Consider the following 56,899-nt stretch of genomic DNA (forward strand, 5'->3'; position numbering starts at 1 on the left):
TGCGCGCTCGCCAAAGTGGGCCTCACCCCGCTTCACCAGCCAGTTACGGTAGTCCGCGTCGGGCTCAAGGCTCAAGACCACGCAACGGCGCAGAAAGGCAGCCGGCAGCTCCCGCTCTTCGTTCGTGGTGATCACCACGAGGGGCGCATCGACACCCGGCCCACCGATCACCTTACCCAAGGCCTCGATGGTGAAGCTGCGCTGGGACAGGATTTCCAGCAGGCTGTTGGGCAGGTCGCTATCGGCCTTGTCGATCTCGTCGATGAGAACGACGTGGGCTTTCGGCTGCTTCTCACTTTCAGCCTTCGGCAGATAGGGCTTTGCCGACACCCAGCCGAAGGCTTTCCACAAGACGCCCGGTCGCCAATAATTTTGTTCATTCTTTTCAAGTTCTGCCGGCCCGATCTGGGCGTCCGCCAGACGCTTGATCGCATCGAAGCGATAGAGCAGTTCATGGGGCTCGAAACGGGGATGGATGGTTTCAGCGTGAAGAGCCCAATCCGCCTGAGACGCGACCACGGCTCTCGCCAACTGGGTCTTGCCGGTGCCGGGCTCGCCGCGCACCAGCAAGGGCCGACGGGCCGCGTAGGCCAGCGTGATCGCATCGATTTCTTCCTGCGACCACTGATGGCAGGACGCCGACTGGGAGTCTGTGGGCAACAAATCCTGCACCTGACCGGGCTTGAGCGTGCTGAAGGGCGAAGTGGGAAACGTCATTTTGGGCTTTCGAAGGAATAAGGGCAGATCAGGCGTCGTTTGCCGCCGTACCTTGATCGGGCGTAGAGAGGGTGCCGTCGAGGAGGGGCGCAATCAGACTCGAAAGTTCTGCCATGAGATCGTGGACAGCAGCACGTGGAACGCCTTTGAACAGGGTTGGCACGTTGAAGTCTTGCAGAACTGTGCGGGCCCGGTCTTCATCCCGCATGGGGCTTCCGTCGGGCGCGACAATGACAAGGCGAAATTTGAGCTCGTTGAGAAGTGTGCGTAGTCGAGCCTTGACGACGCTTTTACTGTAACCGCCTTCAGCCAAACCGGTTCCCGGTGAAAACTGTAGCTGAGCGGCCTTCAGGTGAAGCTTGCGCCTTACCGTTGCAGCGATCTCGGCCTCGGCCAGTTCAACGCCCTGCCGGTGCCCGAACTCCTCGACCGGCAGACGCAAGAAATTAACCGGCTCCGGCAGGCCTGGCGAAAGTTTGAGTCCAAACCCCATGCAGGCGGCAGCCAGCACCGCAACGATTCGCGGATCATCGCCATCAAGCGGCTCGTATTTGTTGAGCGTAACTTCATGGGGCCCTCTGATTACGAAGGCCTCCCCACCCACCAGGGTCATCAGCTTGACCGTGTCGCGATAAACATGGTTTTCACGCAGAAGCCGCAGGGTCGAAGGAATTTTGCCTTGGTCGCTGGCCATCCAGCCGAGATCGCAAAGAAAATCCTCAGGCACGGGGGCGCCACAACAGGCTTCGAATACCCCCCTGGGGGTGAGCGGCTTCGGCAGGCCGGAAAAAACGACTGAACCGCAAAACTCAGGCAGCACAGCCAGTTCGCTCCACGATGTGTTGAGGCGATCGGCAAGCATGCGCTGCAGCTCGGTGCCGGAATCCGGGGCGGGGTCGGCTTGCGTGGAAAGCTGCTCTCGAAGCGTACTCGACTCTGCATCCCCATCGCCAACACGCTCGACGTAATCCGTGTAAGCCTTCAAGACATGGAATTTCAGATCGGCTGCGCTGGAGAACTCCACCGCACGAGTATTCACCTTTTTGAGAAAGGCCTCGATGCGTTCCGGGGGACTTTCCTTGCTCACAGCATCGATCCATTTCTGGTCGATGCTGCCTTTCTTGATGAAGATGAGCTGTGGCAGCTTTCCCTCCACCGCTTCGTCGAACTCCAGTTCGGTGATCGACAGGTCACCATCAGGGCAATGCCCGTACCTGAGCCCAAGAATGCCGATGTAAAGATCGCACTTGGCGACATCCGCCAGACAACTCTCTCGCACCGTCCGCTCGTCGGCCGAGTAGCTCTCGATGACGAGGCATTTATGCTGAAGCGCCGCACGCACCGCGGCACGCTCGTCCTGAAGATCGTTGAGCGTCGATGACAGATAGACTTGCCGTGTTTCGATCATGCGGAATCCCTGTTTTTTTGCTCACATTACCCGATGCCGCACGCAACCCGCCATACCTGTTGAATACGCAAATCCAATCCCATGCCCCACCAACACCTCCTCACCTTCACCACCCGCCCCCGCGCTACCCTCGACATCACGGCCGACGTGGCCGCGGTGGTCCGGGCGTCCGGCATTGCCACCGGGCTGGCGCATGTCTTTGTGCAGCACACCAGTTGCTCGCTGATGATCACCGAGAACGCCGATCCGGATGTGCGGCGGGATCTGGAGACGGTGTTCGGGCGCCTTGCGCCGGATGGCGATGCGGCTTATCGGCATGATCTGGAGGGCGACGACGACATGGCGGCACACGCGCGGAGCGTGTTGTCGGACGTGGGGCTGACGGTGCCGGTGGGTGGCGGGCGGCTGTTGCTGGGGACGTGGCAGGGGATTTTTCTGTGGGAACACCGCGCCAGCAGCCATGCGCGGCGGGTGGTGGTGACGGTGATCGGCTGAGCGCCCGACCACCAAGCCCGTCACAGGGGCACGGCGGCGCGGGTGCTATGCTCGGCGGGTTCGCCGCGCGGCCTTGCCGCCTGTGGCCAGACCGTTTTCCGGAGCCTCACCCATGAAATCCGCTTTCACCCTTAGCCGCCTGGCTGTTGCCACCGGCATCGCCTTTGCCGCGCCGGCGCTCCTCGCCCAGACCGTCGCCCCGGCGGCCAAACCGGTTGTCGCGGCGCCGGCCGTGGTCAAGCCAGCCGTGCCGACGCCCGCCACGGTCAAGCCGGGCGCGGCCCCTGCGGCCAGCGCAGCGGCGCCGGCCGCGGCCGCGCCTGCGGGCACGCCGCCGGTCGATCCCAATGCGCCGGTCACTCCGCCGGCACCGCCTCCGCCGCCCTTGTCCGACATCATCTTCACCAACGGCGACGTGATCACCTTCGACGACAAGCGCCCGCTGGCGCAGGCCGTGGCGGTCAAGGGCAGCAAAATCATCGCGGTGGGCAAGAGCAAGGACATTCTGGCGCGCTGGAAGAGCGAGGGCACCGAAGTGGTGGATCTGGCCGGCAAGACGCTGGTGCCGGGCTTTGTCGATGCCTGGGGGCAGATGTCGCGACTGGGCTTGTACTCGGTGGCGGCCCAGTTGCAGTCGCCGCCGGAAGGCCCGGTGACGGATGTAAACGGCCTTATCCGCGCCCTGCGCGACTGGAGCAAGGGCGAACTGGCCCAGCGTTTTGGCTGGACGATAGGCTTTGGCTACGACGACAGCCGCCTGCGCGAGCAGCGCCCGCTGTCGCGCAGCGATCTGGATTCGGTGTCCCGCGACAAGCCGGTGCTGGTCATCCACCAATCGGGCCGCCAGGTTGTTGCCAACGGCAAGGCGCTGGAGCTGGCCGGCATCACCCGCGACAGCATCGACCCGCCGGGCGGCAGCATCGGCCGCTGGCCGGGCTCGAAGGAGCCGGACGGCGTGCTCGAGGGCGCGGCCGCGGCGGCGCTGATCGGCAGCCTGCCGCAGGTGCCGGCCGCCGAGCGCCAGGCGATGATCCAGCAGGGCCAGACGCTTTACCTGCAAAACGGCTACACCACCGCTGTCGAAGCCCGCGCCACGCCGGACGATTTTGCCCACTACACCCAGGCAGCCGACAGCGGCACGCTGAAGCTCGACGTGGCCTTCTACGCCGATCTGGCCAGCGCCGGCACCGCCCTCAAGGGCCACAAGTCGATCGGGCCGAAGTATTACAAGAGCCACCTGCGCCTCGCCGGCGCTTCCTTCGCGCTCGATGGCGTGGCCGAAGACCGCAGCGCCTGGCTCACCCAGCCTTACCAGTTACCGCCGCCGGGCAAGCGCACGCAGTTTGCCGGCTACCCCGGCGCCAGCGACGAGACTGCGCTGGATCTGGCCACCCGCGCCTACGCCGGTGGCTGGCAGCTGGCGGTGCAGGCCAACGGCGACGCGGCCATCGACCAGTTTCTCGGCGCCGTTCGCGCGGCCGCCGGCAAGCATCCGGGCAAGGATCGCCGCCCGCTGCTGGTGGGCGCGCAAACCCTGCGCGACGACCAGCTCGAGCTGATGAAGGAGCTGGGTATCGGCGTGGCTTTTGCGCCCCAGCGCCTGGGGCTGTCGGAAGCCGTTCTCAAGGATTACACCCTCGGCACCGAACGCAGCGCCCGCTTTGCCCCGGCTGCCAGCGCCCAGCGCCGCGACCTGGCGGTGCTGCTGTACGCCGATCCGGCACTCGTCGCACCGACGCCCTTCGGCGTGATGGCCGCGGCGATCAAACGGCCACTGGGCGACGACCAGCAGCTCAGCCCGCTGGACGCCCTCAAGGCGCTCACCCTGCTGCCGGCCCGCCAGCTGGGCGAAGAGAAGATCAAGGGCAGCATTGCCACCGGCAAGCTGGCCGACTTCGCCATCCTGTCGGCCAATCCGCTCAAAACGCCGCCTGAAAAACTGGGTGAAATCCGCGTCACGGGCACGATCAAGGAAGGCGTCACCGTGTTTGGCGGCGCCGACGGCGGCGTGCCGATCACCCGCTGAGCGGCCGGCGGCGGGCTTAATCCTTGCCGTTGCCGTCGCCGCGCCAGCGGGCAAAACCGTGGCTAATCTCGCGCAGCCACCCGATCTGGCTCCGAAAGGCGCGGCAGCCGCGGCAAAAAACCAGATGCAGGCGCAGATTGAAGCGCTCGCCGCGGCCGAGGGGACGGTCGAGGCTGTCGGACATCAAGCGGGTTGCCTTTTTACAGGTCAGCATGCGGCAGGCTCCGTGCCGAACCAGCCCTGGGTGAGGCATTGCCTCAAGCCGGCGCGGGCCCGGTGAAGAATGACGTGGCAATGGCTCGTCGTGAGTGAAAGGGTGCTGCAGATCTCGTCGGTTTCCAGCCCGAGAAATTCGCGCATCATGAAAACCCGCCCGGTACGCGCCGGCAGCACTTCGAGGCAGGCCTCGAACACCTCCCAGAACTGGCGCTGCTCCAGCGCCGCGTGCGGGTCGCCCCAGGGCCGCGGGCGGCTGTCGGGGCGCCAGTGCTCGTTGGCCTTGAAGAGCGCATCGAAGGTGTCGTCCATGCTCTCGTCGTCCCGCTCCAGGCTGGACACCTGCACCGTGCGGCTGCGCTCCCGCAGCGCGTCGACGATCTTGTGCCGCAAGATGGTGAACACCCAGGTCTTGAGCGCCGCCCGGCCGGCAAAACGGTCGATGCCGGCCAGCGCCGCCTCGATGGCCTCCTGCACCACGTCCTCGCCGGCCGCGTCGTCCTGCAACTGCAGGCGGGCAAACTTGACCATCTGGGGGCGAAAAGCAGAAATCGATTCGGCGGCGGCAGACGTCAAGCGCGTACTCCCAGAATGACGCCGGCGTGGCGCAGGGCTTGCAGGTTGTGGTGGCCAAAATCGACAAAAGCCCCATCGGCCGGCCGGCCCAGTTCAAGGGCCAGCTGCGCGATGGCGTCACGGCCGCGGGCCCCGGCGGCCAGCACCTGCAGCAGGCGCGCCGTGGCCGGGCTCAGTTCCATGAAACAGACCTCGTCGTCCGGGTCGCGATACACCAGCATGTTGAAAGGCTGCGGCCGCCGTGGCCGAAACGCCGGGCCAATGCGATGCACCGGCCATTCAAAGGCCAGCTGCAGGGACGCCGGATTCACCACCGGCACACCATCCAGCAAATCGCCCGCGGCACCGACAGGCGGCAGCGCCACGTCCATCACATCCACCGCCAGCTCGGCCCATTCATAACGGGCCAGGTCCACAAACCAGCGTGGCAGGGGCGCCCGGCAGGCAGCGCCCAGGTAATCGACGAACTCCCGCGGGATTTCGCGAAACCATGCTGTGCGGCACGGCCAGTCGCGAAAGAAGGCCCGGCACAGCCGCCTCCAGCGCACTTCGCCAAGGCAGGCGTGGGCCACCGGAAAACAGCGGTCGAGAAAACCACACAGATTGTTGAACAGCAGTTCTTCATACACCGCCATGCGCCGGGCCGGCACGCCGGCAGGTTTGGGCGCCCGACGGCCGGCCCGGATACGGCGGCCGAAGGCGGTCTGGAAGGCCTGCAGCGTGGGCGCACTCATGCCGCAGCCCTCGTCATTCCGGCCTGCGCCTGAAGGCGGGCGATCTGCGCGACTTCCTGGCCCAGCTCGGCCAGCGGCGGAAAGTTGAAATCCCGCTCAAGGCAGGTTGGCAGCACGCCGGCCCGGCGATAGGCCGCTTCCAGCAAGCGCCACACATCAATGATCACGCTGGCGCCGTGGGTGTCGATGACGAGGCCGTCCGGCTCGGTGTGATGGCCGGCCACATGGATGTAGCAGGCGCGATCGAGCGGAAGCTGGTGCAGGAAGCCGAGCGGATCGAAACCAAAATTGCGGGCATTGACGAGAATGTTGTTCACGTCGAGGTGCAGCAGGCAGTCGGCCTCGTCGACCACCGCGCGGATGAATTCCGCCTCGCTCATCTCGGCGCCCGGCGGGGCCACGTAAAACGAGGCGTTTTCGATGCCGATGCGCATGCCGAGCACATCCTGCGCCTGGCGGATGCGGGCGGCCGTCCAGCGCACCGCCTCATGGGTGCAGGGCAGCGGCAGCAGGTCGTAGAGCTGGCCGGCGTCGTTGCTCCATGACAGGTGCTCGGTGTACAGCCGGATGCCGTGGCTGGCCATGAAGGCGCGGGTCTGTTTGAGCAGATCCACATCCAGGGGCAGCATGCCGCCCAGCGACAGCGACAGGCCGTGGCAGACAAAGGGATAGCGCTCGGTGAAGGCGCGCAGCTGCCGCGCCGAGCGACCGCCCATGCCGGCCCAGTTCTCGGGCGCCAGCTCGAAGAACTCCACCGCGTCGGGCACGCCGGCTTCGAGTTCCGGCAGCAGCTCGCGGCGAAACCCCAGCCCGGCGCCGCGGGGCCAGTGTTCAGTCATGTCGCGCGCTCCTGGCAGCGGGCGGGCTTGCCCGCCCTGCCGGAATCAGGGGATTACTTTTTGTCGCCACCGCACTTGGCGTCCATTTTTTTATCGGCGCCGCACTTGGCATCCGCCTTTTTGCCCCCACAGCTGCCGTCCGCCTTTTTGCCGGCGGCTTTCTTGTCGCTGCCGCATTTGGCGTCGCCCATCTTGCCGGGCATCTTGTCGCCCGTGGCCTTGTCGTCCATCGCCTTGGTGTCGGCCTGGGCGAGCTGGTAGCCCGCCGACAGGGCGGTGGCGGCAAAGGGGTTGTCGGCGGCGTGGGCGGCGGAGCCGAGGGCAAAGGTGGAGGCCAGCACGGCGGTGATCGCAGCAGTTTTTTTCATGATTTTCATCTCCGTTGGGGCAGCATGAGCACCGTTCCGGATGGAAGGTGCTGGCGAATAGTCGGCGACATCCGGGTGTTTATTACAGGGCGGACCAAAAATATTTCAGCGCAGCGCCACCCGGTGGCGAAGCACTGCGAGGCCAGCGAGGGCCAGCGCTGCAAAGGCGGCGCCGCAGAAAAAGGTGGCCTGGGAGCCGAAGGCGTCCCACAGCCCGCCGGCCAGCACGCTGGCCACCAGCAGCGCCACGCCGCCCACCAGGTTGAAAACGCCAAAGGCCGTGCCGCGCAGCGTCGCCGGCGCCACATCCGCCACCAGCGCCGCCAGCAGGCCCTGGGTCATGCCCATGTGCAGGCCCCACAGGGCCACGCCGAGCGCGAGGCCCACGAGGCCGTCGACCAGCGCCAGCACCAGGTCGGCCGCCACCAGCAGCGCAAAGCCCAGCGCCAGCAAGGTGCCACGATGGACCCGGTCGGCCAGCAGGCCCACCGGATAGGAAGTGGCCGAATACACCACGTTCATGAGCACCAGCACCGCCGGAATCAGCATCAGCGCCACGCCCAGCTCCTGCGCCCGCAGCACCAGAAAAGCCTCGCTGAAGCGCGCCACCGTGAACACCGCCGACACCCCGACGACCCACCAGTAAGCCGCCGGCAGCTTTGCCAGTTCGGCCCGCGACAGCGGTGCGCGAGGCGCGTCGGCCGCCACATGGGGCGCGTCGTGCACCGCAAAGACGATCAGCGCGAAGGCGGCGACGGCCGGCAGCACGGCCCACCCGAAAACCCGCCGGATGTCGTCGTCGAACAGCGCCATCAGCCCGATGGCAATGAGCGGCCCCATGAAGGCGCCGGCGGTATCGAGGGACTGGCGCAGGCCGAAGGCCGCGCCGCGCAAGCCCGGCGGCGCCAGATCGGCGATGAGGGCGTCCCGCGGGGCGCCGCGGATACCCTTGCCGATGCGGTCGACAAAGCGCGCCGCCACCACCCAGCCGATGCTGCCCGCCAGCGGAAAGACCGGCTTGGAGCAGGCCGCCAGACCATAGCCGATGGCCGCCAGCAGCTTCCTCTTGCCGAGCTTGTCGGACAGCGCACCGGAAAACACCTTGGTGATCGACGCCGTGGCCTCGGCAATGCCTTCGATGAGGCCGACCGCCAGCGTCGAAGCCCCGAGCGCCCCGACCATATAGAGCGGCAGCAGCGCGTGGATCATCTCGGAGGAGATATCCATCAGCATCGAAACAAAGCCCAGCGCCCAGATGCCGGGCGGCAAACGGGCGCTGGCAGGCGCGTTCGGACGAGGGGGCATCATGCGGAGAATCCACCGGTCATTATTTTTCCAGGCACGCCAATTGTGCCGATTGCTATCGAAATACGAACAATACCCGCAGGCGGGGAGTCGGGTTATCCTACGCCGCGCACCGCCCCCGGACAGGCTGGGCGAAAGAATGACATGCCAGGAGTAAACACAAAATGACCGACCAACAGGGTTTGCCGTGGACCGATGCGTTTTTGCTCGGCTACGAGGCGATGGACGAGACCCACCGGGAATTCGTCGACATCGTCGACCGCCTGCTGACCTGCACCGACGCCGACATGGCCGCCTCCATGCGCGCGTTCATTGAGCATGCCGAGGCGCATTTTGGCCAGGAAAAGACGTGGATGGAGGAAACCGACTTTCCCCCCCGCGATTGCCACATTGACGACCATGACGCGGTGATGGATTCGGCCCGCCAGGTGGAAGAGCTGGTCAAGGCCGGCGACGTGGAGATCGGCCGCGAATTTGCCGGGGAGCTGGCGCGCTGGTTTCCCAGCCACGCCGACTACCTGGATTCGGCGCTGGCCCAGTGGATGGCCAAGAAGAAGCTCGGCGGCGTGCCGGTGGTGCTGCGCCGCAATCTCAACATCGAGCGCTGACCCGGCAAGCGCCGGGCCAGGTTCACACCCCGGGCGTCAGGCCCGGAAACGCGACGACGCATCGGCCAGCCCGGCCACCTGGGCCGACAGGTCGATGGCCAGCTGATCCACATCGCGGGTCTGCCGGCTGATGGCATCGGCCAGGTGGGCGACGGCCTCGACCTTGTGGGCAATATCGTGGCCGGCCCGGCTCTGCTCACCGGCGGCGCTGGCGATCTGGTCCACCGCATCCACTGTTTGCGCGGAGCGCTGCTCGATGCTGGCGAGGGCCGCTTCCACCAGGCGCGAACGTGTGGCGCTGTCGCGGGCGTTGTCCGAGGCCTCGACAATGTCGCCCGCCACGCTGCTCACCTGCTCCAGCAGCGAACCCAGAATATCGTTGATGTCGCTGGCCGAACTCTTGGCCCGCTCGGCCAGCTTGCGCACCTCGTCGGCCACCACCGCGAAACCGCGCCCGGCCTCGCCCGCGCGGGCCGCTTCGATGGCCGCATTGAGGGCCAGCAGGTTGGTCTGGTCGGCGATGCTCTGGATCACCGCGGCAATGTCCTGAACCTGATGGCCACGCTCGCCCAGGTCTCGCACCTTGTCGGCCGCCTGGGCAACCTTGGTGGCGGAGTTTTCCATGGCGCCGATGGTGCCCTGCACCGCCATGCGGCCTTCATCCACCGCGGCCTTGGTTTCGCGGGTCAGCGTCAAGGCGTGGGCGGCGTTGTGGGCCACCTGGTCGATGCTCGCCGAGAGTTCTTCGGTGGCCGCCGACATGCCGGCGGCGGCCTCGGTCTGCCGGTCCGTCGCATCTTCCACGGCACGGATCAGCGTACCCAGCTGGGTGGCATTGCCCTCGACACCTCCGACCGTGGTCTGAATGCTGCCCATCAGCTCACAGAGCCCGGTGCTGGCTTCGTTGAGGGCCACGGCCATCACGTCCGCCTCGTGGCGGCTGGCCGGATCGCACGGCAACTGGCGACCGAGTTCGCCCGCCGCGAGGGCGTGGATGCCCTTCACCACCGGCCCGAGCCGCCGCAGGCTGACCCAGGTGTAGCCGCCGATCCCGGCGGTCAGCAGCACGCCGAAGCCGAGGCTGAGTCCGATCAGGATGTTGCGCAGGGCATCGCTGCCTTCGGTCAGTTCGCCGATTTCGGCGCTGCTCGCAACGATCCAGCCGAGTTCCTTTTGCTCCTTGAAGATGGCGATCTTCTCGAGCTTGCGGCCGGAGGCATCAACCCACGGGTAGCGATGGGCGCCGTTGCGCTCGGCGATCTGTTTTTCCAGCTCCGGACGGCTCGTCGCCGCGTCCAGCTCGGAGATGCGCTTGCCCTCCAGCGCGGGATGCAACAGCACGCGGCTTTCCTTGGCATCGCCGCTGGGCAGGGCCAGCACATAGAAGTAACCGCTACGCCCGACGGGAATGCTGCGCAACCGGTCCTTGAGCATGGAAATATTGGTTTCTGCATCCATGCGCACGGTGATCGCCCCGATCACCTTTCCGCTGGCATCCTTGACCGGCTTGGCCCCCAGCGCGAAGCGGCGACCGTTGCGCTCGAGCGTACCGGTGTAGGTCTCGCCACGCAGAACAATGGCCGCGTAGTCGTCCTTGATCGACTCGCCGACCCGGTATTGGCCTTCGGCATTCTTGAGCAGGGTCGAGGCCCGGTACAGCGCATCGCCGTCACGCACCAGGAATGCGGAATCGACCTGGTTGCGCTTGCGGTAGGACTCCAGGAATTCCGGGTTGTTGTTGCCTTCCAGCTCGCCAAAACGCAGGCGCGGCAGGCTGCGGGCGCCGGTGACGACAGGGGCGCCCACGCTGGCGGCGCCCGGCAGGTCGTGCTCCAGCAGGGTCAGCATGTCGCCGACGCGGGTCTTGAGGGATTCCTGTGCGTAATCGAGCATCGTCACCACCAGGTCGAGCTGGGTACGCATGCCGAGCTCGGCCTGCTCCACGGCACTTTGGCGGGACTGCTGGACTGAGATGGTGACAAGCGTGCCGAAGGCCAGAGTAACGGCCACAGCAATTCCGCCAATAAGGCGCTGGGTCAGGGTGAATTTTTTGAGCATGGTGGGCGTAATACGTCATGGGCCTGGAACGGGACGTTCCTCGGACAGACTTATTACGTCCGCACCGGACGATTCTTGATCAGCCGGAATGCGGCGCAATCGGCGTGGCGGGCATCGCCGGCTGCCGCAGCCAGTGGACCAGGGTGGCAAAAAGCACGTCCGGGTCGACCGGCTTGGTGACGAAGTCGTTCATGCCCGCCGCCAGGCAACGGGCGCGATCCTCGGCGAAGACGTTGGCCGTCATCGCCAGAATCGGCATGCGGCGCCCGCCCGGCAGCTGGCGGATCAGGCGCGTCGCCTCGAGGCCATCCATGCGCGGCATCTGCATGTCCATCAGGATCAGCGCGTAGTCCTTGCTGCGGGCCATATCCACGGCCTCGATGCCGTCGGCGGCCGTATCGACGGCCAGTGCGGCCTCGCCGAGCAGATCGACGGCAATCTCGCGGTTGATCTCGTTGTCCTCGACGAGCAGCACGGCAGCCCCCTTGAAATCACGGCGCAGGATGGTTTCCGCCAGTTCCGGTGCCGCCGGGGAGGCCGGCACGGCCGCCACCTGCCCCTTCTTGAGCCGCGCGGTCAGCCAGAAAGTGCTGCCGACGCCCGGTTCGCTTTCGGCTCCCGTCTCGCCACCCATCAAGCCGGCGAGCTTGCGGGTAATCACAAGGCCCAGGCCGGTGCCACCGTACTTGCGGGTGGTGTCGGTCTCGGCCTGCTCGAAACTCGAAAACAGCCGGGCCAGTGAATCGCGGGCGATGCCAATGCCGCTATCGACGACATCGAAGCGCAGCAGCACGCTGTCCAACCCGTCTTCGTCCAGGCGCACGCGCAGGGTGACGCTGCCTTCGGCGGTGAACTTGACCGCGTTGGAGGCGTAGTTGAGCAGCGCCTGCCGCAGCCGCGTCGCGTCACCGATCAGGCCCACCGGCAGCGGGCCGATATCGAGCTTCAGCACCAGCCCCTTGGCCTGGGCGGCGTCTTGCAGCATCGATGCGACACCGCTGACGAGTTCACCCACATCGAGCAGGGTTTCTTCGAGGCGGAGCTTGTCGGCCTCGATCTTCGACAGATCGAGGATGTCGTTGATGATCGACAGCAGGTGCTGCGAGGCGTCCTGCAGACGGTTGAGGTGTTCTGCCTGGCGGGGCGGCAGCCCTTCGCGCCGCAGCAGCTGAACCACGCCGGCGATGGTGTTCATCGGGGTGCGGATCTCGTGGCTCATGCTGGCCAGAAAATCAGATTTGGCGCGGTTGGCCGCCTCGGCTTCGTCCTTGGCCTTGCGCAGGGCCGCGTGGGCGCGCATCAGTTCGCGCTCGGCACGCCGGCGGCCGTTGATCTCGCGGGTCAGCTGCAAGGTGCGGTTGGCCAGCTTGTCGTACATCGCCATCACGGTTTCAACCATAGCCCGGGTGGCGCCGGACATCTGCTCGTCGGCGGTCTTCTTGGCGGCCTCGATCGATGCGCCGCCGCGAATGGCCAGCACGGCCTTGGCCATGCGCTTGTCGGATTCGATGATGTGCAGGGCCAGCCAGTGGGTGAGAAAGCCCACGATGTCCTCGATCACCTCCTCGAGGGGCTTTTCGCCCTCCTCAGCCTTCAGCCGCAGCACCTCTTCGACAAAACCGGCGTGGCCGGCCTGGTGTCCGGTTTCCCATGCGTCACCGGCAAAGGCCTCGTGCCAGAGGACTTCCTCGGTTGCAAAATGAACGACGGTGTAGTCCTTGAGCTGATCAAAAATGTCGTTCAGCATCGGCGCTTCACTCTGCTGGGTCAGGTGGCTGACCAGCAGGTTGAGCAGTTCGACCAGCCGCTGGTGCTGACTGTCGATCTCGGCAATCCCTGTCTCGAAATTGGCATTCCAGGGAAAAATTTCGATGGTGTCGATCATTGCTCTCGTTCCACTGCGCCTATGGGGGGTGTCTCACTTGATCAACACGAAGCGCCCCTCGCTGATCTCGGTAAAAAATACCTTGCGTTGCGTATCGCCGTTGGCATCGAAGACGATCTGCTGCTGCAGCCCCTGGTAGGGTCCGCTGCGCAGCACGGCCGCCTTCACGGTTTCGCCGGCCTCGCGTTTGCGAAGGGCATCGAACAGCACCGTTGCCGCGTCGTAGGCCGACACGGAACTGTAGCCCGGGTTTTTCTGGAAACGCTTGAAATAGGCCTCTCGAAACGCCCGAAAACGCGGCGAGTCGTCTTCACGGTTGTAGTTCTGGACAATCACCAGCCCATCCACCACCTTGCCGCCCAGTTCGAGCAACTGCTCGGTGGCGGCCCATTCAGACGCCGAAACCGGCAGCTTCGGCGCCTGCCGGCGGGATTGCTGGGCCAGCCGCGCCACGTCGATGCCTCCGGCTATATACAGAAGGCCGTCCGGCTGCCCCTTCAGCATCTTGCCCACCACATCGCTGAAATCCACGTCGGGCCGCGATTCGTAGGGCACTTCGGCCGCCAGCGTCCCGCCCACATCCGTAAAGGCCTTGCGGAACTCCTTCAGCCACGATTCGGTGAAAGACCTGTTGCGGATGTCGTAGGCCACCGCGATGCGCCGCTGGCCGCGACCGAACAGCACGCGGGCGTAATCGGTGGCGTTATCGCGGGTGCTGCGATTGATGCGGACGAGATTGTCGTCCTTGCCGAAGAAGTCCATCGAGGTGATGGTGGGGCTGATCACCAGCGTGTCCGTTTTTGCCAGCACCGGCACCAGCGCCGCGGCCATGGCGCTGGTAAAGGGGCCGATCACCGCCTCGACCTTCTCGGCGGCCAGCTCATCGGCCGATCTGGCGGCGGTCTCGCGGTTCTGCGCATCGTCGCGGGAAACAAGCTCGACCTTGCGCCCATTGATGCCACCGGCACGGTTGACCTGCTCGACCGCCAGGATCACGCCATTGTGGCCGGCCTGCCCGTTGTCGGAATTGCGGTCGGACAGCCCCCCGATGAAACCCACCCGCAAGGGCGCCTCCGGGCCACATCCAAAAAGCAGCACACTGCTCGCCACAAGCGCCCACACGCTCTTTTTCCACATGGCCATATCGTTCCGTCTGTTCAGTCAAAAAACCGGGGCAGGCCGCGGATCAACGGCAAAAAAACGCTCCAACTTGAGTCCCGCCCCGCCAGGCGCGCCCCCGAAACCCGGGAAGCGCGCGTGGTGTGTGAGAAAAATCAAACTCCGTCACAAGCCGGAATTATTTTTCATTTTGTGGTGATAATATCAAAATTGTAATTTTTGATGAATCATTGCCGCAGCTTGCCCACGCCCCGCTCAAGGCGGGAAGCTGAGCGCCGTATAGGCCATAAAACCCGGCACGGACTTTCTCCATGCACCCCCGCTTCATGCCTCTCTTTCGTCCAGGTCGCTGGCGCGGCTCCCTTCGCCTGCGACTGGTGGCACTGGGCCTGGCGCCGCTGCTCGTCGCCTTTCCGATCATCCTCGGCATCCTGATGTTTTTCGGCGGCGAGCGTTTCGACACCCTGCTCGAGACCAACGCACGCAGCAACCTCGCCAGCGCCCACAACTACATGGAGCAGCTGCGCACCCAGACCCTGCAGCACATTGAAGAAATCATCCGCTCGGAAAGCCTGCCCCGGCTGCTCGCCGCCCATGGCCAAAAGGCGGCACGGCAAGCCGCCCCCGCCCTCGACCAGATGCTGGCGACCCGCGCCGACGCGTCCCGCCTCGACTTCCTGATCATCGCCACCCAGGACGGAAGGGTCATCGCCTCCAGTTCCGGCCTCGCCCCCGGCAGCACGCTGCCGGCCAGCTTCGCCTACCGACAGGCCAACACCGGCGTGGCAGCCGTCGAATATGCCCGCTTCGATGCCGACGAACTGGCGGCCCTGTCGCCCCTGCTGCCCGAACGGGCGCTGATCCGGCTCGATCAGGACAGCCCCACCGCCACGCCCACCGAGACGCGCGGCCTGCTGATCAATGCCGCGGCCCATTTCCCGCTCACCAACATCCACCCGGACGCAATCCTCATCGGCGGCGTGTTGCTCAACAACAACCTGCCGATGATCGACCGCATCCGCGAAGTGGTCTTTCCGATCAACGCCAGTTTCGGAGAAAGCGGCGGAACCACGACGATCTTTCTGGACGATGTACGCATCGCCACGACGGTAACCCGGCAGGACAACCAGCGCGCCATCGGCACCCACGCCAGCCCGGAGGTGCGCGAGCAGGTGCTCGACAAGGGCATCCCGTGGGCCCGGCGCGCCCTTGTCGTGGACAGCTGGCAGATCGCCGGTTACGCCCCCCTCATGAACGGTGAGGGCACGCGGGTCGGCATGCTGTACACGGGCTTCCCGGAAGAACGCTTCCGGCAGGAAAAATGGCTGCTCACCGGCAGCATCGCCGCCCTGCTGGCCCTCGCCATGCTGGCGCTGTCGCTGTCCTTCCTGCGCGGCGCGCGGGACATCACGCGCCGGCTGGCCAGCATGGCCGAGACCATGACCGCCATCCACCTGGGCAACGGCCAGGCCCGCGCACGGCTCGACGACGAAACCGACGAGATCGCCCAGCTTGCCCGGCACTTCAACGAACTCCTCGACACCCTGAGCGCCCAGAAGCGCGCCCGGCTCCAGGCCCAGAAAGTGATCGAGGAAGAAGCCTCGCGCCGGCGCGCGCAGTTTGAGATGGACCGTGACGGCATCGTTGTCCTCACCGATGACGGCAGCGTCTTCGAGGCCAACCCGCAGTTTGCGGCGATGCTCGGCTACACATCCGACGAGATGACCCGGCTCCATGTCTGGGACTGGGAATCCCGGTTCACCAAGGAGCAATTGCTGGCCATGGTGCGCACCACGCGGCCGCAAGGCGGCGAGTTCGAAACCCTTCACAGGCGCAAGGACGGCAGCACCTACCCGGCCGAGGTCAAGTCGAGCCGCGTCGAATGGGGCGGCAGGATCTACGTCATGTGCCTTGCCCGCGACATCACCGAACGCAAGCAGCTCGACAGCGAACTGGCGCAGCACCGCCACCACCTGGCCGAGCTTGTCGAGCAGCGCACCCTCCAGCTGGCCGCGGCCCGCGACGAGGCGGAAAGCGCCAACCGCGCCAAGAGCGCCTTCCTGGCCAACATGAGCCACGAAATCCGCACCCCGATGAACGCCATCATCGGGCTGTCACACCTACTCAACCGGGAGATCCGGGAGCCGCAACAGCTCGACCGCGTCACCAAGATCAGCGGCGCGGCACGGCACCTGCTGCGCATCATCAACGACATCCTCGACCTGTCGAAGATCGAGGCCGACAAGATCACCATCGAATCCATCGACTTTCCGCTGCGCGAAACCCTCGACAAAGCCGCCGGCCTGCTCCGCGAGAGCGCCCGCCAGAAGGGCCTCGCGCTCTCCGTCACCATCGATCCGGAACTGCCGGCCATGCTGCGCGGCGACCCGGTGCGCATCGAGCAGGTGATCGTCAACTTCCTGTCCAACGCGATCAAGTTTTCCGAGCGCGGCCAGGTCAGCCTGCGCGCCCGCCGGCTCCCCTCCGGCGACGCCAGCGCCGTGGGCCTGCACCTGGAAGTCGAAGACCACGGTATCGGCCTGAACGAAAACCAGCAGGCCTCGCTGTTCAAGGCCTTCCAGCAGGCCGACAACTCGACCACCCGCAAATACGGCGGCACGGGCCTCGGCCTCGCCATCAGCAAGCGGCTGACCGAACTCATGGGCGGCGAAATCGGCGTGACGAGCACGCCCGGTGCCGGCAGCACCTTCTGGATCACACTGCGCCTCGGCACCGGCCAGGCTTCAGCCAGCGACAACGCCCCCTGCCCGGCCCGAAACAGTGGCGCGGATGCGGCCGACACCCCGGCAATCACCCGCGGACGACTGCTTGCAGCCTGCACCGGCCGTCGCGTGCTGCTGGCCGAGGACAATCCGCTCAACCAGGAAATCGCCCACGAACTGCTCACGGACGCCGGCCTCGAAGTGGAACTCGCCCAGGATGGCCGCGAAGCCGTGGAGAAGGCCCAGCATGGCCACTTCGACCTGATCCTGATGGATCTGAGCATGCCGGTCATGGGCGGTCTGGAGGCCAGCACAAGCCTTCGCGGCCTGCCTGGCGTCGGCCCCGTGCCCATTGTGGCCATGACCGCCAACGCCTTCGACGAAGACCGCAAGCGCTGCCTGGCCGCCGGCATGAACGACCACGTGCCCAAGCCGGTCGACCCGGACGTGCTCTACCAGGCGCTGCTGCGCTGGCTGCCGGCACCCGACCCCCGCATGGCGCCCGATACGGCCCATGCCACGCCGACCGACACCCTGCCCGACATCGCCGGGCTCAGCATCTCCGACGGACTTCGCGGCATGCTCGGCAACGTGGAGCGCTACCGGCGTGTCATCGGCATGTTCGCCAAAACCCACCGCAACAATCCTGCACACCTGCGCCAATATCTGGCCGATGGCCGGAGCGACGAGGCCAGGCGCCTCATCCACACCCTGCGCGGCAGTGCCGCCTCGATTGGCGCGCTGGATGTCACCCACTGCGCCAGCACGCTCGAAGCCGCACTCCACCACTTCGGGCAGACGAGTACACAACTACAGCCGCTGATTGACGAACTCGAGGCCGCGCTCGGGGTGCTCATTCAGGGCATCGCGCAGGCACAGCAGCAGCCGGGCAGCCCCCCGCCGCCCCATGAGGTAAAGGGCGCCAGCCTGGAAAAAATCCGGCGCTTCGCGGCCGAACTGGGCGCACTGCTGGCAGAAGATGACATCCTGAGCGTCACGCACTGGCGTAGCCAGGGCGCTTTGCTGGAGGCGCTGCAGCCCGTCGAGGCGCGGCAGATCGGCGAGGCCATCGACAACTTCGAGTTCGAACTGGCCCATCAATACCTCAACGCCTACATCACTCACCACCTGGAAGACCCCGCCTGCACCTGAAACCGAAGTCCGGCGGCAGGCTCAGGGCGGGATGTCGAGACTCGAAGTGGCTTCCTGCAGGCTGGCCAGCGCCGAGGCAAAATCAAAGCTGCGCACCGCGTCGGCAATGACCGGGAAACGATGGCCGAGGCCGGCCCGGAGCAGGCCCTCGCTGGCCTCCAGCGTCTGGCTGCTGGCAAAGTCGTCGTCGGCAAGCTGAGCGGCGAGGCGCGCGCAAACCGCCTGCAAGGCCTGCGGATCAACCGCAACAGGGGCGCTCTCGGTTGGTGCGACCGGTATTTTGTCCACCATCGCGTCGATCAGCGCCGTCAGCCGCCTGACAAGCTCGGCCAGCATGGGTGCCAGCGTCACGCTAGCGGCGCGGCGGCGAATGGCCTTTTCGAATTGCGCGGCCAGCTCGCTCAGTTCATAGGCCCCGATCTGCGCCGCGACACCCTTCAGGGTGTGCACCAGCCGTTCGGCGGAAACCCAGTCGCCTTCGGCGAGCGCGCTGGCCATGTGGGCAGGCAGATCCCGCTGCCCCGCCACAAACTTTCCGATCAGGGCAAGATAAAGCGCCTCCCGCCCGAGGGAATTGCGCACGCCGGAAACCGTGTCGAGCCCCGCGATGGTGCTCATCGCCAGCACTTCGGGCAGCCCCGGCGAGGGTTCGATGAACACCGGGGCAGGCGCCGATGCAACCTCACGCGGCTTGATCCAGTGCAATAACGTCCCCCACAGGACGGCCGGCTCGATCGGCTTGGCCACGTGGTCCTGCATGCCGGCGGCCAGGCAGCGCTCCCGGTCACCGGCCATCGCGTTGGCGGTCATCGCCACCACGGGCAGGCGATCGAAGCGGGGCTGCCGGCGAATTTCCGCGGTGGCGGTCAGGCCGTCCATGACCGGCATCTGCATGTCCATCAGCACCAGGTCGTAATCCGCCTCGGCAAGTTTTTCCAGTGCAATGGCGCCGTTCTCGGCCACCTCGACCACAAGGCCGGCCTGGCAAAGCATTTCGGTTGCCACCTGCTGGTTGAGGTCGTTGTCCTCGACGAGCAGGATGCGGGCCCCGGCGATGCTCTCCAGCTCGGGCGTCGGCGCCACCAGAACCGCCTTGTCCGGCGCCCCGCCAACCCGCCCGATATCCGCCTCGCCCAGCAGGCGAACCACGGTATCGAAAATCAGCGATGCGGTAACAGGCTTCATCAACACATCCCGAATTCCCATCCGCTCGGCCGAGCTGAGCAGCTCGTCGCGCCCGTAAGCCGTCACCATCACCAACTGCGGCGGATGCACGAGGCCCAGTTCGTGGATGTCGGCGGCCGTCGAGATGCCGTCCCGCTCGGGCATCTGCCAGTCCAGGAAAACCACCGCGTAGGGCGCATCGGCGATTTCCGCGCGGGTGAGCTCCTCCAGCGCAGCCGCGCCGGACTCGACCGCGCAGACTGAAAAACTCATCCGCCTGAGCATCTCGCCGAGCACGTCGCGGGCATGGCTGTTGTCATCCACCACCAGCATGCGCCGGCCAAGCAGCTCGGCCTGCGGCACAAAGCGCCGCGACTGCGCTTCGCCACGGCGCAGCCGCGCGGTGAACCAGAAAGTCGAGCCGACACCGGCAATGCTATCCACCCCCACCTCACCGCCCATCAGCTCAGCCAGGCGCTTCGAGATCACCAGCCCGAGGCCGGTGCCGCCGTACTTCCGGGTGGTCGAGGTGTCGGCCTGCTCGAAACTGCGGAACAGGCGGCCGCGCTGGTCCTCGGCGATGCCGATGCCGGTGTCGCTCACCGCGAAGCGCAGCATGACTTCGCCGTTGACCGGGCCCACCACGCCGACGCGGATCGTCACTTCGCCGCTGGCGGTAAACTTGACCGCATTGTTGGCGAAGTTGATCAGAATCTGCCCGAGGCGCAACGGGTCGCCGACCAGCGTGTTGGGCACGTCGCTGGCCACATCGACGATCAGCTCCAGCCCCTTGGCGGCGGTCTTCTCGGCCACCAGCCCGGTTACGTTGTCGAGCACCCGCTCCAGCTCGAAGGCGATGTGCTCCACGACCATCTTGCCGGCCTCGATCTTCGAGATGTCGAGGATGTCGTTGATGATGCCCAGCAGGTGCTGGCTCGCGCGCTGGATTTTTTCCAGGTAATCGCGCTGGCGCTCGTTCAGCTCGGTGCGCAGGGTCAGGTAGGCCATACCGACAATGGCGTTCATGGGCGTGCGGATCTCGTGGCTCATGTTGGCCAGAAAATCCGACTTCACGCGCACCGAGTCTTCGGCCAGCGCCCGTGCCTTCGCCATTTCGGCGCTGGCGGCATGCTCGACGGAAATGTCCTGGACGACGCACGCCATGCCCTTGTCCGGGTTGGAGAGGTCGATGGCCCGCGCCGACAGCCGGGCCCACAGCAAGCTGCCATCCTTGCGCTTCAGCTCCCGGTCCTCGCTGTAGATTTCGCCGTGCCACACCTGCGCGGCCAGCTTCTCGCCCACACTCAGCCAGTCTTCCTCGCGGACATACCAGTGCCGTGTCGGCATGCCGATCTGCTCGCCGCTGGCGTAGCCCAGCATCTCGTCCAGGCGGCGGTTGTTGCGCTCGATGACCCGCCCCTTGGTCAGCATGATGCCGACGCTGGCCGAATCGAAGAGGGCCTGTTCCTCCTCCATCGCAGCAGCCAGATCCGCCGTGCGCAGCGAGACTTCCTGCTCCAGGTGCTCCCGGTAGCGTGCCCTGTCCAGCTCGGCCTGGCGGCGCTCGGTAATGTCGCGGGAGAGCACGATGAAACGCGACGGCTCGCCCGCCATAACGCGCTGCCGCGTCACCGAAAGCTCGAACCAGTGCTCCAGGCCGGCAATGTCGATCCGGATCACGCGGCCGTAGTCGTTGCCCGCGACTTCTGCCGCAGCCAGCGCATCGCAGACGGTCTGCGCCGCTTCCGGCGCAAGCACGTCGCGAACGTTGCGGCCCACCAGTGACGACTCCGGTGCCGCCAGCAGATCGTGGCGGGTGGCACGCACGGCCAGATAACGGCCCTCCACATCGAATTCAAAAAACAGGTCGGGCAGCGCCTCGAGCGTGGCGACCAGGCGGTCGCGCACCTCCTCGACATCACGCCTGGCCGCCTCGACGGTGTCCAGGGCCCGCTGCAGCGCCTCCGTCTTGGCACTCACGCGGCGACGCAGGCTGCGGTTCCAGCCCACCAGCGCGAGCACCACGGCCAGCATCAGGAACACGCCGTAAGCGACATAGCGCAAGGCCGGCCCTGCCGCCGCGGTCAGCGGGGCGCCGAACCACTTGTCGTCGATGGCCGCCAGCTCTGCGGGCGTGATGCGGGCAAAACCGTCGGCGACGACGCGCTGCAGCTCGCTGTTGCCCTTGGCCACGGCCCACTGAAAATGGCTGGTGTACATCGGCGCGGTATGCCGGAAATCGGTCAGGCCGGACTGTTGGAGAAAGTAGTCCGCCGGCCGCTGGTTCATGCAGAACACACGCACCTCCTGATTGGCCGCGGCGCTGATCAGGGTTGCGTAACTGGGATAGAAGCGAAAGTTGTCCGACCCCTCGGCACGGAGCTTTTCAATGCAGAGATCCCCGCGCTTCACGCCGATCACGAAGCCCTTGCTCGAGGAGGCGTCCACAATGCCCGCAATGCTGTTGTGAAAGAACAGCATGACGGGCAGGTCGGCGTAGGGCGCGGAGAAGTCGTAGATCTTTTCGCGGGCCGGCGAGCGCGAAATCGTGTCGATCACATCGGCCCCGCCGCTGCCCATGACTTCCTGGGCCTTGCCCCAGTCCATGCCCCGCAGATCCACCGCGATGCCGGTTCGCGCCTGCCACAGCATCCACCGGTCCCGGAGGATGCCCTGCAGCTCGCCGCTGGCGTCGCGCATGGAATACGGCGGAAAGTTGTCGTCGAGCACAACGCTGATCGTGCGCGGCGGCGGCGGGGCTGGCGTATCGGCGGCGAGCGTCTCGCCACCGAAAACACTCCAGACCAGCAGCATGCCGAGAAGGCGGAACAGGATCGTGTCAGCCATGACGACCTTCCATTAGTCAGGCGCCGGCCATTCAGCCACCGCCGCATTGAGGGTCTGGATGGCCTGGTCGAAATCGAAATCCTCGATCTGCCGGGCCACGTTTGCCGCCCGTGGCCCGAGCGCGGCATTGAACAGCGCCGCATTCCGACGGAAAAGGGCTCCGCTGTTCAAATCATAATCGGCCAGCAGTGCGCCGAGTTCGGCGGCCAGCCTGCGCGCCTGGCGCAAGTCGATGGCCTGGGGCGCAGCGGGCTCGCGGGGGGATTCCTCGGCCGGCAGGGCGCGGCGCAGTGCGGCGCACAAGCTGGCGTATTCGTCCAGCAGACCCCGGGCACGCAACAGCAGCTCGGCGGAGGGCGTCACCCCATCGCCGCTTTTCAGCTCGTGCTCCAGCCCCGCGGCGCCATTCATCAAGCGGACGGCGCCAATCGTGCCGGCCGTGCCCTTCAAGGTATGCGCGATACGCAAGGCCGCGGGAATGTCGGAGCCGGTCAGCGCCACCAGCAAACTGGCCGGCAGGCCGCTGTCGATGAATTGCCGCAGGAAGCGCACGTAAGCACCCAGCCGCCCCCGCGTAACGGTCAGGCCGGCCGCCACTGAAAGCCCGGCAATGGCACCCAGGCGCTGCCGCAATGCCTCGTCGTCCGCGGCGTCCGCAACGGCTTCGCCTGCCGGCGCCGCGGTGGCGGCCACAGGCGCCGGGGCCTTGACCACGGGCTCCCGCACCGGCAGCCATTGCAGCAGGCTGCGGTAAAGCGTCTCGGGCACCACCGGCTTGGCCACGTGATCGTTCATGCCGGCCTCGTAGCAGCGCTGCCGGTCTTCGTCGAAGGCGTTGGCGGTCATGGCCAGAATGGGCGTGGCGGCATGGCGGGGCATGGCACGAATCAGCCGCGAGGCCGCCAGCCCGTCCACCACCGGCATCTGGATATCCATGAGGATCAAGTCATAGGCCGACTCGCGGGCCTTGTCCACGGCCACCTGGCCGTCCTCGGCCACATCCACCTGGATTCCCACGTCGGTGAGCAGATCCCGCGCGACTTCCTGGTTGATGGCGTTGTCCTCGACCAGCAGCACCCGCGCGCCGCCGCGGCAGCGCAGCGCGGCCTCGGCCTCGCCGGTAACGAGGGGGTGATCCGTCATGTGACGACCGGCCAGGGTGTTCTGCACGGCGTCGCACAGCAGCGACGGCGACAACGGCTTGGCCAGCACATCGAAATAACCGGTGGCGGCAAGGGTGTCCGGGGGCAGGGCTTCCGGGTAAGACGTGACCAGCAGGCTTGCAGGACGGCGCGACAGGGGCATGGCGACCAGCCGGCGACCGACCTCGATGCCGTCCATGCCGGGCATCTGCCAATCCACCAGCAGCAGGCTGTAGGGCTTGCCCGCGGCATCGGCCCCGGCCACCTGCGCCAGGGCCGTCGGGCCGTCGGCCACCGAATCCACCTCCATGTGGAGCCGGGCGAGCATGGCCACCAGCGAATCCCGCGCATCGGACAGGTCATCCACCACCAGCGCGCGGCGCCCGCGGGTTTCGATATCCGGCCGGGACGGGCTGACGCCCGCGCGGCTGTACGAGAACGGCACTTCGATCCAGAAGCTGCTGCCTTCGCCGATCTTGCTGTCGACGCCGATCTGCCCGCCCATCAATTCGGCCAGACGCCGCGAGATGGCCAGACCGAGGCCGGTGCCGCCGAACTTGCGGGTGATCGATGCGTCGGCCTGCCTGAAGCTCTGGAACAACTGGCCCTGCTGCTCCGGCGTCAGGCCGATGCCGGTGTCGCGGACCTCGAAGCGAACCACCAGCACGTCGTCCTCGGCTCGCACCACGAAGGCGCGCAGCGTGATGTTGCCGCGCTCGGTGAACTTGACGGCATTGCCGGCAAAGTTGAGCAGGATCTGCTGCAGGCGCAAGCCGTCGCCATGGAGCATGGCCGGAATGCCGCGCATGTCGACCACCAGCTCGACCTGCCTGGCCTCGGCCTTGTCGCGGATCAGGGTGACGACGTTGCCGACCACACGCTCGACTTCGAAGTCGGTGAATTCCAGTTCCAGCTTGCCGGCCTCGATCTTGGACAGATCGAGAATGTCGTTGATGAGATTGAGCAGGTGGTGGGCGGCAGCGGCGATCTTGGCCAGCCGGTCGGCGTGGCGCACGTCGGCGATCTCGCGGCTGAGCAGGTGGGTGAGGCCGATGATGGCGTTCATCGGGGTGCGGATTTCGTGACTCATGTTGGCCAGAAACTCGCTCTTGCTGCGGCTGGCCGCCTCGGCCGCCTCCATCGCGACGATCACTTCGGCGCTGCGCTCGGCCACCAGTTGCTCGAGGTGGTCCCGGTGGCGCGCCAGCTCTTCGCCGATGCGTTTTTGCTCGGTAATGTCGTCCTTGATGGCGACGTAATGGGTGATACTGCCATCGGGCTGGCGCAGCGGCGTGATGCTCACGGCCTCGGTGCGCTCCTCGCCGGAGCGCATGCGGTTCACGAGCTCACCGCGCCAGATGCGGCCGGCGCTGAGTTCGGCCCACAGGGTCGTGTAGGTTTCAGGCGGCGTCTTGCCCGACTTGAGCATGCGGGGATTGCTGCCGATGACCTCCTCGCGGCTGTAACCGCTTTGCTGCACGAAGGCATCGTTCACGTATTCGATGCGGCCGCTCAGATCGGTAATGACCACCGAGGTCGGCGTTTGCTCGACCACCAGTGAGAGCTTGCGCAGCGCCCCCTGCGCGGCTTCACGCGCCCGTGCGGTACGGCGAAAGGCGAGCACCGCCTCGGCCATGCCGCGCAGCACGCTGCGCGGATTCCTGCCGATGGCTTCAACCAGCGGCATCGAGGGCGGGTCCACATTACCGTCGGCGAGAGACTGCAACGCGGAGGTGATGCCGGACAGACGCCGCGCCATCCAGGCCACGAACGCGAACCAGCACGCCATCAGCGTCGCCACCAGCACGCCGCCGATCACCGCGATGCGCACGGCGTGCTGCTCGAAGAGCCGGGCCTGGCTTTCGCCCCGCGTGGCGGCTGCGGTGGAAACGGCCGCAGCAATGGCGTGGGTGTGCTCGGTCAGGGCCACGTAAACGCTGGCGGCCTGGTAGGCATGCCGCATGCCGCCCCGCGGATCGATGGCGGCAAGATCGGTAGCCGAGATGATGAAGTTGCGATAGGCCTCGAAATCGGCCATGACCGCGGTGCCCTGCCCGCCCTCGCTAACCGCGGCCTGCAGCGCCGGCATGTCCTCGGCCAGCCGGGCAAGGCGGTTGACCACCTCGGTATGCACCCGGTAAACCTCGCCCTCGTCCAGCTTGCCGGTGGCCGCCTGTTCAAGCGTCGTCGTGACCCGCCGCTGAACGGCGGCGATTTCCTGGTTAAAACGGGTAGCCAGCCCGATTCGCGCCATCTCATCGACCTGCAGCAGGCTGGCCTGGCGGTGCGCCTGGCGCAGGCTTTGCAGGGAACCCAGGTTGAGCATGCCCGCAAGCACCACGACTATCGCCACCGGAACAAAGAAAATCAGTTGAAAGCGCAGCAGGCGGGGCGAGTTTTTTGTCATCCGGGCTGCGGCCTTCAGCGCAGGAGTTCAGGCCATTGGGCCGGCGCGACGCTGGCCACGTATTCGAAACCGGCGGCGCCCATGGGGCGAAATACCACCAGCGTGGCCTCCCGCGGAAAATATCCGATGAGGTCCATCAGGTTGGGGGCGTGGGCCACCAGCACCCGGTTAGTGCCGGGCGGCACCGGCGCCGACAGCAGATGCCGGGTATTGGCGATGATCGGCGCCTTCTGCACGTCGGTCAGGTTGGCCGTGTACATCAGGTTCTTGTCGGAGATCGCCGCCTGCCCGGGAAAGGCGATGGCGACCGTATCGCGGACACGGCACATCGGGCTGATGCGGATCTCGGCAACGGGAATCCGGGCCTTGCGGATCGCCTCGCCGACGCGCGCTGCAACCTGCCGCCCCTCTTCGGTGAGCGGACGCTGGGTCGCACAGTCGTTGAGGTCCACGCTCGGCACACGGTCGGCACGGGTGTTGTCGGTGTTGCCGTGGCGCAGATAGAGAACGAAACCGCCGGCGCGCAGGCTCTGGAGCGTTTGCTGGGTGGCGAAAACCTCGACAAAACGCGCAGGCGGACGCGTCGCCGGATCGGCTGCCGCAGCCGGCAGGACTGCGCATGACAGTACGCAGGCGAACCGCAGGACGAAGTTTTTAGCCATTACATGGCCTCGTGCGCTTCCGGGTCGGGGTCGGCAAAACGCAGCGCGATGTCGGCAAACTGCTCCCGGCAGGCCTGGAAGGCATCGACCACGTCCGGGTCAAAATGCTTGCCGCGCCCTTCGTTGATGATCCGCGTGGTTTCATCGATATCGAAAGCCGGCTTGTAAACACGGCGGGTCATCAGCGCATCGAAGACATCCGCCAGGGCCATCAGGCGCGCCGAAACGGGAATCGCATCGCCGGCCAGCCCCACCGGATAGCCGCTGCCGTCCCATTTTTCGTGGTGGCCCGCGGCGATTTCCTTGGCCACTTCAAGAAAATCGAAGGCCTTCACGGCACGTTCGGCGGCCTCGGCATCGGTACAGGCCGCAATCGCCTGCGCCATGGCCTTGTTGATGGCGTCGGCGCCGATCATGGCGTGGGATTTCATGATTTCGAACTCTTCCGGCGTCAGGCGGCCGGGCTTGAGCAGGATGCTGTCCGGCACACCCACCTTGCCCACGTCGTGGAGCGGAGCCGCCTTGACGATGCGGCCGAGGTGCTCACCGGCCAGCGCATCGCGAAAGCGGTCGTGGTTTTCAAGGTGACGGGCGAGAAGCTCGACGTAAGTCTGGGTGCGCACGATGTGCAGACCGGTTTCGTTGTCCCTGGCCTCGGAGAGGCAGGCCAGCGCCCGCACGCTCAGATCCTGGATCAACAGGTTCTCGCTCATCCGCCGTGCCACCTCGCTTTCGAGCCACTCGTTCTCGACAGCCAGGCGGTCGCGGGCGTGCTTGAGCTCGAGGTGGGTGCGCACCCGGGCCAGCACGATGGCGGGGTTGATCGGCTTGGTGATGTAATCGACCGCGCCCAGTTCGAGCCCGTGCTCCTCGCTTTCGGCGTCATGCATGGCGGTGACGAAGATCACCGGAATATTGGATGTGGAGGCGTCGGCGTGGAGGTGCTGCATCACGGCATAACCGTCCATCTCGGGCATCATCACGTCGAGCAGGATCAGGTCGGGACGCGGCTGCAGGCTCGCCGCCCGCAACGCCCGCTCGCCGGAGTTGGCCGCCCTCACCCGGTAATGGGGTTGCAACAGCTCACCGAGAATCGTGAGGTTTTGCGGCGTGTCGTCAACGATCAGGATCGTCTGCTTCTGGGCACTGGCCGCCCGCACGTCGCGGTTTGTTGCAAGAGTCATTACCGAACACCTCAAACGGGTAAGCAGGCTGTTGGTCAAACGGGCAACGGCCGGAAAAATCTGCTGCGACCACCTGCGCCCTTCGATCGGACGCTCTGGAGCTCAGCACCGTAAACGGCAGCACCCCGTCCGGCTTTAGTTTTGACGGCGGATACGATTGCCGCCCTGCAAACAGCCTCCTGCGCACCTTCCGGCAGGCATCATCACGCCCTGCCGGGGTGACATGACCATGGAACCAATCGTCCCCTTAGCACTCACAGGCAGGGAGTGCTAATATTCTGGCCAAGGAGGTTGTTACTGATGTCCCATACCTTGTCGTTCCCCGTTCCGTCCGCGGTTGGCAGCCTGGATCAATACATCCAGAGCGTGAATCGCGTTCCCCTGCTGACCGAGAAGGAAGAATCCGACCTCGCCCACAGCTTCCGGGAAAACGAGGATCTCGACGCCGCACGCAAGCTGGTGATGTCCCACCTGCGGCTGGTGGTCGCCATTGCACGCGGCTACCTCGGCTACGGCCTGCCCCACGCCGACCTCATCCAGGAAGGCAACGTCGGCCTCATGAAGGCCGTCAAGCGCTTCGACCCGGATCGCGGCGTGCGGCTGGTGTCGTTTGCCATTCACTGGATCAAGGCCGAAATCCACGAATACATCGTCAAAAACTGGCGACTGGTGAAGATCGCCACGACCAAGGCCCAGCGCAAGCTGTTCTTCAACCTGCGCAGCATGAAGAGCAGCAGCAACACCCTGCAGGGCGACGACGTCCTGGCCGTGGCGCAGCAACTGGGCGTCAAGCCCGAAGAAGTGCGCGAAATGGAAACCCGCCTGTCGGGCCAGGAAGTCGCACTCGAAGCCGGCCCCGACGATGACGAGGAGCGTTTCGCCCCCATCGCCTACCTGGCCGATCCGCATGCCGAGCCGTCCGAAGTGCTGGCCCAGCGGCAATCCGCCCGCCTCCAGGACGAAGGCCTGCATCAGGCACTGGCCATGCTCGACGAGCGCAGCCGTGCCATCGTCCAGCGCCGCTGGCTCACCGAAGGTGACAGCGCAACCCTGCACGAACTGGCCGCCGAATACGGCGTCTCCGCCGAACGCATCCGCCAGATCGAAGCCAAGGCGATGCAAAAAATGCGCAACCAGCTCGCCGCCCTCGCCTGATCGACGGCAGCGCAGCAGCATTGAAAGGGCAACCCGCGGGTTGCCCTTTCTGTTTCCGGAACCCTTTACTTTCCGGCGAGCAGCTTCCGGATATCCGCCGCGATCAACTCGGGCTTCTCGGCGTGCTTCACATACAGGCGCAAATGTCCCTGCGGGTCGAAAACGTAGGTGCCGGTGGAGTGATCCACCGTGTAGGCCTTGCCGTTCACGTCACCCTGCTTCTGGTAGAACACCTTGAAATCCGTTGCCACCGCCCGGGTCGTGGGCAGGTCGCCGTATAGCCCGACAAAACGCGCGTCGAAGGCAGGCACATACTCGGCCAGCAAGGTCTGGGTATCACGCTCCGGATCGACGGTCATGAAGAGCACCTGAACCTTGTCTGCATCCGGCCCGAGCTGGCGCATCACCTCGGCCATGCCCGACAGATTGGTCGGGCATACATCAGGGCACTGAACGTAGCCAAAGAACAGGGTCACCACCTTGCCCCGGTAGTCGGCAAGGCTGCGCGGCTGGCCATGATGGTCGAGCAGTTTGAAATCCTGCCCGTACTTTGCGCCGGTAATGTCGGTGTTGACGAATCCCGCCCCGCCGTCCCCGGGCTGCGAGCAGGCCCCGAGCAGCCCAAGGGCCAAGCCCGCCACGATAGTGCGCCGCAACATCGAAATCATTTGAAACCTCTTTTAATTTCAAAAACTTGCGCGCTCTTTAAGTGCACTGCGCAAATAAAATCTGATGCTACACTGATCAACATTATTGATCTGCGTCAAAAAGTCGCAGACGAGGCCTGGAGGAGACGCCATGGCTGCAACAACAGAGACGGAGGGCGCGCAACACAGCGTTGCGCGCCCCAACCGCACCCCGACAGCTTGCCACGACCATGTTCGCGGTGCGCTACGTCACATCCGAACAGCTTCCCCCGAATGCTCTCGCCTGATAGTCGTCAACGTGCGTGCTGGCGCCGCCGGTCACGTCACGCGCCGGGCGGCTCCTCGATTCGACTTCAACCTGCAATCCATCCCGAACAGCCGGCTTCGCACCTGAAGCCGATCCTCCCACGAAGATAAGAGGACGAGCCTTGACGACACTCAACCCCCGCGCCAGCGGCCTCTATCGGCTTTTTGCAGGGCTGGGCCTCACCCTTGCCGCGGGTACGGCCATCGCCGACTACACCTGGAACTTCCCCAAGCCCGTCACACCCATCGGCCGCGACACGCTGTCGATGCACAACCAGTTCATGATCATCATCACCGTGCTGTTCGTGGTGGTGTTTGCAATCATGATTTATTCGATGCTCAAGCACCGCAAGAGCGTCGGCGCCCAGCCCGCCAGCTTCAGCGGCCCCAGAAACGCGCTCCAGTGGTTCTGGGTGCTGGTGCCCTTCGCGATCCTCCTCTTCATCGATTTCGTGCTGATGGGCATCCCGGCCTTCCACGCGGTAATCGACATGGAAGACACCCGCACCCGGGCCGACATGGTGCTGAAGGTCACCGGCCTGCAATGGAAATGGCAGTACGAATACCCCGATTCCGGCATCAAGTTCGTCAGCACCCTGACCACCCCCCGCGCACAGATCGAGGGCACCGAGGCCAAGGGCGAGAACTACCTGCTCGAGGTGGATAACGAAGTGGTGCTGCCGGTCGGCAAGAAGGTGCGCATCCTGCTCACCTCCACCGACGTGATCCACACCTGGTGGGTGCCGCAGTTCGGCGTCAAGCGCGACGCGATTCCCGGCTTCCTGCGCGAAACCTGGGTGCGCATCGAGGAGCCCGGCGTCTATCGCGGCCAGTGCGCCGAACTGTGCGGCAAGGATCACGGCTTCATGCCGGTGGTGGTGCGGGCCGTACCCGAAGCCGAATACACCGCCTGGGTCGACAAGAAGAAAACAGAAATGGCCGCCGCAGCCGCCGGCAGCGACAAGGCCTGGACCAAGGACGAGCTGATGGCCGCCGGCAAGGCCGCCTACGACAAGAACTGCGCCGCCTGCCACCAGGCCGAAGGCCAGGGCATTCCGCCGGCCTTCCCGGCACTGGCCGGCAGCAAGATCGTCAATGGCCCGCTGCTCTCGGCCGACGGCAAGCTCATCCCCGACAGCCACGTCGATCGCGTGATGAACGGCAAGGCCGGCACCGCCATGCAATCCTTCAAGGCCACGCTTTCGGATGCTGATCTGGCCGCCATCATCACCTTCGAGCGCAACAGTTTTGGCAACAAAAAGGGCGACATGATCCAGCCCGCCCAGATCAAGGCCCTGCGATGAGCCCCCCCAACGCTCCCGCGTCACGCAAGCTCCCCCGAGGGGATCAGGAAAACCCGGGAGCGACCCTTCATTTTCCTGAGAGGAATCCAGGATGAACACTGCCACCCACACCCTCGATCCCCACGGCGCTCACGCCGCCGCCCCCACCGGAATCCTGCGCTGGCTCACCACCACGAACCACAAGGATATCGGCACGATGTACATGACCTTCTCGCTGCTGATGTTCTTTGTCGGCGGCGCGATGATCCTGGCTGTGCGGGCCGAACTCTTCCAGCCCGGCCTGCAGCTCATGAAGCCGGAGTTCTTCAACCAGCTGATCGGCGTCCATGCGCTGGTGATGATCTTCGCGGCGCTCATGCCGGCCGCCACCGGCTTTGCCAACTGGATGATCCCGCTGATGATCGGCGCGCCCGACATGGCCCTGCCGCGCCTCAACAACTGGGGTTTCTGGCTGCTGCCACCGGCCGCCATCCTGCTCACCCTGCCCTTCGTGCTGGCCCTGTTCGGCATTGGCGACGGGGCCGTGGCCACGGGCTGGACGCTCTATGCGCCGCTGTCGGTGCAGGGCGGCATCGGCGTGGATTTCGCCATCTTCGCGATCCACATCCTCGGCGTCAGCTCCATCATGGGCTCGATCAACATCATCGCCACCATCCTCAACATGCGCGCCCCGGGCATGACGCTGATGCAGATGCCGCTCTTCTGCTGGGGCTGGCTGGTCACCGCGGTGCTGCTGATCATCACCCTGCCGGTGCTCGCCGGCGGCGTGACCATGCTGCTCACCGACCGCCATTTCGGCACCCACTTCTTCGACGCGGCCGGCGGCGGCGATCCGATCCTCTTCCAGCACCTGTTCTGGTTCTTCGGCCACCCGGAGGTCTACATCCTGCTGCTGCCGGTGTGGGGCCTGATGCCCCACGTGCTGTCCACCTTCACCCGCAAGCCCATCTATGGCCACACGGCCCAGGTGTGGTCCTTCATCGCCATCGGCGTGCTTGGCCTGGTTGTATGGGCCCACCACTTCCTGACCGCCGGCCTGCCGGTGCCGGCGTTGCTGTATTTCATGTACAGCACCATGTCGATCTCGCTGCCGCTGGCCGTGCTGTTCTTCTGCTGGATCGCCACCATGTGGCGCGGCGCCATGAGCTTCGAGACGCCCATGCTGTTCGCGGTCGGCTTCATCGTGCTGTTCGGCATCGCCGGCCTCACCGGGCTGGTGCTGGCCGACGTGGCCGCCGACGCCCAGTACCACCACAGCTACTTCGTCGTCGCCCACTTTCACTACGCCCTTTTCACCGGCGGAATCATGGGCGTGATGACCGGCGTGTACTATTGGCTGCCCAAATGGACCGGCCACATGTACAGCGAAAAGCTCGGCAAGCTGCACTTCTGGCTCACCGTGGTCAGCTTCAACCTCACCTTCATGCCTCAGTTCTTCCTCGGTCTCGCGGGCATGCCGCGGCGCATTCCCGACTACGCGCTGCAGTTCGCCGAGTTCAACGCCATCTCAACCGTCGGCTCCTTCATCCTCGGCCTGTCGCAGCTGATCTTCGCCTACAACATCTGGCGGTGCGTGAAGGGCGGCGAGAAAGCCAGCAACACCGTCTGGGAAGGCACCAGCGGCCTCGAATGGGAACTCAGCTCCCCGCCGCCCCACCACTCCTGGGAAACCCAGCCTGTCATCAAGGCCTAAGGAGGCCGCCATGCACCTCACCGAATCCGACCTCGCCCAGCGCCGCAAATCCTCGTCCCGCTTTGCCTGGATGCTCGGCGCAATTGCCGCCAGCCTCTACGTCATCGGCTTTTTCATCGAACGCTGATCACGATGCGCGAAGCCGCACTGCCCCCGCCCCGCAGGCACGGCCGGTTGGTCGTCCGGCTGCTGCTGCTGGCCGCGGCCTTCTTTGGCTTCGGCTTTGCGCTCGTGCCGCTCTACGACACCCTCTGCGCGGCAATTGGCTTCAACGGCAAAACGCTGAAGGACGCCATAGCCGCCAAGGATCTGCCGCCCTCGGCCATCAATTACCAGCGCAAGCTCGGCGTGCAATTCACATCGACACTGATGCCCGGCCTGCCCTGGGAAATCCGTCCGCTGGAACCCGCCATCGAAATCCACCCAGGCGAGCTGCGCACCACGCGCTTTCTGGTGCGCAACCTCTCCGACCAGACCATCGTCGGCCAGGCCGTGCCCAGCGTGACACCAACGGTGGCCGCCCGGCACTTTCGCAAGCTCGACTGCTTCTGCTTCACGCAACAAACCCTCGCCCCCGGCGAAAGCCGCGAAATGGCGCTGACCTTCATCGTGGACGGCGACATCGGCGACGAGATCAGCGAACTCACCCTCGCCTACGCATTTTTCCCTGCACCGAAAGACCCCGGTTAAGGAGCCCGCCTTGAACGCCTCGCACGCCTCCACGCCCCACGCCGGCCACTACTACGTGCCGCAGCCCAGCCTGTACCCGGTTTTCCTGTCGGGCGGCATGTTCCTGCTGGCGCTGGGCTTCATCCTCCTGATGAACAAGTTCGCGCCCGGACCGTGGGTGATGACGGCCGGGGCGGCGGTGATCATCTTCGTGCTGTTCAGGTGGTTTGGCGCGGTGATCGGCGAAAACCAGCGAGGCGCCTACTCCGACTGGGAAGATCAATCCTTCCGCCAGGGCATGATCTGGTTCATCGGCTCGGAAGTCATGTTCTTTGCCGCCTTCTTTGCCGCGCTGTTTTACTGCCGAACCATCTCGGTGCCCGCGCTGGCCGGCATGGATCCGCTATTCACGCTCTACCAGGGCTACTCTGGTGGCTGGCCCACCTCCGGCCCCAAGGGCGCCAGCTTTACGCCGATGGGCGCCTGGGGCATTCCGGCGATCAACACCGCGCTGCTGCTCACCTCCGGCGTCACACTGACCTGGGCCCACTGGGGCCTGATGAAGGACAAGCGCAGCCAGCTCAACCTGGGCCTGATCCTCACCGTGCTGCTCGGCGTCATCTTTCTGGGCTTTCAGGCCTACGAATACCACCACGCCTACACCGAACTGGGCCTGACCATGGGCGCCGGCGTGTATGGCGCCACCTTCTTCATGCTCACCGGCTTCCACGGATTTCACGTCACCCTCGGCGCCATCATGCTGGCGGTGGTCGCAGGCCGCAGCCTTTCAGGGCATTTCGATTCCAAGCGCCACTTCGCCTTTGAAGCCGTGGCCTGGTACTGGCACTTCGTGGATGTGGTCTGGCTGCTGCTGTTTGTGGTGATCTACTGGCTGTAGCCACCAAAACGGTAGGCCAGCAGCAAGGCAGCAAAGATCAGCACCGAAAGCGAGATGCGCAAGGTAAGCGCCCGCAACACACGGTCGCCATTGCCCTTGTCGCGATAAAGGAAGAACAAGCCCGAGAAAAGGCTGCCGATCACCAGCAACAGCATGAGCATCACCGCAAACTTGAATAGCACAGCCCACTCCCCGAACATCGTCGGCCGATTGTGCGCCGGCGCCAAGGCCGCCACAAGCGGCCGGCGCTTCCGCCCGTCGGTGTGGGGCGGCGCGCTTGCATTGATCGTCGCCGCGGGCTGCATCCAGCTTGGAAACTGGCAGCACGCCAAGTTCGACCGCAAACAAACTGCGCAGGATCTTCTCGATTCCCGCGGCACCGATGCGCCACTCAAACTCGGCGCCAGCCCGGTCGACGCCGAAACGCTGCGCTTTCGCCCGGTGGTCGTGCGCGGCCAGTTTGAAACCGATCGCCAGTTCCTCGTCGACAATCGCGTCCACCGCGAGCAGGCCGGTTATCACGTCATCACACCGCTGCGTATCGAAGGCAGCGACATGCGCATACTGGTGAACCGCGGCTGGATTCCGGCCAGCGCCCGCCACGCCGACCTGCCTGAAGTCACCACGCCCGCCGGGCCGCTCGAACTCCGCGGCATCGCCGTCGTGCCCGGCAGCCGCTTCTTTACCCTCGGCACCGAAGCCGCCAGCCCCGGCTGGCAACCCGTCTGGCAAAACCTCGACCTGGCCCGTTTCTCCGGGCAGGCACCCTACCCGGTCCAGCCCGTCATCCTGCAACTGGCTGCCAGTTCGCAGGCCGGCTTCGTGCGCGAGTGGCCGCGCCCCGATCAACGCGCCGAACGCCATCTCTCCTACGCCTGGCAGTGGTACGGCTTTGCCGCGTCGGCGCTGCTGATCTGGTTCGCCCTCGGCTGGCGGCGCGCATGAGCACCGCAAACGTCCCGATGCTCACCCGCTATCGCCCGCTGCTGCTGATCCTCGCGCTGCTGATCCTGCCCTTCATCATTGGCGGCGGTCTCTACGCCTGGGGCTGGCGGCCCGCCAAGGCCAGCAGCCACGGCGAACTCTTCACCCCGCCTCGCGAGCTTCCACCCCTTGTTGACGCCACCGGCAAGCCTCTCGACAAAACCGCTTTCAGCGACCACTGGAGCCTCGTCGTCGCCGGCGCCGGCCCCTGCGAGGCCGCCTGCAAAAAGTGGATCGTCGCCACCCGCCAGATCCACGTCGCCCTCTACAAGCAGATGTCCCGCGTCCAGCGAAGCTGGCTGACCGACCAAAGCACGCCCGACGCCACCGCCCTGCTCGCCCTCCAGCCCGACCTGCATACCCTCGTGGCAACGGACAGCATGGCCCGCAGCGCCTTTAACCTCGACGCCGCCGGCCACCGTGTTTATGTGCTCGACCCGACGGGCCGGATCATCCTGCGCTACGCCCCCGACGCCGACCCGCGCGGCATCCTCAAGGACATGGAACGCCTGCTCCGATACGCCTGGGCAGGCTGACCCCGCACAACCGCTGACGCATAACCGGAGACACCCCGATGCCGACCACCCTCCGCAGCAGCACCGCCCCCACACCGCTCAGCCTCCGCCTGGCCGCCTTTGCCACCCAGTGCAAACCGCGGGTCAACAGCCTGATCGTGTTCACCGCGATGATCGGCATGTTCCTCGCCGTGCCCGGCTGGCCGCCCGCCGCGCTGATGCTCGCGGCCACCCTCGGCATCGCGCTGGTCGCAGGTGCCGCCGCCGCCATCAACTGCCTGGTCGAACGCACCATCGACGCCCGCATGGCCCGCACCCGCGGCCGCGCACTTCCGCAAGGCCTCATCACCCCGGTCGAAACCCTCAGTCTCGCCTGCCTCACCGGCGGCGCCGGCCTGTGGTTGCTGCACATGGCCGTCAATCCGCTCACCATGTGGCTCACGCTGGCCACCTTCCTCGGCTACGCCATCGTCTACACCGTCATCCTCAAGCCGGCCACCCCGATGAACATCGTCATTGGCGGCGCCTCGGGGGCCATGCCGCCGGTACTCGGCTGGGCCGCCATGACCGACACCATCGGCATGCCGGCGCTGGCCCTCTTCCTGATCATCTTTCTGTGGACGCCGCCCCACTTCTGGGCGCTGGCCTGCTACCGCCGCGACGACTACGCCCGCGCCGGTCTGCCCATGCTGCCGGTGAGCCACGGCGTGCCCCTCACCTGCCTGCACATCCTGCTCTACACCGTGCTGCTGGCCGCCGTGTCGTATCTGCCGGCCACCCTGGGCCTGTCGGGCGGCCTCTACGTCGCGCTCGTATCCATCCTCAACCTGGGCTACCTGCGCGAAGCCTGGTGCCTGTGGCGCGATTATTCCGACACCCGCGCCCGCCACGCCTTCCGCTATTCGCTGATCTACCTCACCGGGCTGTTCGCCGCGCTTTTTCTGGATCGGCTGCTGTGAGCAGGGCTTACCGCACGCTTCTCAGCACCGCGCTGCTGCTTGCACTCGTCGTCGTCTCGCTGGGCGCCTACGTGCGCCTGTCCGACGCCGGCCTCGGCTGCCCCGACTGGCCCGGCTGCTACGGCCAACTGATCGGCGTGCCCGAACAGGCCCACGACGTCCACGCCGCCCAGTCGGCCTTTCCCGGCAAACCCGTCGAAGCCCCAAAGGCGTGGAAGGAGATGATCCACCGCTACGCCGCCGGCACCCTGGGCCTGGCGATCGCGGCGCTGGCCGTGCTGGCCTGGCGAGCACGCGCACGGCGCAGGCCATGGCTCGAGATCGCGCTGGTCGGGGTCGTGCTGATCCAGGCCCTGCTCGGCATGCTCACCGTCACAAAACTGCTCAAACCGGTCATCGTCACCAGCCACCTGCTCGGCGGCATGAGCACACTCGCGCTCCTCGCCCTGCTGTGGCTGCGCGAAAGGCACCCGGGCCGGCAGCCCGTCTCCACGCCCCCCGGCCTGCGCCTGCTGGCAGCTGCCGCACTCCTGGCCATACTCGTCCAGATCGCGCTGGGCGGCTGGGTCAGCAGCAATTACGCCGCAGCGATCTGCGCCGATTTCCCCACCTGCCAGGGCAGCTGGTGGCCCGAGATGGACACCCATCACGCCTTCACCCTCGATCGTGAACTCGGCGCCACCGCCAGCGGCGCCCTGTTGCCAGGCGCCGCACTCACCGCGATCCACTGGACGCACCGCCTGTTTGCCGGCCTCGTGCTGATCGTCGCCGGCGGCCTGGGCCTGCGCCTCCTCACCCGGGCCGAAACCCGCACTTGCGGCCGCATGCTGCTGGCCGCCCTCGGCCTCCAGATCGGCCTCGGCATCGCCAACGTGCTGCTGCAACTGCCCCTGCCGCTGGCCGTCGCCCACAATACCGGCGCGGCCCTTCTGCTATGCGCAACGCTGGCTGCGGTGTCACGGGTGTTCACACGCAACGAAGCCCGCGGCCGATTTCCGGCGGCGGGCTTCCCGCGGCGCTTCCAGGTGGTTCGCTAAACGCCGGGCGTTTTGATCAGAATATCCAGCTCCAGACCCGCGACACACGGCTGGCCGGCACCGGCCGCAAGCGGAAAAGCCTCGCGAACGCCCGTGCGCTCGTAGCCGCGCCGCTCGTAAAAGGCCAGCAGTTCCGTACGGGCCGACAGCACCGACATCCTGAACGCCGTCGCGCCATGATGCGCCACCGCATGCTGCTCGGCACACGCGAGCATCCGCTTGCCGAGCCCCGCCGCCTGCGCGGCCGGCTCCGTGGCGAGCATTCCGATGTAGGCTGCAGATTCGCCACCCTGCACATGCACGCAGGCAACAATCTCCGCGCCCCGACACAAGACCAGCACGTCGGAATCCGGCCCGAAAAGCGACCGGACCATCGCCTCCGATGTCCGCGCCCCCGACACCAGACCGGACTCATGAGTCCAGCCGCCCAGCTCCGGAGCCGGCCGGTAGGGGCGATTGACCAAAGCCGCAATCTCGGCCGCATCCGCTGCTGACGCCACCCGCACAATCGCCTCCATGGCGCGCCTAGCCTGCCAGCGCAGCCAGCAGCTTGCCGTGAATGCCGCCAAAGCCACCGTTACTCATCACCAGGATGCGGTCGCCATCACGCGCTTCGGCAACAATCGCCGCCACCAGCGTATCCAGATCGTCGTCGACCACCGTCTTGGCAGCAATCGGCTCCAGCGCCCCGCGGGCATCCCAGCCCAGGTTGGCGGCGTAGCAGAACACCTTGTCGGCCTGCGCCAGGCTGGCCGGCAGCTGCTCCTTCATCACGCCCAGCTTCATCGTGTTGGAGCGCGGCTCCAGCACCGCCAGGATCCGCGCATCGCCCACCTGCCGGCGCATGCCCTCGACGGTCAGCGTGATCGCCGTCGGGTGATGGGCAAAATCGTCATACACCGCCACCCCGCGCACCGTACCGCGCAGCTCGAGACGGCGCTTGACGCCCTCGAAACGGGTCAGCGCATCCAGCGCCACCTCGGGCGTCACGCCCACATGGCGCGCCGCGGCAATGGCCGCCAGCGCATTGGCCCGGTTGTGCGTGCCCGACAGAGGCAGGCGCTTGCGGCCGATTTCCTTGCCCTGGTGGCGCACCACCACTTCGTCCTCAAACGCCCCCTCGGCGATCGACCAGCCCGCCGCATCGTTGAACCATTCCAGCTCCGACCAGCAACCGCGTTCGACAACACGCGGCAGCGACGCCTCGGCTCCGTTGGCGATGATCCGCCCGGATCTCGGCACGATGCGCACAAGATGATGAAATTGCGTCTCGATCGCCGGCAGATCGGCAAAGATGTCCGCGTGGTCGAATTCCAGATTGTTGAGAATTGCCGTGCGCGGGCGGTAGTGCACAAACTTGGAACGCTTGTCGCAAAACGCCGTGTCGTACTCATCCGCTTCGATCACAAAGAAAGGCGTCCCGCCGAGCCGCGCCGACACACCGAAGTTCTTCGGCACGCCGCCCACCAGGAAGCCCGGCATCAGGCCGGCGTCTTCCAGAATCCACGCCAGCAACGAAGTGGTGGTCGTCTTGCCATGGGTGCCCGCAACAGCCAGCACCCAGCGCCCCTGCAGCACGTTCTCGGCCAGCCACTGGGGGCCGGAAACATAAGGCAGGCCCTTGTCGAGGATTTCCTCGAGCAAGGGATTACCGCGGGAGATCGCATTGCCGACGACAAACACATCCGGCTTGAGATCAAGTTGCTGGACGCCGTAGCCTTCGACGAGGCCGATGCCCTGCTCCTCGAGCTGGGTGCTCATCGGCGGATAGACGTTCGCATCGCAGCCCGTCACCTTGTGGCCGGCAGCCCGTGCCAGCAGCGCCACGCCACCCATGAAAGTGCCGCAAATGCCAAGAATATGAATGTGCATGAAGTCCAAAGGCGGCAGAAACAGCGCCGCAACAGTCGTGTGTAGAATGGACGGCATTCTAATCGAACGCGAAGCTCCAACCCTCCATGCCGCGCCATGCCGTTCCGCACAGCAGCAACCTGCGCCGCGAGATTGCCGCCCTGGCGGCCCGCATGATCGCCGAAGACGGCATCTCTGATTACGGCTTCGCCAAGCGCAAAGCCGCCCGCCAGCTCGGCGCGGTCAATGCGGACGAGCTCCCGAACAACGCCGAGATCGAAGCCGAAGTCCGCACCTATCTGTCGGTTTTCCAGGACGAAGAACACCTCGAACGCCAGCTGGCCATGCGCCTCGGCGCCGTCGAGATCATGCGCGAACTCCAGCCGTTTCGCCCCTATCTCACCGGCGCCGTGCTTGAAGGCACCGCCGGGCGTTACTCGGAAATCGAGATCGACCTCTTTCCCGAAAGCGCAAAGGAAGTCGAAATCTTCTTCCTCAACAACAACGTTGCCTACGAACACCGGGAGCCGCGCCGCAACCAGCCGGACGCCCCCGAAGCCATTCTCGTCTTCGACTGGGACGACATTCCCGTCAAGCTGCGCATCTATTCGCCGGACATCGAACGCCTGACCCGCCGTGGCCCCCACGGTACCCGCCAGATGGAACGCGCCCGCCTCGCCGCCGTCGAAGCCCTCATCAAAGAAACCGCGGCCGCCGCCGACTCGCCCCCATGAACCGCACCCTCACCGTACTTGTCGTCGTCGTTGCCCTAGTCGCAGCCGCAGCCGGGCTGCTGACAGCCCGCCAGAGCGAGCTGGTCAGTGCGCCGCCGGCCCCGAACCCGGCCCTCGAAAAGCTGCTGAACCTCGAATTCCCTGACAGCACCAGCAGCAAGCGCCCGCTCTCCGATGCAAAGGGCAAGGTGCTGGTGCTCAACTTCTGGGCAACCTGGTGCCCCCCCTGCCGCAAGGAAATGCCCGCCCTCTCGGCCATGAGCACCAAGTACCAGAACAAAGGCGTGCAGTTCTTCGGCCTCAGCATCGACACCGAAACCAACGTGCGCGCCTACCAGGCCAAGTACCCGGTGAGCTATCCCCTGCTGATCACCCCGATGTCGGCCGTCGGCCTCACCGAAGCACTGGGCAACACCTCCCAAGCCCTGCCTTTTACCGTGATCGTCGACAAAAACGGCATGATCAGCGTCGTAAAACTCGGCATGCTGTCCGAAGAAGAACTTGACCGCAAACTCGCAGAGCTAACCCGCTCCTGAGCCCCCGCCACCGCCCCCCGCGGTGGACAACTTGCGTCGAATTACGGCAAACTTGCATTCATGACGCGCACAACCTGCATCCGGGAAGCCAACGCCACAGATCAGACGCAGCATCGTCTGCCTGTTCTGCGCGGCCCCGGAGCCATGCATTCCGGCAAGCCTGCCGGCACGGGCATCCGGGGCGGCCACTGCCAGATCAGTCCGCTCGCCCCCGAATTCGCTCTCTCCCGTTTCCGCGCCGCGCGCGGTTAAAAAAAGACATCAGGCGGCCCGCCCTCCCGGCACGCCGCCATCAACATCAAGGGGAACACAATGGATCTTCGCAAGCTCAAGAAATTGATCGATCTGGTCCAGGAATCCGGCATTTCCGAGCTGGAAGTCACTGAAGGCGAGGAGAAAGTCCGCATCGCCAAGCACTCGACCGGCCCCGCACCGATCAGCTACATGACTCAAGCACCCGCCGCAGCCCCCGCCCCTGCTGCTGCGCCGGCCGTTGCCGCAGCCCCCGCCGAACCAGCCCTGCCGGACGGCCACGAGGTCAAGTCGCCGATGGTCGGCACCTTCTATCGCGCCAGCGCCCCCGGCGCCAAGCCGCTCGTCGAAATCGGCCAGACCGTTGCCGTGGGCGAAGTGCTGTGCATCATCGAAGCCATGAAGCTCATGAACGAGATCGAGTCTGACGCTGCCGGCACGGTCAAGGCCATCCTGCTGGAAAACGGCGAACCCGTGGAGTTCGGCGAACCTCTGTTCATCATCGGCTAAACCATGGCCATGTTCGAAAAGATCCTCATCGCCAACCGGGGTGAAATCGCCCTCCGGGTGCTGCGCGCCTGCCGCGAGCTGGGCATCAAGACCGTCGCGGTCCATTCCCAGCCCGATGCCGAGGCCAAGTACGTCAAGCTGGCCGACGAATCGGTCTGCATCGGTCCCGCCTCTTCCACGCTGAGCTACCTCAACATCCCGGCGCTGATTTCCGCCGCCGAGGTCACCGACGCCGAGGCCATCCACCCCGGCTACGGCTTCCTCTCCGAAAACGCCGACTTCGCCGAACGCGTCGAGCAATCCGGCTTCGTTTTCATCGGCCCGCGCGCCGAAACCATCCGCCTGATGGGCGACAAGGTTTCCGCCAAAGACGCCATGAAGGCCGCCGGCGTGCCCTGCGTGCCGGGCTCCGAGGGCGCCCTGCCCGACGACCCCAAGGAGATCATCAAGATCGCCCGCGCCATCGGCTACCCGGTGATCATCAAGGCCGCCGGTGGCGGTGGCGGTCGCGGCATGCGCGTCGTGCATACCGAAGCAGCGCTGCTCAACGCCGTCGCCACCACCCGTTCCGAAGCCGGTGCATTCTTCGGCAACCCGACGGTGTACATGGAAAAATTCCTGGAAAACCCGCGCCACGTGGAAATCCAGATCCTCGCCGACCAGCATGGCAGCGCCATCCACCTGGGTGAGCGTGACTGCTCCATGCAGCGCCGTCACCAGAAGGTCATCGAGGAAGCCCCCGCACCAGGCATTGAGCGCCGCCACATCCTGCGCATCGGCGAACGCTGTGCCGAGGCCTGCCGCAAGATCGGCTACCGGGGCGCCGGCACCTTCGAATTCCTCTACGAAAACGGCGAGTTCTACTTCATCGAGATGAACACCCGGGTCCAGGTCGAACACCCGGTCACCGAACTCATCACCGGCGTCGACATCGTCCAGGAACAGATCCGCGTCGCGGCCGGCCAGAAGCTGCGCTACAAGCAGAAGGACATCGAATTCCGCGGCCACGCGATCGAATGCCGCATCAACGCCGAGGATCCGTTCAAGTTCACGCCCTGCCCCGGCAAGATCACCAACTGGCACGTTCCCGGCGGCCCCGGCATCCGCGTCGACTCGCATGTGTACAACGGCTACACCGTGCCGCAGCACTACGACTCGATGATCGGCAAGCTGATCGCCTACGGCGACACCCGCGACCAGGCCATCCGCCGCATGCGCATCGCCCTGTCCGAAATGCTGGTCGAAGGCATCAAGACCAACATCCCGCTGCACCAGGAACTGATGCTCGACGCCCGCTTCGTCGAAGGTGGCACGAGCATCCATTACCTCGAGCACAAGCTGGCCGGGCGCAACGAAGTCAGTAAAACCTGATGTGGATCTCAGTCATTCTGCAAGCTGACGCGACGCGCGCCGAAGCCCTCTCCGAGGCGCTGATGGACCACGGCGCGCTGTCGGTAAGCATCGACGACGCCGACGCCGGCACGGAGGCGGAAAAGCCCCAGTTCGGCGAACCGGGCATGCACCCGGCCAGCCTGTGGGATCACAGCCGCGTTGTTGCCCTTTTCGACACCGACGCCGATCTCGCCGAAGCCCTGGCTACCGCCTCGGCCGCCGCCGGGCTCGACGCGGTGCCGCCCTTCACCATCGAGGAAGTGGAAGAACAAAACTGGGTGCAGCTTACCCAAAGCCAGTTCGACCCGATCCGCATCACCGACCGCCTGTGGATCGTGCCCACCTGGCACACCGCACCGGACGCCAACGCGATCAACCTGGTCCTCGACCCCGGCATGGCCTTCGGCACCGGCTCCCACCCCACCACCCGGCTGTGCCTCGAATGGCTCACCAGCGTGGTTGCGCCGGGCGTGAGCGTGCTGGACTACGGCTGCGGCTCGGGCATCCTCGGCATCGCCGCAGTCAAGCTCGGGGCCGGTGACGTCACCGGCGTCGACATCGACGAGAAAGCCGTCGAAACCGCGGCCAACAACGCCGCCGCCAACGGCGTGAGCCTGCATCTGCAGGTTTCCGCCAAGCCCCTCGACGGCACCTTCCAACTGGTCGTAGCCAACATCCTGACCAATCCGCTCAAGATGCTCGCCCCGCTGCTCGCCGCCCGTGTTGCGCCTGGTGGCAAGCTCGCATTATCCGGCGTGCTCGAAGCCCAGGCTGACGACGTCATCGCTGCCTACGCCCCCTTCATCGCACTGAAGGTCGGAGCCAGCTTCGACGGCTGGGTTCGCCTCGAAGGCGAGCGCCCCGAGGCCGTGTGATGATCCTGGCCCGCTGCCCCGCGTGCGGCACCACCTTCCGGGTGCGCCCGGAGCAGCTCCAGGCACGTGCCGGACGGGTGCGCTGCGGCCAGTGCAATCACGCCTTCAACGCACTCGAAGCCCGCGTCGAACACAGCCCGCTCGACGACGAAGACTTCGAATCGCCCCCCCCGCCTGCGCAACCTGAACCGCAGGCAGCCGTCGCCACCCCATCGCTGTTCGTCCTCGAAGAGAAAACGCCCGCTGAACCTCCGCCCGCCGAAATCGAAGCGGCAGAACCCCCCGATGCCGGGTTTGGCCCTTTCGACGAGACGCCTGCAGACGAAGCCCCGGAGCCCCCCTTGGAGGAGCCCGCGTTTTCTGCCGAAGACGACGAAGCCCCGCCTGAAGCGGTTTTCGAACGCCCGGCCCCCGAGGTTCCGCCAGACGCCGACGAACGGATCGAACCCGTTTTCGACCTCGACACCGAACCCCTGGATGAATGGCCCGCCGTCGACATCAACACTGACGACGACCTCGCGCCGGCGCCGTTTGCAGCCGACCCCGCCGACGCACCGCCCGTCATCGAGCCCCTGCCCTTTCAGCCGGACTGGCCCGCCGCCGCCGACCTCGACCTGACCACGCCGATCGACGAGGCCATCGACTTCGACGCCCTGCTGCGCAAGCCCGACCCCGACGAAACAGCCTCCCGCACCCTGGCCTCGGCGCCCGAAGAGCAGCCCTGGCCGGGCGGCACCGAACTGGAAGTCGAGCCCTTTGCGGCGCCCGCGGCTGCCCTCGTCACGCCTGTTCCAGCCACTCACGCGCGTGACACAGACACCGCGGCAATCCGCCCGGAAGCCCTGCCCGACGAGCCCGACGACAACCCCGAAGAGGATGCCGACGACACCGAGAGCGCCCCCGGCCCGGCCCTGCGCCAGGCCGCCTGGGCCGCCGGCGCCACCCTGCTCAGCCTGGCTCTGCTCGCCCAGGGCGTCCTCATGTTCCGCGGCGAGATCGTGCAGTCCTCGCCACAAATGCGCCCCTTCATGGAAAGCCTGTGCGCCGGCCTCGGCTGCGAACTGCCCCTGCCCCGGGATTCCACCGAAATCGCCATCGAAAGCTCCGACATCCAGCCCGACGCCGGCCGCGAAGCTTTTTTCACGCTACACGCCACCCTGCGCAACCGGGCCGAATTCCAGCAAGCCTACCCCTACCTGGAAATCACCCTCACCGACGCCCGCGACAAGGCCCTCGTCCGAAAGGTGCTGGAGCCCAAGGAATGGCTGCCCGCCAGCGCCCCGAAAGACGCCTTCCCGGCCAAGCGCGAACTCGTCACCCGGGTCAGCTTCGAAGCCCCCGGCGTCGCTGCGGCAGGCTATCGCGTCTACGTTTTCTACCCGTAACCGGAAGGCCATCCGCCAGGCTGCCGTCAGGGGCCGCCCGAACGGCCCGCATCCAAACCGATCATTCATCTCCCCGAATCCATGTCCACGCTCATCTGCGGTTCCATCGCCTTCGATTCGATCATGGTTTTCCATGACCGCTTCCGCAACCACATCCTGCCCGAGCAACTGCATATCCTGAACGTCTCCTTCTTCGTGCCCGAAATGCGGCGCGAATTCGGTGGCTGTGCCGGCAACATCGCCTACAACCTCAAGCTGCTCGGTGGCGACCCGCTGATCATGGCCACCGTTGGCGACGACGCCGCGCCCTATCTCGGCCGCCTCGAAACGCTCGGTCTGTCCCGCGCCCACGTCACCCAGGTGCCGGGCAGCTTCACCGCCCAGGCCTTCATCACCACCGACCTGGACGACAACCAGATCACCGCCTTCCATCCCGGCGCAATGGTGCATTCGCATCTCAACAAGGTCGAGCAGGCCACCGGCGTTCAACTCGGCATCGTGTCACCGGACGGGCGCGACGGCATGCTCGAGCATTGCCGCCAGTTCGCCGATGCCAAAATCCCCTTCATCTTCGATCCGGGCCAGGGGCTGCCGATGTTCAACGGCGAGGAACTTCTCGCCTGTCTGAAACTGGCCGACTACTGCACGGTCAACGACTACGAGGCGCGCCTGCTTTGCGAGCGCACCGGCCGCTCGATCGAATCCCTGGCCGGCGAAGTCAAGGCCCTGATCGTCACCCTGGGTGGCGAAGGCTCGGAGATCCACACCGCCGGCCGCAAGATCGACATTCCCTGTGCCGTGCCGACCAGCGTCGAAGACCCGACCGGCTGCGGCGACGCCTACCGGGCCGGCCTGCTGTACGGTATCGAGCAAGGCATGGATCTCGAACAAAGCGGGCGCCTGGCCTCCGTGATGGGCGCCATCAAGATTGCCAGCCGCGGCGGCCAGAACCATGCGCCCAGCCGTGAAGAAATCGCCGAGGCCTACCGCAAGGCCTTCGGCTCAACCCTGTGGTGAAAGGAAGAAACATGCGAATCGCAAATCTGGTCATCGCCCTGCTGGCCTCCGTGACCGTTGCCGGCTGCGCGAGCGGCCTCGGCGGCGGCGACTATGAACGTGCAGAAGCCCGGCGCGTGATCAACGTGCGCATGGGCATCGTCGAAAGCGTGCGCCCGGTGAAACTCGAAGGCACCAAGTCGCCGGTCGGCACCATCGGCGGCGCCGCAATTGGCGGCATTGCCGGCAGCACCGTCGGCCAGGGCAAGGGCTCGGCGATCGCCGCGGTGGTCGGCGCGGTGGTTGGCGGCCTCGCCGGTGCGGCAGCCGAAGAAGGCGTCACCCGCAAGCAGGGCATCGAGATCACCCTCAAGATGGACAACGGCGAAATACTTGCCGTGATGCAGGAAGACGGCGGCGAGAAGTTCGCGCCGGGCGAACGCGTTCGCCTGTTGCAGGACGGCCGCACCACCCGCGTCACCCGCTAACGCTTCCGGCCGAGGCGCGGGCAGGCCATTGCTGGCGCTCTGGCCGCAGGGGTAGCCCTTCGCCCATCTGTGAAATCCACAGGGTGAGGCTTGAGGCAACACGTGCGTAAACACGAAAAGGGACCAAGTCGGCCCCTTTTCGCGTTTACGGGCAGCGCTTTCGTCACCACTTCGTAACCACGCTTTAACGGCACCGCAACGCAGCATTCAGACAATGCATGGAAACCCCAAGAGGATTCCACCATGCTGCAGAAGGAACAACACGTCGCCCACCGCCCCGGACGCAACCTGCACGTCGGGCTCGCCAGCAGCCCCACCGAAGTGCTGGAAGCCCAGAAGCTGCGCTACCGGGTTTTCGCCGACGAAATGGGCGCCCGCCTCTCGACCCGCACACCGGGCGTCGATCGCGACATCTACGACCCTTTCTGCGAGCACCTGATCGTCCGCGATGAAGACGCCGGCCGCATCGTCGGCACCTACCGCATCCTGTCCCCCAGCGCCGCGCGCGAAGTGGGCAGCTATTACTCCGAGAACGAATTCGACCTGACCCGGCTGCGCCACCTGCGCGGCCGCATGGTCGAGATCGGCCGCGCCTGCATCGACGCCGATTACCGCTCCGGCGCGGTCATCACCCTGCTGTGGTCCGGACTTGCACGCTACATGCTCGAAAACGGCTACGATTACCTGATCGGCTGCGCGTCGGTCAGCATGGCCGACGGCGGTCACACCGCGGCCAGCCTGTATAATCGGCTCAAGGAAGAGCACCTCTGCCCCCTCGAATACCGCGTGTTTCCCCGCACTCCGCTGCCCATGCAGGCCCTGCGCCAGGATCTCGAAGCCGACACCCCGCCCCTCGTCAAGGGCTACCTGCGGGCCGGCGCGTGGATTTGCGGCGAACCGGCGTGGGATCCTGATTTCAACACCGCCGACCTGCCCGTCCTGCTGCCGGTTTCCCGGCTCGACGCCCGCTACGCCAAGCACTTCCTGGGACGCAAGGACTGAAACCCGACACCCCCGCTTCCGGCCTCGTACGCGCGGCCCGCTACGCCCGCCTTGCCGCTCACGTGATCGGAGGGCTGGTCATGACGGCCGCCGGCTTTCCATTCATCACGCCGGCCCGCCAGCTCCACCTCAAGCAGCGCTGGTCGGCCCGGCTGCTGAAAATCCTGGGCATCCGGCTGGAGACAAACGAACCCTATGTCAGCCCCGGCAGCCTGCTGGTGGCCAACCACATCTCGTGGCTGGACATTTTCGTCATCAACGCCGCCTATCCGGCAGCCTTCATCTCGAAAGCCGAAGTACGCCAGTGGCCGGTGATGGGCTGGCTGGCCTCGAAAAACGAAACCGTCTTCCTGCGTCGTGGCAGTCGCGGCCACGCCAAGGTCGTGAATGGCGAAATTGCGGCTCTGCTCGAACGCGGCAGGCACGTGGCGCTGTTTCCTGAAGGCACGACCACCGACGGCAGCCATATTCACCCCTTCCACGGCGCCCTGCTGCAACCCGCCATCGATGCAGGGGCACCGATCCAGCCCCTCGCCATTGCGTATCGCCTGCCGGACGGCCGCTTTACCCGCGCGCCGGCCTACGACGGCGATGTCAGCCTCGGGCAAAGCATCAAGGCCATCATTGCCGAACGGGAAATCGTGGCCCGCGTGCACATCACCCCGGCCCTGGCAACCTGCGACAAGCCGGATCGCAAGGCCCTCGCCCACACGGCGAGAGAGGTGATCGCCGAACGGATCGCCCAGACTTGAAAGCGCAGCCGGCTGCGAGGGCACCGGCAGCAACACGGAGGGCAGACCCGCCCGCCCCCGCCCTTCAATTCAGGACGGCTTCACCTTGCCGTGACTCAGGCCCGGGCACTGGACCTGAAACACCACCCGGTCTTCCAGGCGCACCGCAGTAAGCTCGCGGCCCCACAGGCAACCCGAATCCAGCGCCAGCAGCTTGGGCTCGACAAGCAGGCCAAGGGCCGACCAGTGGCCAAACACCACGGTGGTGTCCGCACTCTTGCGGCCCGGCGCCTCGAACCAGGGCAAGTAGCCCTTGGGCGCCTTGGTCACCTCGCCCTTCACCTTGAAATCCATGACGCCCTCGGGCGTGCAGAAGCGCATGCGCGTCATCGCGTTGATGATCACCCGCATGCGCTCATAGTCGCGCAGCTTGTCGCTCCAGGCCGACGGCTCGCTGCCCCACATGTTGTGCAGCAGTTCGGCGTGATAGGGGCCGGCAAGTGCGCCTTCCACCTCACGGGCCAGGGCCCGCGCCTGGGTCACCGTCCAGCCTGGCAGCAAGCCGGCGTGGACCATCGCGAAGCCGTTTTCCACGTGCATCAGCGGGCGGGTGCGCAACCACGCGAGCAGGGCCTCGCGGTCCGGCGCATCGAGGATGGCCTGGATGGTGTCGTCCTTACCGCGGCTGCGAATGGAGCCATAGGCCACCATCAGCAGGTAGAGATCATGGTTGCCGAGCACGGTGATGGCTGCCGGGCCCAGATCGCGCACGAAACGAAGGGTTTCGAGGGAATCCGGGCCGCGGTTGACCAGGTCGCCAACCAGCCACAGGCGGTCTTTTGAAGGGTCGAAGGACACCCGCTCGAGCAGGGCTTTGAGCGAGCAGAAGCAGCCCTGGATGTCACCGATTGCGTAAGTTGCCATGGGTCAGGCTCGATGTGCGGCAGGCTCGACAACCTGCAGAGGCGGGGTGCTCACCGCCGGGGAATATTCGGGAACCCAGCGCCGCAGTTCGCGCCGAACCTCGGGCGCGCCCACCGCCCGGCGCTGGCGCAACCACTGCAACAGCGCAGCCAGCCGACCGTCCTCGACAGGCTGGGCGCGGGCGATGCGCAGCTTGGGGTGATGGGTGGCGCGGGTTTCCTCGGCGTCGGCCAGCACCTCCTCGAAAAGTTTCTCGCCGGGCCGCAGACCGGTGAACACCACCCGGATCTCCTCCTCGGTATGCCCCGACAGGCGGATCATGTCCCGCGCGAGTTCGGCGATCTTCACCGGCTCGCCCATGTCGAGCACGAAAATCTCGCCGCCCTGCCCCATCGACCCCGCCTGCAGCACCAGCTGCGCGGCCTCGGGGATCGACATGAAATAGCGCGTGATGTCCGGATGGGTCACCGTGACCGGGCCGCCGCCGGCGATCTGCTCCTGGAACTTGGGAATCACGCTGCCCGCGCTGCCCAGCACGTTGCCAAAGCGGACGATCTCGAACTGGGTCTTGCCCTCGCTCGACAACGCCTGGCACACCTGCTCGGCAAGCCGCTTGGTGGCCCCCATCACGTTGGTCGGATTCACCGCCTTGTCGGTCGACACCAGCACGAAGCGCGCCACGCCGCAGGCCACGGCGCTGCGCCCCACTTGCCAGGTGCCGAGCACGTTGTTGCGCACCGCCTGCCAGGCGTTGTCGTCCTCCATCAGCGGCACATGCTTGTAGGCCGCGGCATGGAAGATCACGTGGGGGTGGAAACGGGTGATCACCTCGTCCACGCGAATGGCGTCCTTCACGTCACCGGCCAGGGCAACCAGCTGAATGGTCGGAAAATGAGCGGCGAATTCTTCACCGAGGCGGTACAGCGCATATTCGCTGATATCAAAGCAGATCAGCACAGAGGGCTCGAAGCGGGCAATCTGCCGGCACAGCTCGGCACCGATGGAGCCGCCGGCACCGGTCACCATCACCGCCTTGCCGCGCAGGTATTCACGCACTTCGACGGTATTGATGCGCACCGGATCGCGCCCGAGCAGATCCTCGACATCCACACGGCGAACCTCGCTGACGCTGATCCGGCCGGTCATCAGGTCTTCAATCGCCGGCACGATCAGCGCCTTGACCCCCGCCCGCACGCAAACGCTGGCCACCTTGCGGCGCACCTCGTGGCGTGCATTGGGCATCGCGATGATGGCGTGGCCAACCTTGAACTCCTCGGCAACCCGTTCGAGATCGGCGATGCGGCCCAACACCTTGCAACCGTAAACCTCACGCCCCTGGATGGTCGGCTCGTCGTCGAGCAGGCCGACGACCCGCCATTCGGCCGAACGGGACAAATCCCGCAGCAAGCCCGCCGCCGCATCGCCGGCCCCCAGCACGACCACCGGCTGACCCAGCGCCCGCAGCCCGCCATACAGCCGCGATTCTTTCCAGGTGCGATACAGCGCCCGCGTGCCGCCCATGTATACGGCCAGCGCCAGCGGCTGCAGCAGGAACACCAGTCGCGGCACTTCGGGCGCGAAGCGCACCGCCACCACCACGACCAGCGGCGTGAGTACGGTTGCCACCGCCACCGCACGGCCGATGCACACCAGATCGGGCAGGCTCGCAAAAACCCACAGGCTCCGGTAGAGGCCGAATGCCTGCAACAACAGGCCCTGCAGCACGACGACGATCCCGAGGCCGAGGAAAAACCCCGGCAAAAACTCTGGCGGAATGGCGAGATTGAAGCGGATGAGATACGCCACCCACCACGCCAGGGCAACCCCGACGACATCCGAAAAGTAAACCAGAAGGGGGTGATACGTTTTTCTAATCAAGACTTTGGCTTCCCGGCCGGGTCATGACGGCGCCACGCGCGGTCAATCTGCCAGCCCAGGATCAGGTAAATGAACAAGCATAGTGTAATGATGCCGCATTGCAGCGAAAACTTCAGCGGCAAGGCAACAAGGCCACCGACTGCCGAGCCCGCCATCAACACATAGGCCAGCAGCGCCGTCCTCCGGTGGCCAGCGCCCATGCGTACCAGGCGCTGATAATAATGGCTGCGGTGGGCCTGCCAGACCTTCTCGCCGCGCAGCGCCCGGCGCAGCAGGGTAAGGCTCGCATCCACGATGAAAGGCGAAAACACCAGCAGCGGAAACCACAGCGGCCACGCCCCCGCGTCGCGGCCGGCAAGGCCCAGCGTGCCGGCCAGAAAGCCGAGGGGCACCGAGCCCACGTCGCCCATGAAGATTCGCGCCGGATGAAAATTGAAACACAGGAAGCCCGCCGCCGCCGCTGCGATGCCGGCGCAGACCAGGGCCAGCGAAAGCTGTCCGGCCAGCGCCGCCGCCACGCCCAGCGCCGCAAAGCCAAACAGCGCCATGCCGCCCGCGAGTCCGTCGGCGCCGTCCATGAAATTGTAAAGATTGGCCATCCAGACCAGCCCGAGCAGTAACAGCCCGGCAAGCGCCCAGCCGCCGGGGGGCGCCACAAGCACCAGGAAGACGCCGGCAGCAAGTGCCTGGGCCAGAAACCGGGCCCGCGCCGACAGGCTGCGCCGGTCGTCCATCAAGCCCAGTGCGGCCAGCCCCAGCGCGCCGCCAAGGGCAGCCAGCAGCGCACGGTCGAGCCCGGCGCCAAGCCACACCAGCAGGCCGGCAGCCGCCACACCCGCCATCACGCCGACGCCACCGGTGCGCGGCACCGGCGTGGTGTGCATCGAACGTTCGTTGGGCTGGTCGAGAAAATACAGCAGCGAACCCGGCCGGCAGCAGCCGCGGGTAAGGCTCCAGGCGACGGCAAAAGCCACGACCGGCACCAGCAGGGCCAGGCCTTCAAACACCACCGAGCATCTCCTGCAGCCCTTCAGCCAGGCCCGTTTGTGCGCGCCAGCCCAGCTCTCGATGGATGCGTGCCGGCGAATAGCAGGCCGAGCCGAGCAGGCGATCCAGCGCCTCGCTGTCGAGGGGCACCCGCCGCCCGGCCAGCGCCTCGATGCCGTCGCCAAGGCGGGCCAGCGCGGCCAGCACCCCGCGCGGCACCGACCAGCGCACCGGCGCCAGCCCGCAGGCCGCCCGCAACGCGTCGTAGAGGCCGCGCCCGGAATGGGTTTGCGGATGGGCGACGATGTAGCTGCGCCCCGCCGCACGGGCGTCGCCGGCAACCAGACGCATGGCGGCCACCACATCGGCCACATGAACCATCGAGCGCCGGTTGCCGGTTTCGGGCAGCGGCGGAAAAACCCCACGCCGCACCAGCGACGCCATGCGTTCGAGATTGCCGCGCCCCCCCGCGCCATACACCATGGCCAGGCGCAGGCTCACGACGTGCATGCCGTAGCGCTCGGCCGCGGCCAGGAGCGCGTCTTCCGCAGCGCGCTTGGCCTTGCCGTAGGCCGACTCGGGCGGCACCGGCCAGTCTTCGTCGATGCAGGCATCCAGCGGCTCGCCCATGGCCTTGACGCTGGAAAGGGAGACGAAACGCGCCACTCCGGCCTCGCCCGCCGCCTCGGCCAGCGCGCGGGTGGCCTCGAAATTGACCTGGCGGTGGCGCAGCGCGTCGGCCTCGCTCAGCGCACCAAAGGCATGGGCGTGGCCGGCGCAGTGAAAAACCGTGTCGATGCCGGCACAAGCCGCCGCAAGGCTGGCCGGGTCGCTCAGATCACCCTGCAGTTCATGGGACGCACGCGCGGCGCTGCGTGTCAGCACCCGGAGCGGCACGCCGTCGGCCTGCAGGGCCGCCACCAGCCGGCGGCCGATGAAACCTCGTCCGCCGGTGACGAGCGTCAGCCCCTGGCTCAAAAGGCCTCCCGCCGGCGCAGGTAACTTGCAAAGCGCGGCACACCGTCCTGGGTCAGATCCCGGTAAACAAAAGTGATCTGGCTACCCACCGGAGGCGGCGCACGGCGTTCGACGTCGCTGAAGCCGGTGCCGATCTGGAAACGCACGCCGCCGGCAGTTTCCACCAGCAGCGAGCCCATCATGCCCTCGAGCCGCCCACGGCCCGGCAGATGGGCGATGACCGTGGCCTCGGTGTCGAAGAGCGGCTTCAATTTGAGCAGGGCGTCGCTGCGGCCGGTGACGTAGGGCGCGTCGGCCCGGTGCAGCATCAGGCCCTCGCCGCCGCCCTTCACCACTTCGTCGAGCCTGGCCTGAAGCGCCGCCCGGTCGGCCACGCGAAACTGTTCAACGACCTGCAGCCAGGGCACGCCGGCCCGCGCGACGATGGCGCGCAGGCTGTCGATGCGTTCGCTGAAGCTGCCGGCGCCGTCCGGCTGCTCGAAAACCATGAACTTAACGCGGCGCCAGTCTTCATCCCGCGGCGCCTTGCGGCGCACGATGCCGGAAAGCGCCTCGAACTGGCCGCGGGCGATCCACAACTCGCCATCCAGCGGCTCGGCGGGCAGGCCGGCGATAAACCATTCGGGCGCATTCACCGGGCGCCCGCTCCGAAAGCGCAGACTGCGCCCATCCCACAGGGCACGGGCGCCATCGAGTTTTTCGCTGACCCAGTAACGCGTCACGTCCACGTCGCCGCGCAGCACTTCGGCGAGCAACAGCGGCGGCGCAGCCAGGGACAGCCCCGGCGCCGTAAAAGCAAGAAGCATCACCCCGCAGCGCAACCAGACGCGACGGGCAAGGCGTGAAGGCGTCATCAGAACCATTTCCAGCCGTGCAGTCGAAAGAAAGTCGCGGCACCCCGCACGAACAGGCCGATGTGGCGCAATCCCTTGCGCGCCGCGTGGCCGCCATGATGCACGACTTTCACCGCCGGAACATATGCGATACGGGTTTTCCGGGCCACGCGCAGGCTGAGGTCGTAGTCTTCGAAATACAGGAAGAAACGCGGATCGAAACCGCCCGCCTCGCGCAGCACCGCGGTGCGGAACAGCATGCAGGCGCCGCTGACCAGGGGCGGATCCCAGACCACCTGATCGCCGATCACGTCGCGCATTTCGTAGCGGGCCAGGCGGGCCGCGAAACGCTGGCGCAACCAGCCGGGCGCAAAGCCCCGCAGGAAGAGATCGAACACCGCCGGCACGCGCTTGCAGAGATATTGCACGCGGCCGTCGTCCCAGTGGGCCGCGGGCGCCAGCAGGCCGCATTCGGGATGGGCACGCATGAAGGCCCGTGCCTCGCACAGGGCGTCGGGCGCCAGTTCGAGATCGGGATTGAGAATCAGGTGATAGTCGCCGGCACCGGCAAGGCTGAGGTTGTGGCCGCAGCCGAAACCCACGTTGCCCTGCCCCGAAAACACGTGCACGCGCCAGTCGTCCGGCAGCGCGAGAAAAGCCAGGGCCTCCTCGCTGCCGCCGTTGTCGATGAGAAAAAGGTCGGGGACGACACCCGCCTCGCGGCTCGCCACCACCAGCGAGGCGAGCGTGGCCCGCAAGAGGCCGGAGTCGGGCCGGTACAGCACGAGGCTGACGGTCAGGCGCTCCATGAACCCCTTGCCTTGTCGGCCACGGGCAGGCCCCGCATCAAACCTTGTAGTAGTTGCGATACCACTCGACGAAGCGGCCGATACCCACCGGGACCGGGGTTTCCGGCTTGAAGCCGGTCCAGGCGTTGAGGGCGTCGGTGTTGGCGTAAGTCGCCGGCACGTCGCCGTCCTGCAGCGGCATGAAGTTCTTCTCGGCCTTCTTGCCGACAGCATCCTCGATGGCCTCGACGAAGGCCATCAGCTCGACCGGATTGTTGTTGCCGATGTTGAACACGCGGAAGGGCACGTTGCTGGTGGCGGGATCGGGATTGTTGGCGTCGTAGGCCGGGTCCGCCTCGGCAACGCGATCGAGGGTGCGGATGACGCCCTCCACGATGTCATCCACAAAGGTGAAGTCGCGCTTCATCTTGCCGTGGTTGAACACGTCGATGGGCCGCCCTTCGAGGATGGCCTTGGTGAACAGGAACAGCGCCATGTCCGGACGCCCCCACGGGCCATACACGGTGAAGAAGCGCAGGCCGGTGGTCGGCAGGCCGTAGAGATGGCTGTAGGTGTGAGCCATCAACTCGTTGGCCTTTTTGGTGGCGGCGTAAATGCTGACCGGATGATCGACGCTGTCGCTCTCCGAGAAAGGCATTTTGGTGTTGCCGCCATACACGCTGGAGCTGCTGGCATACACCAGGTGCTGCACCTTGTTGTGACGACAGCCTTCGAGGATGTTCATGAAGCCGGCGAGGTTGCTCTCCACGTAGGCGTGGGGATTGACCAGCGAGTAGCGCACGCCGGCCTGGGCGGCCAGGTGGATGACGCGATCGAACTTCTCTTCGGCGAAGAGCTTTTCCATGCCGTCCCGGTCGGCCACGTCGAGTTTCACGAAACGGAAGTTCGCGTGGGGCGTGAGGCGGGCCAGGCGGTCGAGCTTGAGCTGGACGTCGTAGTAGTCGTTGAGATTGTCGAGACCGACAACCTCGTCGCCTCGCGCCAGCAGGATCTGGCTGGCATGCATGCCGATGAAGCCGGCTGCGCCGGTGACGAGAATTTTCATGGTCGTGGGGACGATGGGTGTTATTGGGGTGGGCAGCAACCGGGCAAAATTGCGACGGCGCCAGTCGTCAGCCCGGCATTTTCGCACGCTCACGTGACGCGGGTAAATGCAGGACACAACTTGTCCGTGGCATCTGCAACGCCCGCTATACTTCCGTCGCCCAAGCACCGGCCAGGCCTGCCCGAACCACCGAACAAGACACCCTCCGGGTCATCCATCCCCTTGATTCTCCGAAACCTTTACACCGCCGTCTGGTATGTTGCCGCGCCCCTCATCGGCCTGCGCCTGGCATGGCGCGCGCGCCGCCAGCCGGAATACCTGCAACATCTGGGCGAACGCGTGGGCGGCTACACAACGCAGATGGCCGGGCCGGTGATCTGGCTGCACGCGGTATCGGTGGGCGAAACCCGCGCCTGCGCGCCCCTGCTCCACGCCCTGCTCGAGGCCCACCCGGATCACAGCCTGCTCCTGACCCACATGACGCCCACCGGCCGGGCCACCGCCGCCGAGCTTTTTGGCGAACTCGCGCCACGGGTTCAAAGCGTCTATCTGCCCTACGACACGCCGTGGGCCGTGGCCCGCTTTCTGCGGCACTTTCACCCGCGCATCGGCATCCTGATGGAAACCGAGCTGTGGCCCAACCTCATCGAGGGCTGCCGCAATACCGGCACCCCGCTGGCGATGGTCAATGCCCGCCTGTCAGCGCGCTCGGCCCGTGGCTACGGGCGCCTGGGAGCCCTGGCCCGCAAGGCCTTCGCCCACTTGTCGGCCATCGGCGCGCAAACCGAAGCCGACGGCCAGCGCATGTCGGCCCTCGGCGCCCGCTACGTGATGGTCACCGGCAACATCAAGTTCGACATCACACCGCCGCCGGCCATGCTGGCGCTGGGT

51 protein-coding genes (2 of these 51 cut by a window edge) are annotated in these 56,899 nt (G+C 66.0%); 25 read left to right on the forward strand and 26 right to left on the reverse strand.

The window, feature by feature from the left end; translation table 11 throughout:
- On the reverse strand, positions 1-810 hold the 5' portion of the coding sequence (locus Q1W26_RS08270; protein ID WP_300438331.1) for a MoxR family ATPase. The gene continues 294 nt to the left of window position 1, outside the view; the window shows 810 of its 1,104 coding nt (coding positions 1-810); the start codon lies at positions 808-810; its stop codon lies off the left edge, out of view.
- Positions 746-2,125, reverse strand: a complete 1,380-nt coding sequence (locus Q1W26_RS08275) for a DUF4062 domain-containing protein (protein WP_300438334.1) — start codon at positions 2,123-2,125, stop codon at positions 746-748. Before Q1W26_RS08275 ends, Q1W26_RS08270 begins: the two co-directional genes overlap by 65 nt.
- A gap of 81 nt (positions 2,126-2,206) precedes the next feature.
- Here Q1W26_RS08275 and Q1W26_RS08280 point away from each other — a divergent pair, with 81 nt between their 5' ends.
- Together Q1W26_RS08280 and Q1W26_RS08285 are read left to right on the forward strand one after the other, a co-directional pair.
- Positions 2,207-2,620 carry a secondary thiamine-phosphate synthase enzyme YjbQ gene (locus Q1W26_RS08280; RefSeq protein WP_300438336.1) on the forward strand — a complete coding sequence of 138 codons (414 nt, stop codon included), beginning with the start codon at positions 2,207-2,209 and terminating at the stop codon, positions 2,618-2,620.
- Positions 2,621-2,732: 112 nt separating this feature from the next.
- Positions 2,733-4,646, forward strand: coding sequence for an amidohydrolase (locus Q1W26_RS08285; protein ID WP_300438338.1), 1,914 nt, complete (start codon positions 2,733-2,735; stop codon positions 4,644-4,646).
- Positions 4,647-4,662: 16 nt separating this feature from the next.
- Here the strand turns inward: Q1W26_RS08285 and Q1W26_RS08290 are convergent, their stop codons facing one another.
- The 6 genes from Q1W26_RS08290 to Q1W26_RS08315 all read right to left on the reverse strand — a co-directional run bounded on the left by Q1W26_RS08290 (position 4,663) and on the right by Q1W26_RS08315 (position 8,687).
- A complete protein-coding gene (locus Q1W26_RS08290) occupies positions 4,663-4,860 on the reverse strand; it encodes a zf-HC2 domain-containing protein (RefSeq protein WP_300438341.1) in 198 nt (65 codons plus the stop codon).
- Positions 4,854-5,438 carry a sigma-70 family RNA polymerase sigma factor gene (locus Q1W26_RS08295; RefSeq protein WP_300438344.1) on the reverse strand — a complete coding sequence of 195 codons (585 nt, stop codon included), beginning with the start codon at positions 5,436-5,438 and terminating at the stop codon, positions 4,854-4,856. Before Q1W26_RS08295 ends, Q1W26_RS08290 begins: the two co-directional genes overlap by 7 nt.
- On the reverse strand, positions 5,435-6,172 hold the full coding sequence (locus tag Q1W26_RS08300; protein ID WP_300438346.1) for a putative DNA-binding domain-containing protein: 738 nt from the start codon (positions 6,170-6,172) through the stop codon (positions 5,435-5,437). The genes Q1W26_RS08295 and Q1W26_RS08300 overlap by 4 nt, the downstream gene beginning before the upstream one ends.
- A complete protein-coding gene (locus Q1W26_RS08305; protein ID WP_300438348.1) occupies positions 6,169-7,011 on the reverse strand; it encodes a DUF692 domain-containing protein in 843 nt (280 codons plus the stop codon). The genes Q1W26_RS08300 and Q1W26_RS08305 overlap by 4 nt, the downstream gene beginning before the upstream one ends.
- 53 nt (positions 7,012-7,064) lie before the next feature.
- The gene (locus Q1W26_RS08310; protein WP_300438351.1) at positions 7,065-7,379 is read right to left on the reverse strand and encodes a hypothetical protein; all 315 of its coding nucleotides are present in this window, start codon (positions 7,377-7,379) and stop codon (positions 7,065-7,067) included.
- Positions 7,380-7,484: 105 nt separating this feature from the next.
- A complete protein-coding gene (locus Q1W26_RS08315) occupies positions 7,485-8,687 on the reverse strand; it encodes an MFS transporter (protein WP_300438354.1) in 1,203 nt (400 codons plus the stop codon).
- Between the two features lie 161 nt (positions 8,688-8,848).
- Between Q1W26_RS08315 and Q1W26_RS08320 the strand changes: the two genes are divergently transcribed.
- On the forward strand, positions 8,849-9,292 hold the full coding sequence (locus tag Q1W26_RS08320; RefSeq protein WP_300438357.1) for a hemerythrin domain-containing protein: 444 nt from the start codon (positions 8,849-8,851) through the stop codon (positions 9,290-9,292).
- A gap of 36 nt (positions 9,293-9,328) precedes the next feature.
- Here the strand turns inward: Q1W26_RS08320 and Q1W26_RS08325 are convergent, their stop codons facing one another.
- From Q1W26_RS08325 to Q1W26_RS08335, 3 genes are all read right to left on the reverse strand, one after another.
- Positions 9,329-11,350, reverse strand: coding sequence for a Cache 3/Cache 2 fusion domain-containing protein (locus tag Q1W26_RS08325; RefSeq protein ID WP_300438360.1), 2,022 nt, complete (start codon positions 11,348-11,350; stop codon positions 9,329-9,331).
- 79 nt (positions 11,351-11,429) lie between these two features.
- On the reverse strand, positions 11,430-13,235 hold the full coding sequence (locus tag Q1W26_RS08330) for a bacteriohemerythrin (protein WP_300438363.1): 1,806 nt from the start codon (positions 13,233-13,235) through the stop codon (positions 11,430-11,432).
- Positions 13,236-13,268: 33 nt separating this feature from the next.
- On the reverse strand, positions 13,269-14,372 hold the full coding sequence (locus Q1W26_RS08335) for an ABC transporter substrate-binding protein (RefSeq protein WP_300438366.1): 1,104 nt from the start codon (positions 14,370-14,372) through the stop codon (positions 13,269-13,271).
- Between the two features lie 293 nt (positions 14,373-14,665).
- Here Q1W26_RS08335 and Q1W26_RS08340 point away from each other — a divergent pair, with 293 nt between their 5' ends.
- Positions 14,666-18,229, forward strand: a complete 3,564-nt coding sequence (locus tag Q1W26_RS08340) for an ATP-binding protein (RefSeq protein WP_300438369.1) — start codon at positions 14,666-14,668, stop codon at positions 18,227-18,229.
- Between the two features lie 21 nt (positions 18,230-18,250).
- On the opposite strand, the gene Q1W26_RS08345 is transcribed toward Q1W26_RS08340, so the two are convergent.
- Genes Q1W26_RS08345 through Q1W26_RS08360 form a run of 4 tightly spaced genes read right to left on the reverse strand, consistent with a single transcriptional unit; the run spans position 18,251 to position 27,635 of the window.
- A complete protein-coding gene (locus tag Q1W26_RS08345) occupies positions 18,251-22,240 on the reverse strand; it encodes a response regulator (protein ID WP_300438371.1) in 3,990 nt (1,329 codons plus the stop codon).
- 12 nt (positions 22,241-22,252) lie between these two features.
- The gene (locus tag Q1W26_RS08350) at positions 22,253-25,789 is read right to left on the reverse strand and encodes a response regulator (RefSeq protein WP_300438373.1); all 3,537 of its coding nucleotides are present in this window, start codon (positions 25,787-25,789) and stop codon (positions 22,253-22,255) included.
- A gap of 14 nt (positions 25,790-25,803) precedes the next feature.
- The gene (locus Q1W26_RS08355) at positions 25,804-26,451 is read right to left on the reverse strand and encodes a histidine phosphatase family protein (RefSeq protein ID WP_300438376.1); all 648 of its coding nucleotides are present in this window, start codon (positions 26,449-26,451) and stop codon (positions 25,804-25,806) included.
- Positions 26,451-27,635 carry a two-component system response regulator gene (locus Q1W26_RS08360; protein WP_300438379.1) on the reverse strand — a complete coding sequence of 395 codons (1,185 nt, stop codon included), beginning with the start codon at positions 27,633-27,635 and terminating at the stop codon, positions 26,451-26,453. Before Q1W26_RS08360 ends, Q1W26_RS08355 begins: the two co-directional genes overlap by 1 nt.
- A gap of 300 nt (positions 27,636-27,935) precedes the next feature.
- Here Q1W26_RS08360 and rpoH point away from each other — a divergent pair, with 300 nt between their 5' ends.
- Complete coding sequence (rpoH, locus tag Q1W26_RS08365) at positions 27,936-28,790, forward strand: RNA polymerase sigma factor RpoH (protein WP_300438382.1); 855 nt, start codon at positions 27,936-27,938, stop codon at positions 28,788-28,790.
- A gap of 65 nt (positions 28,791-28,855) precedes the next feature.
- On the opposite strand, the gene Q1W26_RS08370 is transcribed toward rpoH, so the two are convergent.
- Positions 28,856-29,449 (reverse strand): SCO family protein, encoded by a 594-nt coding sequence (locus Q1W26_RS08370; RefSeq protein WP_300438572.1) that lies wholly within the window; start codon positions 29,447-29,449, stop codon positions 28,856-28,858.
- A gap of 416 nt (positions 29,450-29,865) precedes the next feature.
- Here Q1W26_RS08370 and coxB point away from each other — a divergent pair, with 416 nt between their 5' ends.
- The 4 genes from coxB to Q1W26_RS08390 all read left to right on the forward strand — a co-directional run bounded on the left by coxB (position 29,866) and on the right by Q1W26_RS08390 (position 34,307).
- Positions 29,866-31,047 (forward strand): cytochrome c oxidase subunit II, encoded by a 1,182-nt coding sequence (gene coxB, locus Q1W26_RS08375; protein WP_300438385.1) that lies wholly within the window; start codon positions 29,866-29,868, stop codon positions 31,045-31,047.
- Between the two features lie 91 nt (positions 31,048-31,138).
- Positions 31,139-32,740, forward strand: a complete 1,602-nt coding sequence (gene ctaD / locus Q1W26_RS08380) for a cytochrome c oxidase subunit I (protein ID WP_300438388.1) — start codon at positions 31,139-31,141, stop codon at positions 32,738-32,740.
- 132 nt (positions 32,741-32,872) lie between these two features.
- Positions 32,873-33,430 (forward strand): cytochrome c oxidase assembly protein, encoded by a 558-nt coding sequence (locus Q1W26_RS08385; RefSeq protein ID WP_300438389.1) that lies wholly within the window; start codon positions 32,873-32,875, stop codon positions 33,428-33,430.
- A 10-nt stretch (positions 33,431-33,440) separates the two neighbouring features.
- Complete coding sequence (locus tag Q1W26_RS08390) at positions 33,441-34,307, forward strand: cytochrome c oxidase subunit 3 (RefSeq protein WP_300438392.1); 867 nt, start codon at positions 33,441-33,443, stop codon at positions 34,305-34,307.
- On the opposite strand, the gene Q1W26_RS08395 is transcribed toward Q1W26_RS08390, so the two are convergent.
- On the reverse strand, positions 34,295-34,489 hold the full coding sequence (locus Q1W26_RS08395; RefSeq protein ID WP_300438395.1) for a twin transmembrane helix small protein: 195 nt from the start codon (positions 34,487-34,489) through the stop codon (positions 34,295-34,297). The two genes, Q1W26_RS08390 and Q1W26_RS08395, sit on opposite strands and share 13 nt — an antisense overlap.
- Between Q1W26_RS08395 and Q1W26_RS08400 the strand changes: the two genes are divergently transcribed.
- From Q1W26_RS08400 to Q1W26_RS08415, 4 genes are read left to right on the forward strand one after another with little or no spacing between them, the layout of a single operon-like run.
- Positions 34,479-35,252 carry an SURF1 family protein gene (locus Q1W26_RS08400; protein WP_300438398.1) on the forward strand — a complete coding sequence of 258 codons (774 nt, stop codon included), beginning with the start codon at positions 34,479-34,481 and terminating at the stop codon, positions 35,250-35,252. The two genes, Q1W26_RS08395 and Q1W26_RS08400, sit on opposite strands and share 11 nt — an antisense overlap.
- Entirely contained in the window at positions 35,249-35,827 is a 579-nt protein-coding gene (locus Q1W26_RS08405; RefSeq protein WP_300438401.1) for a hypothetical protein, read from the forward strand. Before Q1W26_RS08400 ends, Q1W26_RS08405 begins: the two co-directional genes overlap by 4 nt.
- 38 nt (positions 35,828-35,865) lie before the next feature.
- Positions 35,866-36,765, forward strand: a complete 900-nt coding sequence (gene cyoE / locus Q1W26_RS08410; protein ID WP_300438404.1) for a heme o synthase — start codon at positions 35,866-35,868, stop codon at positions 36,763-36,765.
- Positions 36,762-37,802, forward strand: coding sequence for a COX15/CtaA family protein (locus Q1W26_RS08415; protein ID WP_300438406.1), 1,041 nt, complete (start codon positions 36,762-36,764; stop codon positions 37,800-37,802). Before cyoE ends, Q1W26_RS08415 begins: the two co-directional genes overlap by 4 nt.
- Here the strand turns inward: Q1W26_RS08415 and Q1W26_RS08420 are convergent.
- Both Q1W26_RS08420 and mpl read right to left on the reverse strand, forming a co-directional pair.
- On the reverse strand, positions 37,799-38,320 hold the full coding sequence (locus Q1W26_RS08420; protein WP_300438409.1) for a GNAT family N-acetyltransferase: 522 nt from the start codon (positions 38,318-38,320) through the stop codon (positions 37,799-37,801). The genes Q1W26_RS08415 and Q1W26_RS08420 overlap by 4 nt on opposite strands.
- A 7-nt stretch (positions 38,321-38,327) precedes the next feature.
- Positions 38,328-39,674 carry a UDP-N-acetylmuramate:L-alanyl-gamma-D-glutamyl-meso-diaminopimelate ligase gene (gene mpl, locus Q1W26_RS08425; RefSeq protein WP_300438574.1) on the reverse strand — a complete coding sequence of 449 codons (1,347 nt, stop codon included), beginning with the start codon at positions 39,672-39,674 and terminating at the stop codon, positions 38,328-38,330.
- An 86-nt stretch (positions 39,675-39,760) separates the two neighbouring features.
- Between mpl and Q1W26_RS08430 the strand changes: the two genes are divergently transcribed.
- The 11 genes from Q1W26_RS08430 (at position 39,761) to Q1W26_RS08480 (ending at position 48,575) form a co-directional block, all read left to right on the forward strand.
- Positions 39,761-40,387, forward strand: a complete 627-nt coding sequence (locus tag Q1W26_RS08430) for a hypothetical protein (RefSeq protein ID WP_300438412.1) — start codon at positions 39,761-39,763, stop codon at positions 40,385-40,387.
- Positions 40,384-40,923, forward strand: a complete 540-nt coding sequence (locus tag Q1W26_RS08435; protein ID WP_300438414.1) for a TlpA disulfide reductase family protein — start codon at positions 40,384-40,386, stop codon at positions 40,921-40,923. The genes Q1W26_RS08430 and Q1W26_RS08435 overlap by 4 nt, the downstream gene beginning before the upstream one ends.
- Before the next feature lie 60 nt (positions 40,924-40,983).
- Positions 40,984-41,175, forward strand: a complete 192-nt coding sequence (locus Q1W26_RS08440) for a hypothetical protein (RefSeq protein WP_300438417.1) — start codon at positions 40,984-40,986, stop codon at positions 41,173-41,175.
- Between the two features lie 60 nt (positions 41,176-41,235).
- Positions 41,236-41,685 carry an acetyl-CoA carboxylase biotin carboxyl carrier protein gene (gene accB, locus Q1W26_RS08445; protein ID WP_300438420.1) on the forward strand — a complete coding sequence of 150 codons (450 nt, stop codon included), beginning with the start codon at positions 41,236-41,238 and terminating at the stop codon, positions 41,683-41,685.
- 9 nt (positions 41,686-41,694) lie between these two features.
- Positions 41,695-43,056, forward strand: coding sequence for an acetyl-CoA carboxylase biotin carboxylase subunit (gene accC, locus Q1W26_RS08450; RefSeq protein WP_300438577.1), 1,362 nt, complete (start codon positions 41,695-41,697; stop codon positions 43,054-43,056).
- Positions 43,056-43,952 (forward strand): 50S ribosomal protein L11 methyltransferase, encoded by an 897-nt coding sequence (prmA, locus tag Q1W26_RS08455; RefSeq protein ID WP_300438423.1) that lies wholly within the window; start codon positions 43,056-43,058, stop codon positions 43,950-43,952. The genes accC and prmA overlap by 1 nt, the downstream gene beginning before the upstream one ends.
- Positions 43,952-45,337, forward strand: coding sequence for a DUF3426 domain-containing protein (locus Q1W26_RS08460; protein ID WP_300438425.1), 1,386 nt, complete (start codon positions 43,952-43,954; stop codon positions 45,335-45,337). Before prmA ends, Q1W26_RS08460 begins: the two co-directional genes overlap by 1 nt.
- A gap of 81 nt (positions 45,338-45,418) precedes the next feature.
- Positions 45,419-46,354 (forward strand): carbohydrate kinase family protein, encoded by a 936-nt coding sequence (locus tag Q1W26_RS08465; protein ID WP_300438427.1) that lies wholly within the window; start codon positions 45,419-45,421, stop codon positions 46,352-46,354.
- Positions 46,355-46,365: 11 nt separating this feature from the next.
- The gene (locus Q1W26_RS08470; protein ID WP_300438429.1) at positions 46,366-46,821 is read left to right on the forward strand and encodes a glycine zipper 2TM domain-containing protein; all 456 of its coding nucleotides are present in this window, start codon (positions 46,366-46,368) and stop codon (positions 46,819-46,821) included.
- A gap of 243 nt (positions 46,822-47,064) precedes the next feature.
- Positions 47,065-47,823: a GNAT family N-acyltransferase gene (locus tag Q1W26_RS08475; RefSeq protein ID WP_300438432.1), complete on the forward strand. Its 759-nt coding sequence runs from the start codon at positions 47,065-47,067 to the stop codon at positions 47,821-47,823.
- Positions 47,824-47,903: 80 nt separating this feature from the next.
- Positions 47,904-48,575, forward strand: coding sequence for a lysophospholipid acyltransferase family protein (locus Q1W26_RS08480; protein ID WP_300438434.1), 672 nt, complete (start codon positions 47,904-47,906; stop codon positions 48,573-48,575).
- Positions 48,576-48,644: 69 nt separating this feature from the next.
- Here the strand turns inward: Q1W26_RS08480 and Q1W26_RS08485 are convergent, their stop codons facing one another.
- From Q1W26_RS08485 to Q1W26_RS08515, 7 genes are read right to left on the reverse strand one after another with little or no spacing between them, the layout of a single operon-like run.
- The gene (locus Q1W26_RS08485) at positions 48,645-49,478 is read right to left on the reverse strand and encodes a symmetrical bis(5'-nucleosyl)-tetraphosphatase (RefSeq protein WP_300438436.1); all 834 of its coding nucleotides are present in this window, start codon (positions 49,476-49,478) and stop codon (positions 48,645-48,647) included.
- 3 nt (positions 49,479-49,481) lie between these two features.
- Positions 49,482-51,356: a nucleoside-diphosphate sugar epimerase/dehydratase gene (locus Q1W26_RS08490; protein WP_300438438.1), complete on the reverse strand. Its 1,875-nt coding sequence runs from the start codon at positions 51,354-51,356 to the stop codon at positions 49,482-49,484.
- Positions 51,353-52,366: a glycosyltransferase family 4 protein gene (locus tag Q1W26_RS08495; RefSeq protein ID WP_300438441.1), complete on the reverse strand. Its 1,014-nt coding sequence runs from the start codon at positions 52,364-52,366 to the stop codon at positions 51,353-51,355. Before Q1W26_RS08495 ends, Q1W26_RS08490 begins: the two co-directional genes overlap by 4 nt.
- Positions 52,356-53,321, reverse strand: a complete 966-nt coding sequence (locus tag Q1W26_RS08500; protein ID WP_300438444.1) for an NAD-dependent epimerase/dehydratase family protein — start codon at positions 53,319-53,321, stop codon at positions 52,356-52,358. Before Q1W26_RS08500 ends, Q1W26_RS08495 begins: the two co-directional genes overlap by 11 nt.
- Positions 53,318-54,175 (reverse strand): DNA ligase, encoded by an 858-nt coding sequence (locus Q1W26_RS08505; RefSeq protein WP_300438447.1) that lies wholly within the window; start codon positions 54,173-54,175, stop codon positions 53,318-53,320. The genes Q1W26_RS08500 and Q1W26_RS08505 overlap by 4 nt, the downstream gene beginning before the upstream one ends.
- On the reverse strand, positions 54,175-54,963 hold the full coding sequence (locus Q1W26_RS08510) for a glycosyltransferase family 2 protein (RefSeq protein ID WP_300438449.1): 789 nt from the start codon (positions 54,961-54,963) through the stop codon (positions 54,175-54,177). The genes Q1W26_RS08505 and Q1W26_RS08510 overlap by 1 nt, the downstream gene beginning before the upstream one ends.
- A 37-nt stretch (positions 54,964-55,000) precedes the next feature.
- Positions 55,001-56,008 (reverse strand): NAD-dependent epimerase, encoded by a 1,008-nt coding sequence (locus tag Q1W26_RS08515; RefSeq protein WP_300438451.1) that lies wholly within the window; start codon positions 56,006-56,008, stop codon positions 55,001-55,003.
- A gap of 222 nt (positions 56,009-56,230) precedes the next feature.
- Between Q1W26_RS08515 and waaA the strand changes: the two genes are divergently transcribed.
- Positions 56,231-56,899, forward strand: the 5' portion of a protein-coding gene (gene waaA, locus Q1W26_RS08520; protein ID WP_300438454.1) for a lipid IV(A) 3-deoxy-D-manno-octulosonic acid transferase. The gene runs 630 nt beyond the window's last position; only the first 669 of its 1,299 coding nucleotides appear in the window; it begins with the start codon at positions 56,231-56,233; the stop codon falls past the right edge of the window.

Origin of the sequence: Zoogloea sp. (genome assembly GCF_030157465.1) — a bacterium.
Taxonomy (GTDB): domain Bacteria; phylum Pseudomonadota; class Gammaproteobacteria; order Burkholderiales; family Rhodocyclaceae; genus Zoogloea.

Excerpts from the sequence above, each read along its gene's own strand:
- Q1W26_RS08275 (WP_300438334.1), bottom strand. The coding sequence starts at position 2,125 with ATGATCGAAACACGGCAAGTCTATCTGTCATCGACGCTCAACGATCTT.
- Q1W26_RS08280 (WP_300438336.1), top strand. The coding sequence starts at position 2,207 with ATGCCCCACCAACACCTCCTCACCTTCACCACCCGCCCCCGCGCTACC.
- Q1W26_RS08285 (WP_300438338.1), top strand. The coding sequence starts at position 2,733 with ATGAAATCCGCTTTCACCCTTAGCCGCCTGGCTGTTGCCACCGGCATC.
- Q1W26_RS08290 (WP_300438341.1), bottom strand. The coding sequence starts at position 4,860 with ATGCTGACCTGTAAAAAGGCAACCCGCTTGATGTCCGACAGCCTCGAC.
- Q1W26_RS08300 (WP_300438346.1), bottom strand. The coding sequence starts at position 6,172 with ATGAGTGCGCCCACGCTGCAGGCCTTCCAGACCGCCTTCGGCCGCCGT.
- Q1W26_RS08305 (WP_300438348.1), bottom strand. The coding sequence starts at position 7,011 with ATGACTGAACACTGGCCCCGCGGCGCCGGGCTGGGGTTTCGCCGCGAG.
- Q1W26_RS08310 (WP_300438351.1), bottom strand. The coding sequence starts at position 7,379 with ATGAAAAAAACTGCTGCGATCACCGCCGTGCTGGCCTCCACCTTTGCC.
- Q1W26_RS08315 (WP_300438354.1), bottom strand. The coding sequence starts at position 8,687 with ATGATGCCCCCTCGTCCGAACGCGCCTGCCAGCGCCCGTTTGCCGCCC.
- Q1W26_RS08320 (WP_300438357.1), top strand. The coding sequence starts at position 8,849 with ATGACCGACCAACAGGGTTTGCCGTGGACCGATGCGTTTTTGCTCGGC.
- Q1W26_RS08325 (WP_300438360.1), bottom strand. The coding sequence starts at position 11,350 with ATGCTCAAAAAATTCACCCTGACCCAGCGCCTTATTGGCGGAATTGCT.
- Q1W26_RS08330 (WP_300438363.1), bottom strand. The coding sequence starts at position 13,235 with ATGATCGACACCATCGAAATTTTTCCCTGGAATGCCAATTTCGAGACA.
- Q1W26_RS08335 (WP_300438366.1), bottom strand. The coding sequence starts at position 14,372 with ATGTGGAAAAAGAGCGTGTGGGCGCTTGTGGCGAGCAGTGTGCTGCTT.
- Q1W26_RS08340 (WP_300438369.1), top strand. The coding sequence starts at position 14,666 with ATGCACCCCCGCTTCATGCCTCTCTTTCGTCCAGGTCGCTGGCGCGGC.
- Q1W26_RS08345 (WP_300438371.1), bottom strand. The coding sequence starts at position 22,240 with ATGGCTGACACGATCCTGTTCCGCCTTCTCGGCATGCTGCTGGTCTGG.
- Q1W26_RS08350 (WP_300438373.1), bottom strand. The coding sequence starts at position 25,789 with ATGACAAAAAACTCGCCCCGCCTGCTGCGCTTTCAACTGATTTTCTTT.
- Q1W26_RS08355 (WP_300438376.1), bottom strand. The coding sequence starts at position 26,451 with ATGGCTAAAAACTTCGTCCTGCGGTTCGCCTGCGTACTGTCATGCGCA.
- Q1W26_RS08360 (WP_300438379.1), bottom strand. The coding sequence starts at position 27,635 with ATGACTCTTGCAACAAACCGCGACGTGCGGGCGGCCAGTGCCCAGAAG.
- rpoH (WP_300438382.1), top strand. The coding sequence starts at position 27,936 with ATGTCCCATACCTTGTCGTTCCCCGTTCCGTCCGCGGTTGGCAGCCTG.
- Q1W26_RS08370 (WP_300438572.1), bottom strand. The coding sequence starts at position 29,449 with ATGTTGCGGCGCACTATCGTGGCGGGCTTGGCCCTTGGGCTGCTCGGG.
- ctaD (WP_300438388.1), top strand. The coding sequence starts at position 31,139 with ATGAACACTGCCACCCACACCCTCGATCCCCACGGCGCTCACGCCGCC.
- Q1W26_RS08385 (WP_300438389.1), top strand. The coding sequence starts at position 32,873 with ATGCGCGAAGCCGCACTGCCCCCGCCCCGCAGGCACGGCCGGTTGGTC.
- Q1W26_RS08405 (WP_300438401.1), top strand. The coding sequence starts at position 35,249 with ATGAGCACCGCAAACGTCCCGATGCTCACCCGCTATCGCCCGCTGCTG.
- cyoE (WP_300438404.1), top strand. The coding sequence starts at position 35,866 with ATGCCGACCACCCTCCGCAGCAGCACCGCCCCCACACCGCTCAGCCTC.
- Q1W26_RS08420 (WP_300438409.1), bottom strand. The coding sequence starts at position 38,320 with ATGGAGGCGATTGTGCGGGTGGCGTCAGCAGCGGATGCGGCCGAGATT.
- mpl (WP_300438574.1), bottom strand. The coding sequence starts at position 39,674 with ATGCACATTCATATTCTTGGCATTTGCGGCACTTTCATGGGTGGCGTG.
- Q1W26_RS08430 (WP_300438412.1), top strand. The coding sequence starts at position 39,761 with ATGCCGCGCCATGCCGTTCCGCACAGCAGCAACCTGCGCCGCGAGATT.
- Q1W26_RS08435 (WP_300438414.1), top strand. The coding sequence starts at position 40,384 with ATGAACCGCACCCTCACCGTACTTGTCGTCGTCGTTGCCCTAGTCGCA.
- Q1W26_RS08440 (WP_300438417.1), top strand. The coding sequence starts at position 40,984 with ATGACGCGCACAACCTGCATCCGGGAAGCCAACGCCACAGATCAGACG.
- accB (WP_300438420.1), top strand. The coding sequence starts at position 41,236 with ATGGATCTTCGCAAGCTCAAGAAATTGATCGATCTGGTCCAGGAATCC.
- accC (WP_300438577.1), top strand. The coding sequence starts at position 41,695 with ATGTTCGAAAAGATCCTCATCGCCAACCGGGGTGAAATCGCCCTCCGG.
- prmA (WP_300438423.1), top strand. The coding sequence starts at position 43,056 with ATGTGGATCTCAGTCATTCTGCAAGCTGACGCGACGCGCGCCGAAGCC.
- Q1W26_RS08460 (WP_300438425.1), top strand. The coding sequence starts at position 43,952 with ATGATCCTGGCCCGCTGCCCCGCGTGCGGCACCACCTTCCGGGTGCGC.
- Q1W26_RS08465 (WP_300438427.1), top strand. The coding sequence starts at position 45,419 with ATGTCCACGCTCATCTGCGGTTCCATCGCCTTCGATTCGATCATGGTT.
- Q1W26_RS08470 (WP_300438429.1), top strand. The coding sequence starts at position 46,366 with ATGCGAATCGCAAATCTGGTCATCGCCCTGCTGGCCTCCGTGACCGTT.
- Q1W26_RS08475 (WP_300438432.1), top strand. The coding sequence starts at position 47,065 with ATGCTGCAGAAGGAACAACACGTCGCCCACCGCCCCGGACGCAACCTG.
- Q1W26_RS08480 (WP_300438434.1), top strand. The coding sequence starts at position 47,904 with ATGACGGCCGCCGGCTTTCCATTCATCACGCCGGCCCGCCAGCTCCAC.
- Q1W26_RS08485 (WP_300438436.1), bottom strand. The coding sequence starts at position 49,478 with ATGGCAACTTACGCAATCGGTGACATCCAGGGCTGCTTCTGCTCGCTC.
- Q1W26_RS08505 (WP_300438447.1), bottom strand. The coding sequence starts at position 54,175 with ATGACGCCTTCACGCCTTGCCCGTCGCGTCTGGTTGCGCTGCGGGGTG.
- Q1W26_RS08510 (WP_300438449.1), bottom strand. The coding sequence starts at position 54,963 with ATGGAGCGCCTGACCGTCAGCCTCGTGCTGTACCGGCCCGACTCCGGC.
- Q1W26_RS08515 (WP_300438451.1), bottom strand. The coding sequence starts at position 56,008 with ATGAAAATTCTCGTCACCGGCGCAGCCGGCTTCATCGGCATGCATGCC.